General features: G+C 61.8%; 47 protein-coding genes, 3 tRNA genes and 1 pseudogene. 20 read left to right on the top strand and 31 right to left on the bottom strand.

Annotated features, from left to right (window positions below; translation table 11 throughout):
- Window positions 1–553: 553 nt before the first annotated feature.
- Window positions 554–940, top strand: a complete 387-nt coding sequence (locus tag IEG05_RS18740) for a diacylglycerol kinase (protein WP_046621743.1) — start codon at window positions 554–556, stop codon at window positions 938–940.
- Between the two features lie 95 nt (window positions 941–1035).
- Here IEG05_RS18740 and IEG05_RS18735 read toward each other — a convergent pair whose 3' ends face one another.
- The 3 genes from IEG05_RS18735 to IEG05_RS18725 form a co-directional block, all read right to left on the bottom strand.
- The gene (locus tag IEG05_RS18735) at window positions 1036–3072 is read right to left on the bottom strand and encodes an LTA synthase family protein (RefSeq protein ID WP_046621741.1); all 2037 of its coding nucleotides are present in this window, start codon (window positions 3070–3072) and stop codon (window positions 1036–1038) included.
- A gap of 74 nt (window positions 3073–3146) precedes the next feature.
- Window positions 3147–3734 (bottom strand): hypothetical protein, encoded by a 588-nt coding sequence (locus IEG05_RS18730; RefSeq protein WP_046621739.1) that lies wholly within the window; start codon window positions 3732–3734, stop codon window positions 3147–3149.
- Complete coding sequence (locus IEG05_RS18725; protein WP_191122512.1) at window positions 3734–5029, bottom strand: sialidase family protein; 1296 nt, start codon at window positions 5027–5029, stop codon at window positions 3734–3736. Before IEG05_RS18725 ends, IEG05_RS18730 begins: the two co-directional genes overlap by 1 nt.
- Window positions 5030–5478: 449 nt before the next feature.
- On the opposite strand from IEG05_RS18725, the gene IEG05_RS18720 reads away from it, so the two are divergent.
- Window positions 5479–5985, top strand: a complete 507-nt coding sequence (locus tag IEG05_RS18720; RefSeq protein ID WP_023445397.1) for a copper chaperone PCu(A)C — start codon at window positions 5479–5481, stop codon at window positions 5983–5985.
- A gap of 40 nt (window positions 5986–6025) precedes the next feature.
- On the opposite strand, the gene gorA is transcribed toward IEG05_RS18720, so the two are convergent.
- Window positions 6026–7384: a glutathione-disulfide reductase gene (gorA, locus tag IEG05_RS18715; RefSeq protein WP_046621737.1), complete on the bottom strand. Its 1359-nt coding sequence runs from the start codon at window positions 7382–7384 to the stop codon at window positions 6026–6028.
- Window positions 7385–7455: 71 nt separating this feature from the next.
- Between gorA and IEG05_RS18710 the strand changes: the two genes are divergently transcribed.
- Window positions 7456–7878 (top strand): VOC family protein, encoded by a 423-nt coding sequence (locus IEG05_RS18710; protein ID WP_046621736.1) that lies wholly within the window; start codon window positions 7456–7458, stop codon window positions 7876–7878.
- Window positions 7879–7924: 46 nt separating this feature from the next.
- On the opposite strand, the gene galU is transcribed toward IEG05_RS18710, so the two are convergent.
- Entirely contained in the window at window positions 7925–8764 is an 840-nt protein-coding gene (gene galU, locus IEG05_RS18705; protein WP_014820237.1) for a UTP--glucose-1-phosphate uridylyltransferase GalU, read from the bottom strand.
- Window positions 8765–9370: 606 nt separating this feature from the next.
- On the opposite strand from galU, the gene IEG05_RS18700 reads away from it, so the two are divergent.
- From IEG05_RS18700 to IEG05_RS18660, 9 genes are all read left to right on the top strand, one after another.
- A complete protein-coding gene (locus IEG05_RS18700; protein ID WP_046621734.1) occupies window positions 9371–10993 on the top strand; it encodes a methyl-accepting chemotaxis protein in 1623 nt (540 codons plus the stop codon).
- A 221-nt stretch (window positions 10994–11214) separates the two neighbouring features.
- On the top strand, window positions 11215–12603 hold the full coding sequence (hemN, locus tag IEG05_RS18695) for an oxygen-independent coproporphyrinogen III oxidase (RefSeq protein WP_014820239.1): 1389 nt from the start codon (window positions 11215–11217) through the stop codon (window positions 12601–12603).
- Window positions 12604–12758: 155 nt separating this feature from the next.
- The gene (locus IEG05_RS18690; RefSeq protein WP_046621733.1) at window positions 12759–14396 is read left to right on the top strand and encodes a VRR-NUC domain-containing protein; all 1638 of its coding nucleotides are present in this window, start codon (window positions 12759–12761) and stop codon (window positions 14394–14396) included.
- Complete coding sequence (locus tag IEG05_RS18685) at window positions 14393–16672, top strand: ATP-dependent DNA helicase (RefSeq protein WP_046621731.1); 2280 nt, start codon at window positions 14393–14395, stop codon at window positions 16670–16672. The genes IEG05_RS18690 and IEG05_RS18685 overlap by 4 nt, the downstream gene beginning before the upstream one ends.
- A 97-nt stretch (window positions 16673–16769) precedes the next feature.
- Window positions 16770–16856: transfer RNA gene (locus IEG05_RS18680), tRNA-Leu, on the top strand.
- A 282-nt stretch (window positions 16857–17138) separates the two neighbouring features.
- Window positions 17139–17543, top strand: a complete 405-nt coding sequence (locus IEG05_RS18675) for a hypothetical protein (RefSeq protein WP_046621729.1) — start codon at window positions 17139–17141, stop codon at window positions 17541–17543.
- Window positions 17543–18229 carry an RES family NAD+ phosphorylase gene (locus tag IEG05_RS18670; protein WP_046621727.1) on the top strand — a complete coding sequence of 229 codons (687 nt, stop codon included), beginning with the start codon at window positions 17543–17545 and terminating at the stop codon, window positions 18227–18229. The genes IEG05_RS18675 and IEG05_RS18670 overlap by 1 nt, the downstream gene beginning before the upstream one ends.
- Window positions 18230–18381: 152 nt before the next feature.
- Window positions 18382–18561: a hypothetical protein gene (locus IEG05_RS18665; protein ID WP_014820245.1), complete on the top strand. Its 180-nt coding sequence runs from the start codon at window positions 18382–18384 to the stop codon at window positions 18559–18561.
- A 133-nt stretch (window positions 18562–18694) separates the two neighbouring features.
- Window positions 18695–19948, top strand: coding sequence for an alginate export family protein (locus IEG05_RS18660; protein ID WP_046621724.1), 1254 nt, complete (start codon window positions 18695–18697; stop codon window positions 19946–19948).
- Window positions 19949–19990: 42 nt separating this feature from the next.
- Here IEG05_RS18660 and arsJ read toward each other — a convergent pair whose 3' ends face one another.
- From arsJ to IEG05_RS18620, 8 genes are all read right to left on the bottom strand, one after another.
- Window positions 19991–21205 carry an organoarsenical effux MFS transporter ArsJ gene (gene arsJ / locus IEG05_RS18655; protein ID WP_046621723.1) on the bottom strand — a complete coding sequence of 405 codons (1215 nt, stop codon included), beginning with the start codon at window positions 21203–21205 and terminating at the stop codon, window positions 19991–19993.
- 180 nt (window positions 21206–21385) lie between these two features.
- Window positions 21386–22390: an ArsJ-associated glyceraldehyde-3-phosphate dehydrogenase gene (locus IEG05_RS18650; protein WP_191122511.1), complete on the bottom strand. Its 1005-nt coding sequence runs from the start codon at window positions 22388–22390 to the stop codon at window positions 21386–21388.
- 25 nt (window positions 22391–22415) lie between these two features.
- Window positions 22416–22742 (bottom strand): YnfA family protein, encoded by a 327-nt coding sequence (locus tag IEG05_RS18645; protein WP_003284967.1) that lies wholly within the window; start codon window positions 22740–22742, stop codon window positions 22416–22418.
- Between the two features lie 10 nt (window positions 22743–22752).
- Window positions 22753–23247 carry a cyclin-dependent kinase inhibitor 3 family protein gene (locus IEG05_RS18640; RefSeq protein ID WP_046621720.1) on the bottom strand — a complete coding sequence of 165 codons (495 nt, stop codon included), beginning with the start codon at window positions 23245–23247 and terminating at the stop codon, window positions 22753–22755.
- Window positions 23248–23265: 18 nt separating this feature from the next.
- Window positions 23266–23979 (bottom strand): arsenical resistance protein ArsH, encoded by a 714-nt coding sequence (gene arsH / locus IEG05_RS18635; protein WP_046621717.1) that lies wholly within the window; start codon window positions 23977–23979, stop codon window positions 23266–23268.
- Between the two features lie 19 nt (window positions 23980–23998).
- On the bottom strand, window positions 23999–24469 hold the full coding sequence (locus tag IEG05_RS18630) for an arsenate reductase ArsC (protein WP_046621714.1): 471 nt from the start codon (window positions 24467–24469) through the stop codon (window positions 23999–24001).
- Window positions 24470–24482: 13 nt separating this feature from the next.
- Entirely contained in the window at window positions 24483–24839 is a 357-nt protein-coding gene (locus tag IEG05_RS18625; protein ID WP_014820252.1) for a metalloregulator ArsR/SmtB family transcription factor, read from the bottom strand.
- A gap of 10 nt (window positions 24840–24849) precedes the next feature.
- Window positions 24850–25263, bottom strand: a complete 414-nt coding sequence (locus tag IEG05_RS18620) for an arsenate reductase ArsC (protein ID WP_046621710.1) — start codon at window positions 25261–25263, stop codon at window positions 24850–24852.
- Between the two features lie 191 nt (window positions 25264–25454).
- On the opposite strand from IEG05_RS18620, the gene IEG05_RS18615 reads away from it, so the two are divergent.
- From IEG05_RS18615 to IEG05_RS18595, 5 genes are all read left to right on the top strand, one after another.
- Complete coding sequence (locus tag IEG05_RS18615; RefSeq protein WP_046621709.1) at window positions 25455–26537, top strand: ArsO family NAD(P)H-dependent flavin-containing monooxygenase; 1083 nt, start codon at window positions 25455–25457, stop codon at window positions 26535–26537.
- A 48-nt stretch (window positions 26538–26585) separates the two neighbouring features.
- Window positions 26586–27665, top strand: coding sequence for an ACR3 family arsenite efflux transporter (gene arsB, locus IEG05_RS18610; RefSeq protein WP_046621707.1), 1080 nt, complete (start codon window positions 26586–26588; stop codon window positions 27663–27665).
- A gap of 91 nt (window positions 27666–27756) precedes the next feature.
- The gene (locus IEG05_RS18605; protein WP_191122510.1) at window positions 27757–29133 is read left to right on the top strand and encodes a permease; all 1377 of its coding nucleotides are present in this window, start codon (window positions 27757–27759) and stop codon (window positions 29131–29133) included.
- An 8-nt stretch (window positions 29134–29141) separates the two neighbouring features.
- Complete coding sequence (locus tag IEG05_RS18600) at window positions 29142–29372, top strand: thioredoxin family protein (protein ID WP_041013925.1); 231 nt, start codon at window positions 29142–29144, stop codon at window positions 29370–29372.
- A gap of 110 nt (window positions 29373–29482) precedes the next feature.
- Entirely contained in the window at window positions 29483–29665 is a 183-nt protein-coding gene (locus tag IEG05_RS18595) for a PLDc N-terminal domain-containing protein (RefSeq protein WP_185743983.1), read from the top strand.
- Here IEG05_RS18595 and IEG05_RS18590 read toward each other — a convergent pair whose 3' ends face one another.
- The 6 genes from IEG05_RS18590 to gacA form a co-directional block, all read right to left on the bottom strand.
- Window positions 29666–29911 carry a hypothetical protein gene (locus tag IEG05_RS18590; protein ID WP_046621703.1) on the bottom strand — a complete coding sequence of 82 codons (246 nt, stop codon included), beginning with the start codon at window positions 29909–29911 and terminating at the stop codon, window positions 29666–29668.
- Between the two features lie 155 nt (window positions 29912–30066).
- Window positions 30067–30140: transfer RNA gene (locus IEG05_RS18585), tRNA-Cys, on the bottom strand.
- Between the two features lie 46 nt (window positions 30141–30186).
- Window positions 30187–30262 (bottom strand) — tRNA-Gly (locus tag IEG05_RS18580).
- Window positions 30263–30331: 69 nt separating this feature from the next.
- Entirely contained in the window at window positions 30332–30889 is a 558-nt protein-coding gene (gene pgsA / locus IEG05_RS18575) for a CDP-diacylglycerol--glycerol-3-phosphate 3-phosphatidyltransferase (RefSeq protein ID WP_014820260.1), read from the bottom strand.
- A 33-nt stretch (window positions 30890–30922) separates the two neighbouring features.
- Complete coding sequence (uvrC, locus tag IEG05_RS18570; protein ID WP_046621698.1) at window positions 30923–32746, bottom strand: excinuclease ABC subunit UvrC; 1824 nt, start codon at window positions 32744–32746, stop codon at window positions 30923–30925.
- Complete coding sequence (gene gacA, locus IEG05_RS18565; protein ID WP_191122509.1) at window positions 32746–33390, bottom strand: response regulator transcription factor GacA; 645 nt, start codon at window positions 33388–33390, stop codon at window positions 32746–32748. The genes uvrC and gacA overlap by 1 nt, the downstream gene beginning before the upstream one ends.
- Between gacA and IEG05_RS18560 the strand changes: the two genes are divergently transcribed.
- Together IEG05_RS18560 and IEG05_RS18555 are read left to right on the top strand one after the other, a co-directional pair.
- Window positions 33361–33498 carry a hypothetical protein gene (locus IEG05_RS18560; RefSeq protein ID WP_191122513.1) on the top strand — a complete coding sequence of 46 codons (138 nt, stop codon included), beginning with the start codon at window positions 33361–33363 and terminating at the stop codon, window positions 33496–33498. The genes gacA and IEG05_RS18560 overlap by 30 nt on opposite strands.
- Window positions 33499–33597: 99 nt before the next feature.
- Window positions 33598–34314: a membrane protein gene (locus IEG05_RS18555; RefSeq protein ID WP_046621695.1), complete on the top strand. Its 717-nt coding sequence runs from the start codon at window positions 33598–33600 to the stop codon at window positions 34312–34314.
- A gap of 6 nt (window positions 34315–34320) precedes the next feature.
- On the opposite strand, the gene IEG05_RS18550 is transcribed toward IEG05_RS18555, so the two are convergent.
- From IEG05_RS18550 to IEG05_RS18540, 3 genes and pseudogenes are all read right to left on the bottom strand, one after another.
- Window positions 34321–37458 (bottom strand): efflux RND transporter permease subunit, encoded by a 3138-nt coding sequence (locus IEG05_RS18550; protein WP_191122508.1) that lies wholly within the window; start codon window positions 37456–37458, stop codon window positions 34321–34323.
- Window positions 37455–38950 (bottom strand): annotated as a pseudogene (locus IEG05_RS18545) (efflux RND transporter periplasmic adaptor subunit). Before IEG05_RS18545 ends, IEG05_RS18550 begins: the two are co-directional and overlap by 4 nt.
- Entirely contained in the window at window positions 38947–40200 is a 1254-nt protein-coding gene (locus IEG05_RS18540) for a TolC family protein (RefSeq protein WP_191122507.1), read from the bottom strand. The pseudogene IEG05_RS18545 and the gene IEG05_RS18540 overlap by 4 nt, the downstream one beginning before the upstream one ends.
- 184 nt (window positions 40201–40384) lie before the next feature.
- Here IEG05_RS18540 and IEG05_RS18535 point away from each other — a divergent pair, with 184 nt between their 5' ends.
- The gene (locus tag IEG05_RS18535) at window positions 40385–40615 is read left to right on the top strand and encodes a hypothetical protein (protein WP_161796191.1); all 231 of its coding nucleotides are present in this window, start codon (window positions 40385–40387) and stop codon (window positions 40613–40615) included.
- 72 nt (window positions 40616–40687) lie between these two features.
- Here IEG05_RS18535 and IEG05_RS18530 read toward each other — a convergent pair whose 3' ends face one another.
- From IEG05_RS18530 to IEG05_RS18490, 9 genes are all read right to left on the bottom strand, one after another.
- Window positions 40688–42406 carry a hybrid sensor histidine kinase/response regulator gene (locus IEG05_RS18530; RefSeq protein ID WP_191122506.1) on the bottom strand — a complete coding sequence of 573 codons (1719 nt, stop codon included), beginning with the start codon at window positions 42404–42406 and terminating at the stop codon, window positions 40688–40690.
- Entirely contained in the window at window positions 42390–43553 is a 1164-nt protein-coding gene (gene ercA, locus IEG05_RS18525) for an alcohol dehydrogenase-like regulatory protein ErcA (RefSeq protein WP_023446617.1), read from the bottom strand. Before ercA ends, IEG05_RS18530 begins: the two co-directional genes overlap by 17 nt.
- Window positions 43554–43662: 109 nt before the next feature.
- The gene (locus IEG05_RS18520) at window positions 43663–45597 is read right to left on the bottom strand and encodes an alpha/beta hydrolase family protein (protein WP_191122505.1); all 1935 of its coding nucleotides are present in this window, start codon (window positions 45595–45597) and stop codon (window positions 43663–43665) included.
- Window positions 45594–46748, bottom strand: a complete 1155-nt coding sequence (gene pqqE / locus IEG05_RS18515) for a pyrroloquinoline quinone biosynthesis protein PqqE (RefSeq protein WP_014820270.1) — start codon at window positions 46746–46748, stop codon at window positions 45594–45596. The genes IEG05_RS18520 and pqqE overlap by 4 nt, the downstream gene beginning before the upstream one ends.
- Window positions 46720–46998, bottom strand: a complete 279-nt coding sequence (pqqD, locus tag IEG05_RS18510; RefSeq protein ID WP_031298274.1) for a pyrroloquinoline quinone biosynthesis peptide chaperone PqqD — start codon at window positions 46996–46998, stop codon at window positions 46720–46722. The genes pqqE and pqqD overlap by 29 nt, the downstream gene beginning before the upstream one ends.
- Before the next feature lie 121 nt (window positions 46999–47119).
- Window positions 47120–47872 (bottom strand): pyrroloquinoline-quinone synthase PqqC, encoded by a 753-nt coding sequence (gene pqqC, locus IEG05_RS18505; protein ID WP_014820272.1) that lies wholly within the window; start codon window positions 47870–47872, stop codon window positions 47120–47122.
- A gap of 76 nt (window positions 47873–47948) precedes the next feature.
- Window positions 47949–48860 (bottom strand): pyrroloquinoline quinone biosynthesis protein PqqB, encoded by a 912-nt coding sequence (gene pqqB, locus IEG05_RS18500; RefSeq protein ID WP_046621679.1) that lies wholly within the window; start codon window positions 48858–48860, stop codon window positions 47949–47951.
- Between the two features lie 47 nt (window positions 48861–48907).
- A complete protein-coding gene (gene pqqA / locus IEG05_RS18495) occupies window positions 48908–48979 on the bottom strand; it encodes a pyrroloquinoline quinone precursor peptide PqqA (RefSeq protein WP_003284930.1) in 72 nt (23 codons plus the stop codon).
- Between the two features lie 176 nt (window positions 48980–49155).
- Window positions 49156–50274 carry an oxidoreductase gene (locus tag IEG05_RS18490; RefSeq protein ID WP_046621676.1) on the bottom strand — a complete coding sequence of 373 codons (1119 nt, stop codon included), beginning with the start codon at window positions 50272–50274 and terminating at the stop codon, window positions 49156–49158.
- Window positions 50275–50492 lie beyond the last annotated feature (218 nt).

The raw sequence follows: 50492 nt of genomic DNA, 5'->3' as shown, positions 1-50492 counted from the left end.
CGAAGGAGTGGGGGCAACAGCAGCTGCGCTGGTAGACTTATCCACAGTTGCTGGTAACAAAATCAGCAATCCGCCCTGGGTCAAATTTCAATCGGCAGGGTGGGTCAATTTTCCATCAGCGCCAACACGCAGGACATCACTTCTGGCTCGACTGAGCCAATTCAACCCTTCTAGAGTCTCGTATCAGCAAGGCTAACGACCTCGATCCCTCATTTGGCCAGTATTGACAAGTTGTCAATGCGCGGCCACGCTTGCTCGGTAGAAATCCATCCGCTAGGCGCTGTGTGCTTGTCGCTAACACGGCTTTCAGGAAATTCTCCACTTAGATGATTTTCGCAATGAAAATCTCGCGATAGCTGACGTTTTCGGTCACAGAAAATCTCATGCTAGATGCGTAAACCATTGATTATCCAGTGACTTATATTCTCCAGTTAGCTGACGTACGACACACCTTCTGGGCCTTTCCCTCTCTGGTATTCGTTTAGCCACGATCAGCACGCGCTCTCTGCCGCGGGATGCTTATACTCGCCACAATTCTGCCAGGAAGTCGAACATGAGCAGCATCGAAGAACTCAACGCGCAATCGCTCAAGGGGCACTCAGGTCTCAGGCGAATCCTGAGAGCGCTGGGATACTCCATTGCAGGTATCCGTGCTGCGATTGCCGGCGAAGCTGCCTTCAGACAGCTGCTGCTGCTCAATGCTGTCCTGATACCACTGGCGTTCACGCTCGACGTCAGCCGAATCGAACGCTTGTTACTGGTGATCGTGCTGTTGTTGACACTGGTGGTCGAGCTCGTCAATTCGGCGATAGAGGCAGCAATCGACCGAATCTCGCTCGAACTGCACCCGCTTTCCAAGAACGCCAAGGACATGGGCAGCGCGGCGCAACTGCTGTCGCTGGTGATGGTAGCGGTCACCTGGCTGATGATTCTCTATTGAGCCTGGCGCTGTAACTTCATGCTCATGTTCGCCCGATCTGCCCAGCCGCGCGCTGTGTCAGACAGCTCGCGGATAGGCAGTCACCGCCCTGGAACTCAGTCCTTCCTGACGTTCTGATAGAGCATCAGGCGCGATGCCTCGTGCAGTCCCCGTGTCAGGGCGACAAGTCGCTGGAATTCCTCGGGATACCGGTCGGCTACGTCGACCAGAGGCTCCGGTGATGCAATTTCGTGCAGGGTCGGCTGGCTGCCGTCGTGCTGCATCTGCAGAAGAAAGTCCTTGGTCACGCCACCAATCAGCGGGAACGTGCCTTCGCGGAGCACGAGTGGAACCACGCGCTCTCCCTCAGGAGCCGGCTGCTGGATGTCGCGTCCCATTGCACCGTTGCGAAACTCCATGCCGGCCATGCCCAGTACGGTCGGTAGCAGATCGGCCAGACCCACGGCCTCCTCGATCACTCGTGGCTCCAGCAGCTTGGGCGCATGGATCAACAACGGAACATTATTGCTCTCGAGCCCCAGCTTTTCGTATGCCGGCAGCATGTGCGGAATCTGGGCGATGCGCGTGTTGTGGTCGCCAAACATGACGAAGATGGTGTTGTCGTACCAGCCGCCTTCCTTCGCAATCTCCATCAGGCGGCCGATGTTGAAATCCAGGAGGCGGACCGCGTTGTACTGCGCCACGCTGCGGGAACCGGCGCCCTGCACCTTTTCCAAAGGCAGATCGAGGGCTTCGAAGCCGTCGTTCTGCTTGGGTATGGTGAACGGACGATGGTTGCCCGCCGTCTGGATATAGGCAAAGAAGGGCTTGCCCTCCCCCTGCTCTCGCAGCAGCCGGTCACTTTCCTTGAACAGGTCCAGATCGGAGATTCCCCACACATCCACCATCGGAGAGTTCCAGTGGCGCTCTTCATATAGCTGGATGTCGTCGATGCTCTGGCGGATCAGGGCATTCATATTGGCCCAACCGGAATTGCCGCCAATCATGTAGTACTTGTCGTAGCCCTGCAGCGCGTTGACGAGGCTGTGTTGCCGAGTGATCAGCGGATTGCGCGTCGCGGTTTCCTGACGGGAAACGTCTGGTACGCCGGATATGCTCGCCCACACGGTCTTCGCGGTGCCGGTCACGGGAACGTAGAAGTTCTTGAAGAGCCAGCTCTGCTTGGCCAGCCGGTCGATATTGGGAGTTGGGTTGAGCGGGTTGCCGTAGGCGCCCACTGCGGTGGTGCCCAGGGATTCGAGCATGACGAAGACGACATTCGGCCGCTTTCCGTCAATCGCATAGGGTTGAACGCCCTGCTCCCGGCTGAAATTAAGCGTTTTCGCATCAGGCTGGTCGACGCCTAGGTAATGGCTGACGACATCGTAATGGGCCTCGACCTGTTCCCGGTCATACGGCTGATTGGGCACCTTCAGCGTGTCGTAGAGGAAGATCACCGGATTCAGGCCAAGGGCTGCGATCTGGTTGTCGCCCGAGAAAAAAGCATCACTCCAGCGCAGCGGCACGGGGTTTTCCAGGTTGATATTGTCGAAACGCCCGAGGATGGCGACGAAGACAGCCACCACCATCAGCGCACTACCCCAGATCAGTGAAAGCCGGCTGATTCGCTTTGCCGGGCGATCCAGTGTGACCCGCTCGAAGCGCAGCAGCAGCCACCAGACCAGAGCGGTTGCCGCCGCCCAGCCAAGGGTGATCCAGACCACTGGATAGGTTTGCCAGACCATATCGGTGGAGATCTGCGCGTCCTCCAGAAAGCGCAAGACGGTGGCATTGATGCGCACCCCGAGATAGGCGTAGTGGCCAAAATCGATTATGTAGACCAGCAGCACTGCACCAAGCGCCAGAGCCAGATAGAGCCGCGCCACCCAGCGAAGGACGCGGGAGCGGGTCAGGTTCCAGACCGGCAGCCACGCCAACAGCGCGATCGGCAACATCAACAGGATCGCCAGGCGAAGGTCGAAGCGCAGGCCGATCCCGAGCGTTTCGGGTACGGCATCGACCGTGCCGAGCGCGCTGGGCTCCAGCCCGGAGAAACCGACGAAGAAAATCCCGCGCAATGCTGCGAGCGCAATGAACAGAATCCCGACTGCACCGAACCAGTAATGCAGGCGCCGCGACTGAAGCCAACCCATTGTCCCAACCTCGAATCTATCGAATCGTCAAATAGCGCAGCCGAGCCATCACAGGTCGGCTGGAGTAATTTTCGTCACGCGGGCATTGGCTTGCGCACGAGTGCCTTGCAGGCATAGACGAGCAACGCCCCGCAGCTGAACAAGGCGATGAAGGGGTCTAGCAGATAGTCCCAGTAATTGGGCGACGGCTTGATCCCCAGGCTGAACGCCAAGGTGGCAAGGCCGAGCATGGAAGCGCCCAGCCAGTTCTTGAGCAGCAGCAATCCCAGGGCAAGCACGCCCACCACCGCGATCAGCGGGCGGGGGGCGTAACCGAGTTGATAGGGGTCCAGATAGGACAGGCCCATCGTTGCCGGGTAGAGAAAAAGCGCCAGCCCCGCCATCGCGATCAACAATTGCACGCGCGCGTTCTGCGGCGGCATCGCCATCAGTCCCAAGCGCACTGCCGCGAAAAATGCCAGCGCCACCAGCGTCGTGATGGCCACATCATCAGTGAAGCTGCGCATGTAGGCGGCCAATGACAGACCGTCCACGGGAATGAAGCTGATCCCTAGCAGGAGGAGAAGGCGAAGCCATTGAAACCCTCGGCCGAGGCCAAATCCAGGCGTGACGATGAAAGCGAGTAACCCGAAGGTCAGATGCGCTTGCCAGAGTTCAGGCATCAGAGCTGCTCCAGTAGCCAGGCATCATTGAAGCTGACGTGTTTGATGAAGGTATTGTTCCAGGAATAGACCAGGTGGTAGAGACCGTCGGCGCTCCTGATGAAGTAGGGATACTCGTACTCGAAATCGCAGCCATGGGTCTTGCAGACGCGCTTATCCAGGTTTGTCAGAAACTCGTCCACCAGCGATAGCCGCCGCGGCCCGCTGGAAAGGCGAAACTTGTCGCCGATGATTTCCCGATATACCTCCGGGGTGAACGGGTTGCCCTCCGGGTCAGGCGATTCGTCCAGGTCAATCACCGGCTTCCAGAGATCGAGGCTGGAGTCGGTTTCCATCAGGCGAAGCCGGAAACGCCCGTCCTCCAGATCATTCAGGGCAACCAGCAGGCCATGATTGGGCGTGGCCACCGCTGCGAGCGCCGAATTGGGGTTGGCCGGGTCGATCGGATAAGGCTTGCTCCAGGTTCTGCCGGCATCTGCGGTGCGGCTGGCAAGCACGCGATGATGGCTGGAGCCTGCATAGCGCAGCATGGCAACGGCGTGTTGCTCGTCCATCGGCACCACTGTTGGTTGCAGTGAATCGTTGCCTTTGCTGATTCGACTTTTACCAATCACCTCGCCGTTCGGGCTGATGTACAGATACTCGGCGAACTTGCCGAGGAACTCGTGGTAGACGGGCAGTCCTATGGTGCCGTCCTGATGGAATACCGGGGCATTACGCACCAGTGTGCTGATGTTCAAGAAGGGGGTGGTGATCAGCTGCCTGGGAGTCGACCAGGTTTTTCCCAGATCATCCGAATACATGGCGTTGATGGCGCTTCCAGCCCAGCCACCGATCGATACCGACACATAGAACAGCCACAGCCTGTTGTCGGGAGCCAGCGCAATGACCGGATTGCCGAGCTTGCGTATGTGCTTCTGGGTCGCCTTCTGGGTCGACTCGCGAGTTGCCAGGACCAGTTCCTCGCCCCACTCCGCCGCAATCGCGTCGAATCGCGCGCCGCGCACCTGAACATCCGCAGCCCCTTCGCGTGAACCGGCAAACCATACGGCCATCAGGCCACCATCCGGCAAGGAGGTCACCGAGGAGGCATGGACAAACTCGTCGAGATCGGAGGATGCGAAGCGGGTGCTGTAAAACGGCCCCTTGCTGGCGAGCGGCAGAGCATGAGAATCGGCTACAGCGAACCCGGAAACCGCTCGTTCAGGATGAAGCCACCAGGCGGTAGTGAAAATAGCTGCAAGGGCGATGACAGACAGGCAGGTGGGAAGAAATCCGAACTTTCCAGAACTCATATAAATCATGTCCGTATAAACACATGACGCGTCCTGCGCTTTGCAAGAAACGACAGGCTCGTATGCCCCAAAAACCGTCGGGGCGTGAAAAAGAAGTGTATTGATCGGTTTGCCCCGACTTCTGATGGCCGGGAGTACCGAGCTTGTTTGAGTGGCCGCCGATCATGACCGAGCACCAGGGGCGGAGCAATCACTTGGTGCAGGAAGCCGATCAGCCGCGCTTGATAAACGCTTCGCGCAGAAAAATCAGGTGCGACAGAAATCCTCGATGGCTGCAAGTGCAGGCGACGCAATATAGTGTCACAAACATACCTGTGGCAAATTGCTGCACCCTCCTCTCCATCGCGCGGCACGCAGGCCATGGCCGACCGATAAGTCGACTACCCAGACGTACCGCTGCAGGGCCAGCGGCGTAATATGGCGCATCTCAACAGAACGGGAGTTCTCTCATGCTGCTTCGCTTACTGGCCGCTGGTACTTTTGCGGCACTCTGCTTGCCTGCCCTTGCGCAGGAGCACCACCACGACCATCAGGCTTCGACACAAGCAGCCACCAGCGAGCTGGCTGTCAGCCAGGCGTGGTCGCGGGCGATGCCGCCCAGCGCTCCGACTGGCGCGGTGTACTTCATACTGGAAAATCGTGGTCAGCAGCCACAGCGCCTGATCGGGGCGCAGACCTCACGTGCCGAAAAGACCGAGCTGCACACCCATGTGCATCAGGGCGACATGATGAAGATGCAGCAGGTCGAGGCGGTCGACGTGCCAGCAGCTGGCAAGGTGGAGTTCAAGCCGGGTGGCAATCACGTGATGCTGTTCGGGCTCAAGCAGCCGCTGGTGGCTGGGGAGAGCTTCCCGGTGACGCTGCAATTCGAGGACGGCGGCGAGATCACCACCGAGGTGAGCATCGAGGTAGATGCCCCGGCTGCCGGCGGTGCTGCGCCAGGGCATCATCACTGAGTGATCTGGCGCGCCGCCGCAGGCGGCCGCCAGCATGCTTTCAGATCGCCGCCGGTGTGCGCATGGTGACGAACTCTTCGGCGGCCGTCGGGTGGATGCCCAGCGTGTCGTCGAACACCTGCTTGGTGGCCCCGGCCTTCAGCGCCACGCCCAGCCCCTGCATGATCTCGCCGGCATCCGGTCCCGCCATATGACAGCCGAGCACACGGTCGGTCTCAGCATCCACCACCAGCTTCATCAGGCTACGCTCGAGGCTATCGGTCATGGTCAGCTTCATCGGCCGAAAACGACTTTCGAAGATCGTTACGTTGTAGCCCTGCTCGCGCGCCTCCTCCTCGGTCAGCCCGACAGTTGCCATGTTCGGCAGACTGAACACCGCGGTCGGGATGGTCGTGTAATCGACCTTGCGATATTGCTCCGGCTTGAATAGCCGCCGCGCCACGGCCATGCCCTCAGCCAGTGCGACGGGTGTCAGCTGCACGCGACCGATCACGTCGCCAATCGCCAGAATCGAGGACACCGAGGTACGGTATTCATCGTCCACGGCAATGAAACCTCGGGCATCCAGCGCTACGCCGGCCTTTTCCAGCCCCAGGTTGTCCAGCATCGGACGGCGGCCTGTCGCGTAGAAGATGCAGTCCGCTTCCAGCGTGCGGCCGTCTTCCAGCGTCGCGAGCAGGCTGCCATCGGCCTGCTTGTCGATATGCACGATGTCGGCGTTGAACTGCAGATCCACGCCCTTCTTGATCATCTCGTCCTTCAGGTGATCGCGGAGCGAGCCATCGAAACCGCGCAGGAACAATTCACCGCGATAGAGCAGCTTGGTATCGGCACCGCAGCCATGGAAGATCGAGGCGAATTCGACGGCGATATAGCCACCACCGACCACCAGCACACGTCGCGGCAAGGATTCGAGGTAGAAAGCTTCATTGGACGTGATGGCGTGCTCACGCCCCGGAATCGCCGGCACGTGGGGCCAGCCGCCGGTAGCGATCAGGATGTGCTCGGCCGTGTACTGCTTACCCTCGACTTCGACGGTATGGGCATCGACCAGGCGCGCATGCGCTTGCAGCAGGGTCACGCCGCTATCCACCAGGATGCTGCGGTAGATGCCGTTCAGTCGCTGGATTTCCCGGTCCTTGTTGGCAATCAGGGTCTTCCAGTCGAAGGTCGCGCCGTCGATGGTCCAGCCGTAGCCCTGTGCCTGGCCAATGTCTTCGGCGTAATGCGCGCCGTAGACCAGTAGCTTCTTCGGCACACAACCGACGTTGACACAGGTACCGCCCAGGTAACGGCTTTCCGCAACCGCCACCTTCGCGCCGAAACCTGCAGCGAAGCGCGCCGCACGCACGCCACCGGAACCTGCACCGATGACGAATAGATCGAAGTCGTAAGCCATGTAATGTTGTCTCCTTCTGTAGCGAACAGCATAACCCAGGCTTTCGGCCTGAATCACCGAAGGAGTGCCGCATGCGCCCTACCCTCACCCACCTGGCTCTGCACGTGCCCAATCTGGACGCCTGTATCGCGTTCTATGAGCGCTTCTGCGGCATGCACGTGTTTCACGAGCGCCCCGGAAAGGGCTCACGCATCGTCTGGATGGCGGAGCCTGGAAAAGAGCGCGAGTTCATCTTCGTGATGATGCCGGACGGCAAGGATCGATCGCTGGCGATGGACGACTACAGCCATTTCGGCTTCGCGCTGGCCAGTCGAGAGGAAGTGGATGCGGTTGCCGACCTGGCGCGCAGGGAAGGCTGTCTGATATGGGAGCCGCGCGACGAACCCTATCCGGTGGGCTACTACTGCGGTTTGCGCGATCCTGCGGGCAACTATGTCGAATTCAGCTACGGGCAGCCGCTTGGACCGGGTGCCGAGGATATGCCGGAGCCTTGAAGCAGGCCCGGAAGTGACTGGGCCACCCTTAGGTGGCCCAATTGCTTCAGAACGCCTTGCCGGTCAGGTAGAAGTGTTCGTAGCAGAAGTTGGTCGCCGCGATGTAGCCCTCGGCGCTACCGCAGTCGAAGCGCTGGCCCTTGAACTTGTACGCCAGCACGCAACCATCCTGAGCCTGGCGCATCAGCGCGTCGGTGATCTGAATCTCACCGCCCTTGCCCGGCTCGGTCTGCTCGATCAGATCGAAGATGTCCGGAGTCAGGATGTAGCGACCGATGATCGCCATGTTGGACGGCGCATCTTCCGGCTTGGGCTTTTCGACCATGTGGCTGACGCGGTAGATGTCGTCGCGGATCATCTCGCCGGCGATCACACCGTACTTGCTGGTCTCTTCCGGCGGCACTTCCTGAATGGCAACGATCGAGCAGCGGAACTGGTTGTAGAGCTTGACCATCTGCGCCAGGACCGGATCGCCATTGAGGTTGATGCAAAGGTCGTCAGCCAGGACCACGGCGAACGGCTCATCGCCGATCAGCGGGCGGCCGCTGAGAATCGCATGCCCCAAGCCCTTCATCTCCACTTGGCGGGTGTAGGAGAAGCTGCATTCGTCGATCAGGCGGCGAATACCGACCAGGTACTTTTCCTTGTCGGTGTTGCGGATCTGGTGCTCCAGCTCGTAGCTGATGTCGAAATGGTCTTCCAGCGAGCGCTTGCCACGCCCGGTGACGATCGCGATCTGGTTCAGCCCCGCCGCCAGCGCCTCTTCAACCCCGTACTGAATCAGGGGCTTGTTCACCACCGGCAGCATTTCCTTGGGCATGGCTTTGGTTGCAGGAAGAAAACGGGTGCCATATCCGGCAGCGGGAAAAAGGCATTTCTTGATCATGTGAGTCCTTGAAATAAAGGTTCCAGTCGATGCACTGCCATCGAGAACAGCAGCTGCCTTGCGGTGTTGCCCGGCCATGCCGGCGTAGAGCCTACGACCATCGTTTTGCAGCGGGGTTCGCAGCGACATTCACGCTCGATGCAGATTATGTGCCTGCCGCTCGGGGGCGCTGGTTTCGCTGCTCCGGCGGGTCGCCACGCTAATGGCGGTCGGGGCGCTCTGTAAAGCCATCTGTCGGTGTTTTTTCACCGTGCCAGTGAGACCGAATAACCGGACGCGCAACCGCGAATACCCATAACCAATGATCATTACACCTTGGTCGCACCTTGCACCGAAAGAGAGCCGGTCGACCCATGACCTGAGTCAGGGAAATGTGCAATTGCACTGTTGTCGGTCGCCCGAAGCACTTCTCTCGAGTCGAAAAGCAATACCATAGCGCCGCCCAATAATGGCGCATGGCTATCACCTGCGGTTGATTTCAAGAATACGCACAGCACGCCGATATCAGCAGGTGACTGCCTGCTCAATGCTGCGCCGCAAGTATCGGCAGCGCAGCAGTGCTGCAATGGCAGCTGACCCCGCGTGGCACTAGTACTAAGGAAAACCATGAACAACAGCTCCGCCTCCCGACAAATGTCCGTGCAGACAAAGATCAACCTGGCCCTGGTGCTGGTCCTGGTGGCGATCATGTCTGCCTCGTTGTTCTTCTCTGCCAGTACGGAGAAGCGGCTCGTGCTCCAAGTTGTAGAGCAGCAGACCAAGGATGCCGCCGACTCCTATTTCGATAGCATCAACACCATGATGTTGACCGGCACCATGGCTCAGCGAGAGGTGCTGCGGAACAAGATTCTCGCGCGCCCAGGCGTTATCGATGCGCGCATCATCCGCGGGGAAGAAGTCACCAAGGTGTTCGGCCCTGGCTATGACCACCAGGCCCCGGCCGACGCGCTGGATCGCCGCGCGCTGAGCGGCGAGGCGATCATCGAGGTCAACAAGCAGAGCGGTGGCCGTGTGCTGACCGTCATCAATCCCATCCTGGCCCACGCGGACTACCGCGGTACCAACTGCCTGACCTGCCACCAGGTTGGCGAGAACACGGTCATGGGCGCTGTGCGCATCAGCTATGACCTCAAGGCGCTGGACCAGGAAGTCGACCGCAACATCATGATCAGTGGCGGGATTCAGTTGCTGCTGCTGTTCATCGGCGTGGTGGTCATGTGCCTGACCGTGCGCCACGTCATCATTCGCCGCATCACTGCCATGCGCCACACCATGAATACCATGGCCGAGGACGAAGACCTCAGCCTTAGCGTCGAGGTGGGTGCGAAGGACGAAATCGGTGCGATGGGCGATGCCTTCAACCGCATGATCGGCAAGTTCCGCCATAGCCTGGAGGCCGTCGCGGGCGTTACCCATCAGCTCAGTGATGTCTCCGAGCGGGTATCCCATGTTGCAGAGAAGACCCTGGCTGCCGTCAACGAGCAGCGCAGCGAGACCGACATGGTCGCCTCGGCGATGAACGAGATGAGCGCGACCGTGCAGGAAGTGGCACGCAATGCCAGCCAGACCGCCACGGCATCGACCGGCGCCGACAACGAATCAAAAGCCGGCGTGAAGGTCGCCACCGAGGCACTGGACGGCATCGAAGTGCTGATCGCCGAGATCGAGAAAGCCGCCCAGGTCATCCAGCGGGTCGAGAGCGACAGCGCCAGCATCGACATGGTGCTCGGCGTGATCAACGGCATCGCCGAGCAGACCAACCTGCTGGCGCTGAACGCAGCCATCGAAGCGGCACGCGCCGGCGAACAGGGCCGCGGCTTTGCGGTGGTGGCCGATGAGGTACGTACCCTAGCTTCGCGCACGCAGAAATCCACTGAAGAAATCCAGGCCATGATCGAACAGCTGCAAGGCGGCGTTCGCAATGCGGTGCAGGCCATGAGCGAAGCACAATTGCGTGCCCGGTCGGGTTCGCAATGCGTCGAGAAGGCTGCCCAGAGTCTCGCCGTGATCGCCGACGAAGTCGGCACCATCAACGAGATGAACACCCAGATCGCAACGGCTGCCGAACAGCAGAGTGCGGTTGCCGAAGAGATCAATCGCAACATCACTACCATCAGCCGTATTGCGGACACCACATCGGCTGACGCATCCCAGACCTCGCAGATCAGCGACGAGCTGGTGCGTCTGGCAACCGAGCTGAACCGTCTGGTCGGCCAGTTCAAACTCTGACCACTGCGGCGCGGCCTTCCCTGCCGCGCCCGGTATGCATTTCGAATCGCCCAACGGTGCGGTTCGGAGTGCCGCCGGGGCGCTATTCTTGATCTGAGACAGTCGGCGCGCCGGACCGAATCGTCCATAATCCGCGCCCATGACCTGCCTGAGCCGGACACACCCGAGGGTGACACCGCGTTCCGCGCCGGACTCCGAATTCAACCTTAGGTAAAACGAACATGGACCAACTGCCGAGCTTCGACCGCGCCCTGGTCGAGAAATACGACCGTCCAGGTCCGCGCTACACCTCCTACCCCACGGCCCCACAGTTTCACCAGGCCTTCGCCCAGGATGATTACCGTGCCGCCGCCGCACGCAGCAATCAGGCGCAAACGCCCAAGCCGCTGTCGGTGTACATCCACATTCCGTTCTGCAAGAGCCTTTGCTACTACTGCGCTTGCAACAAGATCATCACCCACAAGACCGAGCGCGCCGTCGAGTACCTCGAATACCTCAAGCGCGAGATCGCCATGCAGGGCGAACTGTTCGATCGTTCGCGCAAGCTCACTCAGCTGCACCTCGGCGGTGGCACACCCACCTACTTCACCAGCGAGCAGCTGGCCGACCTGATGGCGTGCCTGCATCAGGCGTTCAACATGGATGACAGCGACAACCACGAGTTCTCGCTGGAGGTGGACCCGCGCACCGTCACGCCCGAGCAGATCCACGGCCTGCGCAAGCTGGGCTTCAACCGCCTGAGCTTCGGCGTGCAGGATTTCGACGAGCAGGTGCAGATCGCCGTCAACCGCATCCAGACCGAGGAGCAGACTCGCGAGCTGGTCCAGGCCGCCCGCGACGCACAGTTCAAGTCCATCAGCGTCGACCTGATCTACGGCCTGCCGCTGCAGACGGTGGCCAGCTTCGACACCACGCTGGACAAGATCATCGACATTCGTCCGGACCGCATCGCCGCTTACAGCTATGCCCACCTGCCGGAGCTGGTACGCGCACAGAAGCTGATCCGCCCAGAGGACATGCCACCGCCGGAGCGCAAGCTCGAACTGCTGGAACTGACCATTCAGCGCCTTACCGCCGCCGGCTACATCTATATCGGCATGGATCACTTCTCCCTGCCGGAAGACGAACTGGCCCTTGCCCGCGCCAATGGCACGCTGCAACGCAACTTCCAGGGTTATTCGACCCACGCCGATTGCGACCTGATCGGGCTGGGCATTTCCTCCATAGGCAAGGTCGCCGACAGCTACAGCCAGAACGTCAAGGAGCTATCGCAGTATTACGCGCGCCTCAACGAGGGCATGCTGCCGGTGCAGCGCGGCTACAAGCTGAGCGACGATGACTGCCTGCGCCGTGACGTCATCGTGTCGCTGATGTGCCATAGCCGCGTCGACTACCGCCAGATCGAACAGAAGCACGGCATCGATTTTCGGGAATACTTCGCCGATTCGCTGGCAAAGCTCGCCGAACCGGTGGCCGATGGCCTGGTCGAGCTGCACGACGATGCGCTGGTCCTCTTGCCGCAAGGGCAGCTGATGATGCGCAACGTCGCCATGGCCTTCGACGCCTATCTCGGCGGCGAGCAGCGCGGTCGTTTTTCGCGCACGGTCTGATCTCGCCAACGACGTCACAGCAGGCGGCGCGTAGCCGCCTGCTGTAGCTGGTGAGACTTCCGCTGATCACCGGGCAATTGCCAAACGCCGCTCAAACTGTATAAATAGCCAGTCTTTGAGCGGGCCGCGCGCGCCCCAGCTGCAGCGGATGTGCAATGCGTCAGGCCCTGGAAAATCCCTTCTACTACCTCGAAAACTTCCGACAGGTTCTGGCCTGGGTGAGCCGTCACCACAGTGATCTGCTGGATGAAACCGAGCTGGCATTTATCGAGCGTTTCGCCCTGTTGCCGCAGCCTTCCCAGGCGCTGCTGGTGCGCATGGTGATGCGCAAGGGCATGCTGTTTCGAGCAAGCAAGCTGCGTTATCCGGAGATTGGCTGCTCGCGTCGCGCGCTAGAGCCATTGATCGATCAGGGATGGGTCGATGCGTCTTCGGCCCTGACGCTCGAGCAGCTGTTCGCTTTGCTGACCAAAGGCGAGCTGCTGCAGGTGTTCGGGTCGTCTGCATCAGCCAGCCTGCGCAAGGCCGAGCTGCTGGATAAGCTGCGCGTCGACCACCAGATGGCCAAGCCGTTTCAGGCGTGGTGCAGCCAGATCGAAGACGCGGTATTTGCGTTATGCATCGACGAGCTCTGTGAGCGCCTGCGTTTGCTGTTCTTCGGCAACATCCATCAGGACTGGTCCGAGTTCGTGCTGGCTGACCTCGGCATTTATCGTTACGAGCAGGTCGTCTTCTCGCCCAGCTCCCGCGCCTTCAACTGTCGCACCGAGCTGGATGCCTATCTGCATCTGCATCGTTGCCGCGAGCGTTTCAATACCGGTGAGTCATCGAGCGACGTGCTGGCCGACGTGCCCGATGTGCCCTATGCCAACGCCTGGCTGGAAAGCCGCCGCGGCAAGCTGCTGCTGCGTATCGGCCAGCGGTTCGAGCGCATCGGTGACCTGGCAGAAGCCCTGCGCCTGCATGCCTCCAATAGCTATCCCGGTGCTCGCGAGCGAGCGATTCGCGTGCTCGAACGCTGTGGCCAGCCTGCAGCAGCGCTGGAGCTGCTGGATCAGGCGCAGGCTGCGCCGCAGAGTGAGCACGAACTGCAGCAACTGCAGCGAATCAAGCCGCGCCTGCAGCGCAGCCTGGGTATTCCTACGCTGCGCTCACTCAACCGCAAGCCGGAGCAGCTCGACCTGATCCTGCCCCGAGCCGGCTGTAGCGTCGAGCATGCGGTGCGCGAGCACCTGTCGACACCAGACGCGCCGGTCTACTACGTCGAGAATGCCCTGGTCGGCTCGTTGTTCGGCTTGCTTTGCTGGGACGCGATCTTCGCACCGTTGCCCGGTGCGTTCTTCCACTCTTTCCACTGGGCGCCGGCCGATCTGAATCGTGCGGATTTTCATCAACGGCGCGCTGACCTGTTTGCCGCCTGCTTGGCCTGTCTCGACAGTGACGACTACCGCGACTGCATCTGGCGCACCTTCCAGGCAAAGCTCGGCATTCATAACGCGTTCGTTGCCTGGGGGCTGCTCGACGAGAAGCTGTTGACCCATGCCTTGGCGTGCATTCCCGCCGCGCATCTGAAGCTGATGTTTCAGCGCATCCTCGCCGATGTTTGCGGCAATCGTACTGGCCTGCCTGACCTCATCCAGCTGTGGCCCGAAGAACGCCGCTACCGGATGATCGAGGTGAAAGGCCCGGGCGACCGCCTGCAGGACAACCAGAAGCGCTGGATCGATTACGCCCATCAGCACGGTCTGCCGATTGCGGTCTGCCATGTGCAATGGGCTGAGGTCATGGCGTGAGCTATCGGGTCGCGGTGCGCGCGCTCTGCGAATTCACCGCCAAGGTCGGCGATCTGGACCTGCGCTTCACACCCTCGCCCACCGCGCTGGAAGGCATCGCCGGCCACGCCCAGGTCAGCGCCAGGCGCGGCGAGGGCTACGAACGTGAAGTGGCTCTGGAGGGCCAATACGGAAAACTCATGGTGCGCGGCCGCGCCGATGGCTACGACCCGGCGCGGAACCGCCTGGAAGAAATCAAAACCTTCCGCGGGGATCTGGAACGTCAGCCGGCCAACCATCGGCAATTGCACTGGGCGCAGGCGAAGATCTACGGCTGGCTGCTGTGTCAGACGCGCCAGCTCGACGAGGTCGAGCTGGCACTGGTCTATTTCGACGTCGCCAGCCACAAGGAAACCCTCTTCGTCGAACGCCACGGAGCACAGAGCCTGCGCCTTTTTTTCGAAACCCAGTGTCAGGCGTTTCTCGACTGGGCCGAACAGGAACTGGCCCATCGCGACGCGCGCAATCAGGCGCTCACCGCGCTGGGTTTTCCTCATGCCGATTTCCGCACCGGCCAGCGGCAACTCGCCGAGGCGGTGTACAAGGCAGCCTGTACTGGCACCACGCTCATGGCGCAAGCGCCGACCGGTATCGGCAAGACCCTGGGCACGCTGTTTCCGCAGCTCAAGGCGTTTCCCGGCCAGCAGCTCGACAAGCTGTTCTTTCTCGCTGCCAAGACCTCCGGCCGCCGCCTGGCGCTGGATGCACTGCAAACGCTACAGCGCAACGGCGCGGGTGAATTGCGTGTGCTCGAGTTGATCGCACGTGACAAGGCCTGCGAGCACCCGGACAAGGCCTGTCACGGCGAATCCTGCCCGTTGGCGAAGGGTTTCTATGATCGTTTGCCCGCGGCCCGAGCAGCGGCATTGCAGCACAGCATGCTCGACCAAGCGGCCCTGCGAGAGGTCGCCCTCGCCCATCAGGTCTGCCCCTATTACCTCAGCCAGGAGCTGGCGCGCTGGGCGGACGCCGTGGTCGGCGACTACAACTACTATTTCGACATCAGCGCCCTGCTCTACGGCCTGACGCTCAACAATGACTGGCGTATCAGCGTGCTGGTGGACGAAGCGCACAACCTGCTCGAACGCGCGCGCGGCATGTACAGCGCCGAGCTCGATCAGCGGGTCTTTGCCGGTCTCGGCGGCAAGGCGCCGGCGCCCTTGAAACGCCCGCTGGGTCGGGTACAGCGCTGCTGGAACGACCTGCATCGCGAGCAGCTGGCGAATTATCAGGTGCAGCCCGAGCTGCCGCTCAAGCTGCTCGGCGCGCTGCAACAGGCCGTCAGCGCGGTCACCGATTACCTTGGCGAACAGCCCGGTGGGCTGGATGCAGAGCTGCAACGGGCCTATTTCGATGCCATGCATTTCTGCCGGATCGCCGAACAGTTCGGCGAGCATTCGTTGTTCGATATCAGCCTGTTACCCGCAACTGGCCGCGGCAAGAACAAGCGTTCGATGCTGTGCCTGCGCAATGTGGTTCCAGCGCCCTTCCTCGCGCCACGGTTAGAACAGGCTCGTTCGACGGTGCTGTTCTCGGCCACGCTGAACCCGCGCCGGTTCCATGCCGATATGTTGGGCCTGCCCACGGGTAGCGCCTGGATCGAGGTCGAATCGCCATTCCAGGCCGATCAGCTGCGGGTATGCCTGGCCGAGCATGTCTCGACCCGCTATCAGCACCGCCAGGCCTCGCTGGGTGCCGTGGTCGAGCTCATCGCCCAGCAATATCGCGAGCGCGCCGGCAACTACCTGGCGTTCTTCAGCAGCTTTGATTACCTGCAACAGGTGACTGCCCTGCTGCGCGAGCAGTATCCGGACGTGCCCTTCTGGGAGCAGACTCGTGGCATGCAGGAAGCGGCCCGCAGTGCATTTCTCGACCGATTCACCGAGCACAGCAAGGGCGTCGGTTTTGCGGTGCTCGGCGGCGCATTCGCCGAAGGCATCGACTTGCCAGGCAACCGCTTGATTGGCGCCTTTATCGCCACCCTCGGCCTGCCGCAGGTCAATCAGGTCAACGAGCAGTTCAAGACACGCCTGGAGCAGTTGTTCGGCCGCGGCCTGGGTTACGACTACACCTACCTCTACCCCGGGCTGCAGAAAGTCGTGCAGGCTGCGGGACGGGTTATCCGCACACAGAGCGATGAAGGCGTCGTGCACCTGATCGACGACCGTTTCGGCCGGTCGCAGATACGCCTCCTGCTGCCGAGCTGGTGGCAGCTTTCGCCAGTTTCCAGCGACTGAGGCCACGCAACGGCGCCGTTCGGGTTGCGTGGTGTCCGGAGGCTCGCTATAGTCCTGCGCCGCCGATTCCCCATCGGCGAACTGCTACGCAGCCTCCGCCCGGATGGCGAAATTGGTATACGCAAGGGACTTAAAATCCCTCATCCGAAAGGGTATGCGGGTTCGACCCCCGCTCCGGGCACCAGTCTTTACGCGGCTTTCAGCCTTCCAGCGTCCGTCTTGTCATTTGCGCTTTACTGACTTTCCGCAATTAGCGCTAGCGCTGCCATCGTCAGCGCACTATCTGATCAACCTTTGTATCCATCGAACGCAGTTACCAGCCTGAGGGTTGGCTGAAGTTCATATCGAACTTGCCGACATCGCGCTGCCGCTCTTTTCAATGTCCAGAAAGATAGTACGCGCGCAATTGTGTCTGCAGATACATACAGTGCTATGCTGTGTCCATGGGATTAATCGAGCAATTGCCATGACTGCGACTCTTCAGGCACCCGCGTTTACCAAAGATCAGTGCGCCGCCGGCCTTCGTACTGCGGTGAACATTCTCGAAAAATGGCAGGCGTCTACCGAACAGGCCTGTCGGATACTGCGTATCTCCCGCAGTACTCACGCGCGGGCCAAACTCCGCAATGCAGATTGGTCGGTCAGTCTGGACCCAGACCAGATGCAGCGCGTCAGTTTCATTCTCAACATCCACGCAGCACTGCGGCTGATCTTCGATAACCCGGAAAACACTTACGGCTTTCCGGCAATGCCCAATCACAACGAATTCTTCAACGGGCGATCGCCGCTGGAGGTAATGGCTCAGGGGGACATGATTTCCCTGTACGAGTCGTTCCGCCGTATCGACAGCCTGCGAGGCGCGCAGTGGTAGTGCCGCAGCGACTGCCGATACGGGCCGATGCCCGGTGCCAGTCGTACCGGCTGGTGAACTCCAAGTATCCTCCCATCGATCTGTTCGATGACGTAGCCGACGCCGAGGAATTTGAAATCCTCTATCAGTTGCAGGCGCTGACAAACCCGAGATTGCACAACGAAACTGGCCGCCTCGAGCTGATTCCTCGGTCAGAAATACCGTTCGGCATTCCGGGCTGCTCCTACGCTACGGCGCCGTTCACCCACGTGAATCCAGCCGGCTCTCGTTTCAGCGATGGCAGCTACGGCGTGTTGTATCTGGCCGACAGCATGGAAACGGCACTGGTCGAGGTGCGGTATCACCAGGAGCACTACTGGTCGAATGTCGTAGGCTTGAACTTCGAGCGGTTCGTTTTCCGCGGGTTGTCATGTCAATTCAACGAGGCCGGGCTGCTGGATGCCACGGGCGTGTCGATGTCGGATCCGATCTACGACGCGGATGATTACTTCCACTCCCGCCAGTTCGGTCGCCTCGCCAGGCAAGAGGGATTCCCCGGGTTGCGGTATCACTCGGTACGTAGCCCAGGCCGGCACTGCTGGGCACTCATGACGCCGCGGCGCGTACTGTCCATCGTTCAGACCGCACACTACGAGATGATCTGGAACGCTGGCATCACCAGCGTCAGCGCGATCACCGAAGTCTGATGCTGGCGCGTTAGCCGTCTTCTCCTCCCTGCACCGGCCATCCGATTGCGCCGTGCTGCCAAACCGCTGTAACAATCATCGCGCATCGTCTGCTCATGGACTCCCCATGGCGCAAGGACGCTCCACCGAACTCACGACGTGAGGACGCGAACATGAGCAAGCGATCACTCGAAGAACTGGTTACCCGATCGGATATCAGTGCACTCCAGCCCATGGTGCATTGGCGCCGCGGGCGTCGTAACGGTCATGACAAGGCCGGGCCGAACGCTGCCGCACTGATTCAGCGCGCCGCACATGATATCGGCATGCTGAGAACCGCTGTACACAGCTGAGCTCGACTCCTGTCAGGCCTCGCGAACGGGTCGCAAGGCCTGTTCCAGAGCTTTTCTATGGTCTTGACGGCTGTCAATGGCAAAAATAGTAAGCAGCCTATCTTTCGCTCCGATGTCAACCAAGGAGCGGCACATGAAGAACCTGCATCCCCATCATCTGACCCCCTACCTGCTGAGCGCTGGCCTGTTATGCAGTCCGGCGGTTTTCGCTCAGGAAACCTTCAGCAGCTTGTTCACCGACGCGAAACCGATTCTGGATGTGCGCTATCGCTACGAGCACGTCGATCAGGACAACGCACTTGAGCACGCCAACGCCCAGACGCTGCGCACCCGCGTCGGCTTTCAGACCGGCAAGTGGTACGGCCTGTCGGCTCTGGTCGAGGCAGACAACGTAAGCCGCCTGGGTGATGCCGCCTACAACAGCACACGCAACGGCCAGACCGATTACTCCGTGGTAGCCGACCCCGACGGCAGCGAGATCAACCAGGCGCTGTTGCGCTACGACCACGCGTTCGGCAACGCCATTGCCGGCCGTCAGCGCATCAATCTGGACAACCAGCGCTTCGTCGGTGGCGTCGATTGGCGGCAGAGCGAACAAACCTACGACGGTGTGCTGGGCCAGCTGCAACCGCTCGACAAGCTGACCCTGACTTACGCCTACATCAACAACATCAACACGACCTTCGGCCCGGGCGACAACCGTTTCGACAATCGCGCCAACCCGGCCAATATCGAAGGCCACAGCCATCTGTTCAACGCCCGCTACGCTCACTCACCGGCGCTGACGGCCACCGCCTACAGCTATCTGCTGGGACTGGACAACATCGCCACTGCACCCGCCGCTGCGCTCGGCACCCTGTCCAGCAAGACCACAGGTCTGCGTCTGAACGGTGCCCTCCACGGCATCAGCTATGCGCTTGAATATGCACGCCAGCAGGACTACGCCGACAATCCACAGGAGCTGAGCAGCGAGTACTACCTGGCCGAACTTGGCTACGCCCTCAAGGGTGCGACTCTTAAAGCGGGCGTGGAAGTACTGGGCGGCGACTCGGGGCCGGGCAATCGCGCCTTCCAGACGCCGTTGGCCACCAAGCACGCCTTTCAGGGCTGGGCCGACACCTTCCTGCTGACGCCCGCGGACGGTGTGCAGGACGTTTACCTGGGGGGCACACTACCGCTCTTGGGCGGCACGCTGCAGGCCTGGTACCACGACTTCCGCGCCGAGCGTGGTAGCGAGCAGTACGGGGAAGAGATCAACATCGCTTACAGCCGCGCCATCCCGCTGGTCAAAGGGCTGGTCGCAACGGTCAAGTACGCCGGCTACGACGCGGACGACTATTCGGTGGATACCGAGAAGCTTTGGGCACAGCTGCAGTACAGCTACTAAGCGATACGGGTCGGGCGTTCGCGCCCGACCTTCCCTACTCAGCTATCGCGTGTGACGAGGCAGGCGCAGGGAGATAATCGCGGCGAGCAGCACGAAAAGTGACGATACCCACAGGCAAGCCTGCAACCCATAGGCCTGGAACACCCAACCGGAGAGCAGGGTACCGATCAACCGACCCATGGCGTTGGACATGTAATAGAAGCCCACGTCCAGCGAAACGCCGTCTTCCTTGGCGTAGCTGACGATCAGATAGCTGTGCAGCGAGGAGTTCACCGCGAACAGCGCACCGAATAGCAGCAGCCCACCGATCAGCACCCATTGCGGCGATGCATCAGTTGTCAGGCCCACAGCGATTGCCGCGGGTAGCGCCGCCAGCAGCGCGGCCCAGATGAAGGCCGCACGCCCATCCGGTACCTTGCCGCTGCGCTTGCCGGTAATGGCCGGCGCCATCGACTGGACGATGCCGTAGCCGATGATCCAGCAGGCCAGAAAGCCGCCGACCATCCAGAAATTCCAGCCGAAGACGGTGCTCAGGTACACCGGTAGCGCGATGACGAACCAGACATCGCGAGCCCCGAAGAGAAACAGCCGCGCGGCCGACAGTACGTTGATTGCCTGGCTTTTGGAGAGGATGTCCTTGAACTTCGGTTTGGCCTTCGCCTTGCCAAGATCCTTTTTCAACAGCACCAGGCTGCTGATCCAGATCACGGCTAGCACCGCTGCCATCGCCAGGACCGCGCCGGCGAATCCCAGCAGCGTCAGCAGTGCACCACCGAGGAAAAATCCCACGCCCTTGAGGGCATTCTTCGAGCCGGTGAGGATGGCCACCCACTTGTACAGCGTGCCCTGCTGGCTGTCGGGTACCAGGAGCTTGATCGAGCTCTTGGCCGACATCTTGTTCAGATCCTTGGCGATACCGGACAACGCCTGCGCACCCATCACCCAAGGCACCGTCAGCCACGCCGCTGGCACAGTGAGCATCAGCAGCGCCACCACCTGCATCGCCAGGCCAAGGTTCATCGTCCGGTTCAGGCCGAGTCGAGCGCCGAGATAGCCGCCAACCAGATTGGTGACGACACCGAACACTTCGTAGAACAGGAACAGCGCCGCGATCTGCAGTGGCGTGTAGCCCAACGAATGGAAATGCAGCACCACCAGCATGCGCAGCGCGCCGTCGGTGAGCGTGAACGCCCAGTAGTTACCGGTGACGATCAGGTACTGGCGCACCGCGGGGGGCAGTCGGGCAAGGGCTTGCATGGTCGGTTCCGGATTGATTGAGCAGGTGCATTGCGCAACTAGATTGGCGAGCAGCGATGGCGTGGCATGCCGAGAGTCGGGGGCGTCGCGTCACGGATTTGCCGTAGGGTGGGCTTCAGCCCCCACCCTGCCGTTTCCATAACCCGCACCGCTCTCGGCAACACGCCACTCAGCGGCATCTCACCCTACCAGCCCCACCATGCGCGCCAGTTCCACGGTGCGGTTGGCATAGCCCCATTCGTTGTCGTACCAGGCGTAGATCTTCACCTGAGTGCCGTTGACGACCATGGTCGACAGCGCATCGATGATCGACGAGCGCGGGTCGGTGCGGTAGTCGATGGAAACCAGCGGCCGCTCCTCATACCCGAGGATGCCCTTCAGCTCGCCCTCTGCCGCGGCCTTGAGCAGCTGGTTCACCTCAGCGGCATCGGTAGCGCGCTCCACTTCGAACACGCAATCGGTCAGCGAGGCATTGGCCAGCGGCACGCGCACGGCATGGCCGTTCAGCTTGCCGCGCAGCTCCGGGAAGATTTCAGCGATCGCCGTGGCCGAGCCGGTAGTCGTGGGAATCAGGCTCATGCCCGAGGCCCGAGCGCGGCGCAGGTCCTTGTGCGGCTGATCGAGAATGCTCTGGGTATTGGTCAGGTCATGGATGGTGGTGATCGAACCGTGGCGGATGCCGAGCTGCTCATGGATCACCTTGACCACCGGCGCCAGGCAGTTGGTGGTGCAGGATGCCGCGGTGACGATGCGATGCTGCGCCGGATCGAACAGACTATCGTTGACGCCCATGACGATGTTCAGTGCACCCGGCTCCTTCACCGGCGCGCTGACCACCACGCGTTTGACGCCCTGCTCCAGATATTGCTGCAGCACGGCAACGGTCTTCATCTTGCCGCTGGCCTCGATGACCAGATCGCAGCCCGACCAGTCGGTTTCGCTGATCGCCTTGTTGGCGCTGACCTTTACCCGCTGACCGTCGATCACCAGACCGTCGCCATCGGATCCCGCTTCGTGTTGCCAGCGACCGTGAATGGAGTCGAAGTTCAGCAGGTGCGCATGGGTGGCCGCGTCCCCTGCCGGATCGTTGATCTGCACGAAGTCCAGCTCCGGCCAATCCCATGCCGCGCGCAGTGCCAGACGTCCGATGCGGCCGAAGCCATTGATGCCAACTTTGATGCTCATGGATGCCTCGCTTTTGAAAGGTGAATCAGGAAGTTCGTGGCGCAAACATGATGATCGCCATGCCCAGCATCGCAACGGCGCAGCCAAGCAGGTCCCACCAGGTCGGGCGAACACCATCGACCAGCCACAGCCAGACCAGCGCCACGCCGACATACACGCCGCCGTACGCCGCATACACGCGCCCGGCGGCGGTGGGATGCAGCGACAGCAGCCAGGCGAACAGCGCGAGGGAAAGCGCAGCTGGCAGCAGCAACCAGATACTCTTGCCCTGTTTCAGCCAGAGGTATGGCAGATAGCAGCCGACGATCTCCGCTATCGCGGTAATGACGAACAGGCCAAGCGTATTCAGCATGCGAAGCCCGTCATGCGCCGAAGCGTTCGATCCAGCCGACATGGGCCGGATGCTGGATAGCCTTGGGGCGCAGCGCCTGGACGCTGGCGATGGCGGTTGCGCGCGGCACGTCGCGGTCCATCAGGATGCGCGCTGCGATCAGGCCCGTACGACCGGAGCCGCCCTTGCAGTGAATAGCGATGCGCTTGCCGGCATCCAGCAGCTCATTGATCCGATCCGCCGACTGTTCCCAGGCCTGGTCTAAGTCCGCCAGCGGCATCTGTTCGTCAGCCACCGGCAGGTGAAACCACTCGAGGCCGCGCTCGGCGCAGAGCTGCGCCAGCTGCGTCGCTTCGTTGCGCGCCAGCTCTTCAGCAGGCATCAGGGTGATCAGCGCGTCAGCGCCGGCTGCTTGCAGGGTAGCCAGCGCCTCATCGACGCTGGTGCCCTTGCTGCCGGGGCACGGTGTGAAGATCAGCTGACCGGCGCTGCCGGGTACATCGAGGATGTCGTAGGGATGGGACACGCGGGCGATTCCTGAAAGTCAGATGGAGCGTTGATTGACGCGACGGGACAGCGCTTCGGCTGACTCCTTGCGTTCCGAATAGCGATCGACCAGGTAGTCGGCCCGACCGCGTACCAGCAGGGTGAGCTTGATCAGCTCCTCCATCACATCCACCACGCGGTCGTAGTAGGCCGAGGGCTTCATCCGGCCGGCGTCGTCGAATTCGAGAAAGGCCTTGGCCACGGAGGACTGGTTGGGGATAGTGAGCATACGCATCCAGCGGCCCAGCACCCGCATCTGGTTCAGGGCGTTGAACGACTGCGAACCGCCGCTGACCTGCATGATCGCCAGCGTCTTGCCCTGGGTAGGCCGCACCGCGCCCATGGCCAGCGGCACCCAGTCGATCTGGGCCTTGAATACCGCGCTCATCGAGCCGTGACGCTCGGGCGAACACCACACCTGACCTTCCGACCACTGCATCAGCTCGCGCAGCTCCTGCACCTTCGGATGGCTGTCCGGTGCATCGTCCGGCAGCGGCAATCCGGACGGATTGAAGATGCGCGTCTCGGCACCGAAACGTTCGAGCAGGCGCGCAGCTTCCTGTACCAGCAGACGACTGTAGGAGCGCTCCCGGTTAGAGCCATAGAGCAGCAGGATGCGTGGCCTGTGTTCTGGACCTGCCGGCAGAGCAAGCTTGTCCAGGTCAGGCATATCCAGCAGATCTGGGTCGATATTGGGCAGATCGTTGTTCATTAGGCATGTCCTGCTAGGTTCAAAGTGTGCCGATGCGTGCCAGCTCGGTTCTCAGCGTAGCGGCATCCAGTTGAGCGAGCGGTAGCGCGAGAAACGCGGTGAAACGTAGCTTGAGCCTGACGAGCGTGGCATCGAACGCCGCTTTTATTTCCTCGGGGCTACCGACGCTCTCGGAAGGATCGACAAGCCCCCAGTGCGCTTTGGTGGCCGGCCCGAAATACACCGGACACGCTTCGCCAGCGGCCTTGTCGCAGACGGTAATGACGGAGTCGGGATTCAGCGCCTGATGCGCGTCGCTGCTCTTGCTATACAAGCCATCAGCCGCAATGCCGGCCCGCGCCAGCGCCTCAAGCGTCAGTGGATTGATCTCGCCTCTTGGCTCGCTGCCGGCGCTGAACGCGCGCATGCCGGCCGGCGCGAGATGGTTAAACAGCGCCTCGGCCAGAATGCTGCGGCAGCTGTTGGCGGTGCAGAGAAAGAGAATCTTCATGGTCGTTCTTGATTCAGGCGCATGAGCTGGCGCGCTCTGGGCGGTTGCGCATACTTTCGAGGCGCTGCACGTTATCGCCCAGCCAATTCTTGTTAGCGGCCAGGATCGGCTGCAGCATGTCGGTCACCCAGTCAGGCAGGTGCGGGTGGAGTCGGTAGTAGACCCATTGGCCCTGACGGCGGTCTTCCAGAATTCCGCATCCGCGCAGCAGCGCCAGATGCCGCGAGATCTTTGGCTGGCTCTCATCCAGCGCACAGGTCAGCTCGCAGACACACAATTCGCCTTCACGGGCGACGAGCAACGCGATCCGCACGCGAGTCTCGTCTGCCAGGCATTTGAATACAGTGGTAGGTGTCAGGTGCTCGACCATTGATATCTTCTCAGCGCTTGTTCTTGACCAACACGAACATCTTGATCCGCTCATGTATCTCGTGAAGCGTGTGCCGGTAAGCATCCGGCTGGTCGCTGGTGGCAGGGTCTTCGAAGTTCCAGGCGATGTACTCGCCCGCACCAGGCAGTGCAAGGCATTCCAGCGATGACTTATCACACAGCGTGATCACGAAATCGAACGGTTGCCCTTCCACTTCCTCCAGCGATTTGCTGTGCAATCCCACTGTCGCAACACCAAGCTGCTCAAGCGCTGCCAGCGCTCGTAGATCGACCTGGGTGGGAGCGGTGCCTGCGCTGAACGCCTCGAAGTGCTCCGAATCGGCATGCCGCAGCAACGCCTCGGCGAGCTGGGAGCGTGCCGAGTTGGCGACGCAGACGAACAGGACACGCGATTTGTAGGCCATAAAGCCGTTCCCCATAAGATATGCCTAGCCGAATATATTGCTTAGCGCATAAGCAAGTAAAGCTCTCTCGAGCTAGGTCAGCTATTTACTGCGGGTGTCAAAGGCAAGTTTGTTGCGCCGGAACAAGAGGCGTATATTCCGCATCGCATATATTTATTCGAACGAATATCCGCCTTTACGGGAGCCGCTTGATGACAGCACCCAATGTTCTCGATGTCATCATCATTGGCGCAGGACAGTCCGCCCTGACGACTGCGTACTTTCTGCGTCGCACGTCGCTGTCCTATCTGCTGTTGGATGAACAGCCCAGTCCCGGCGGCGCATGGCTGCACGCCTGGGAGTCGCTGAGACTGTTCTCACCCGCCGCCTGGAGCTCGATTGCCGGCTGGCCGATGCCTGCTCCAGCCGAGCCGGGCAATCCCACGCGCAGCGATGTTATCGATTATTTGCGACGTTACGAAGATCGCTACCGGTTTCCCATTCAGCGATCGGTTCGAGTCGATACGATCAGCCGCCTCGACGATCTCTGGCGTGTGCAAGCAGGCGATCAGCATTGGCTGGCTCGCGCAGTCATCAGTGCGACGGGCACCTGGAGCAAGCGTTTCATTCCGCCTTATGAAGGGCGCGAGCTTTTTCAGGGTGCGCAGATTCACTCAGCTCACTACCGTGACCCTGGTCCCTTCACAGGTAAACGGGTGATGGTGGTAGGCGGTGGAAACTCCGGCGCGCAGGTACTCGCCGAGCTATCCAGAGTCAGCGAGACACGCTGGGTCACTCAGGAGCCACCTGCGTTTCTGCCCGACGATGTCGACGGCCGCGTGCTGTTCGAGCGCGCTACCGCACGCTGGAAGGCGCAGCAGGAGGGACGCAGCATCGACGAGCCGGCCGGCGGCTTCGGTGACATCGTCATGGTGCCGCCGGTGCGCGAAGCCCGCGAGCGTGGCGTTCTGGTGGCCGAGCGCCCCTTCGCGCACTTCACCGAAACGGGAGTCGAGTGGGCGGATGGGCGTCGTGAGGACCTGGACGCGGTGATCTGGTGCACAGGTTTCCGCCCGGCACTGGATCATCTTCGTGAACTCGGCATCATCGAGGCCGATGGCAAAGTACAGGTAGAAGGAACCCGCGTCGTGAAGCAACCCAATCTCTGGCTGGTGGGCTACGGCGACTGGACCGGCATGGCATCTGCCACGCTGATCGGCGTCACTCGCACGGCGCGGAGTACCGTCGATGAGGTCGTTCAGGCACTTGCCGCAAAGCCCCTGCAGCGCCCCTAGCAACCACTGATGCAATCCCGATCATCATACGAAAAGGTGTAATTAGCGATGTCCAGTCAATGTGAAGTGGCCGGGAAGAAAGCGGCCGGCGTCCCGCTCGGATTCTTCGAGCGTTATCTGACGCTCTGGGTCTTTCTCTGCATCGTTGCCGGCACCCTCCTCGGCCTGGGACTGCCCGCTGCCGCACAAGCGGTCGGCGCGCTGGAAATCGCCCATGTGAACATTCCGGTCGGCCTGCTGATCTGGGTGATGATCATCCCGATGCTGATGAAGATCGATTTCTCGGCGCTGCGGGAGGTTTATGCACAACGGGCGAGCATGGGCATCACGCTGTTCGTCAACTGGGCGGTCAAGCCATTCACCATGGCCCTGCTCGGCTGGGTATTCATAAAGCATGTCTTCGCGCCGTGGCTCCCGGCTTCCGAGCTCGATAGCTACATGGCTGGCCTGATACTCCTAGGCGCCGCACCCTGCACGGCGATGGTTTTCGTCTGGAGCAATCTCTGCAACGGCAACGCCAATTTCACCCTGACCCAGGTGGCGCTGAACGACGTGGTAATGGTGTTTGCCTTTGCGCCAATCGTCGCCCTGCTGCTCGGCGTGTCGTCGATTCCAGTGCCCTGGGATACCCTGTTGCTCTCGGTAGTGATGTACATCGTCATTCCGCTGGCCATCGCCCAGTTCATTCGCGGCCGGCTGATGAAGCGCGGTGAGCCGGCCTTTCAGGCGGCACTGGCGAAGGTGCAGCCATTTTCCATCGTGGCGTTGCTGGCGACCCTCGTCCTGCTGTTCTCCTTCCAGGGCGAAGCGATCGTGGCCCAGCCGTTGATCATCGCCATGCTCGCGGTACCGATCCTGCTGCAAACACTATTCATCGCCGGACTGGGCTACTGGCTCAACCGTCGCTTCCTGGTTCGCCATGATGTTGCCGGCCCTTCAGCGATGATCGGTGCTTCGAACTTCTTCGAACTGGCGGTTGCCGTTGCAATCGTGCTCTATGGTTTCAATTCAGGCGCGGCCCTTGCGACCGTAGTTGGCGTATTGATCGAGGTGCCGGTCATGCTCTGGCTGGTGCGCAACATCAACCGCAGCCGTGACTGGTACAACCGGGCGTTACCGGCTGATTGAGCTGGAACCACTCACCTTCGCTTGACCCTGATCAGCAGGGCGGCGCGCAGGCTGACTACCATCGATGCAGACGCCTGAGAGGACCACAGACATGGACAGCCCCGCACAAGAGCAGCCTGCCTCGACCAGTGACACACCACTTTCGCTGAGAGCGCACTTGGCTAACTTCTGGCGGGGCCATCCCACCGAAGCCAAAGTGCTGCTCGGAATGTGCGCGGCGTTCCTGCTGATCTTCTTCCTGCCGATGGGCCAGCCCCGTTTCGAAAACGCCGTACTGGAAGGCCTGCGCCTGACGCAGTGGTACGCCCGTGAACATGTGATCCTCTGCCTGCTGCCAGCCTTCGTCATCGCGGGCGCAATGGCCGTCTACATCAGCCAGGGCGCCGTGATGAAGCACCTTGGTCCGGCTTCGCCGAAGCCCGTGGCGTTCGGTGTGGCATCCATCGCCGGCACGCTGCTGGCGGTGTGCTCCTGCACCGTATTGCCGCTGTTTGGCGGCATCTACAGGCGCGGTGCCGGCCTGGGTGCAGCAATCGCCTTTCTCTATTCGGGGCCGACGATCAACGTCATGGCCATCGTAGTCACCGCCAAGGTGCTTGGCGCCGAGCTCGGGATCGCTCGAGCCGTTGGCGCCATCGTGTTTGCCTTGGTAATCGGCGCCATCATGCACCTGCTCTACCGCCGCGAGGAGGCTGCACGTGCGGCCACAAGTGCCCGCGGTTTCGCCGGTGACGACGACGGGCACCCGCTCGGCGACATCGTCGCCTTGTTCAGCTTGATGATCGGCATTCTGGTATTCGCCAACTGGGCCAGCGCGGAGAACTCGGCCTGGATGGCCGTGCACGCCTGGAAGTGGCCAATCACCGCAACCCTCGCCATCTTGCTGGCGTCATTGCTGGTGCGTCGCTGGAACTGGTCGGTACGACCGTTGCTCATGATTGGCGCGCTGGTCGCTGCGAGCGCTCTGCTTGCGCCTCAGTGGCCGGAGCTTGCCATGGTCATAGGTATCGCGGGGTTGATGCTACAGGCCAGTCGCCAGAACGCAGCAAGCCAGGAATGGGTCGCTCAGAGCTGGGACTTCACCAAACAGATCATGCCGTTACTGCTTGGCGGGGTGCTAATCGCCGGCATGCTGCTCGGCCGCCCCGGCCACGAAGGGCTGATTCCCAGCGAGTGGATAGTCTGGGCTGTGGGCGACAACAGCTTCACCTCGACCCTCCTCGCCTCGGTCCTCGGCGCCTTCATGTATTTTTCTACTCTGACCGAAGTACCCATCGTGGAAGGTCTGTTGGGCGCAGGAATGGGCAAGGGCCCGGCACTGGCAATCCTTCTGGCGGGGCCTGCGTTGTCGCTACCGAACATGCTGGTGATTCGTACCGTGCTCGGCACGCAGAAAACGATCGTGTACTGCTCGCTGGTAGTGGTCATGGCCACGCTCAGCGGCTATCTCTATGGCCAACTGATGTGAGGACGACAATGAAACTGACTGTTTATGGGTCTGGCTGCGCCAAGTGCCAACAGCTTTCCGCCAACGCCGAAGCTGCCGCGCGGCGACTCGGCCTGGAGTTCGAGGTCGAGAAAGTCACCGACGTAAACGCCATCATCGACGCGGGAGTCATGCGCACCCCTGCGCTCGCAGTTGATGAGGAGATCGTCGTGGAGGGCAAGGTGCCAAGCAGCGATGAGCTTGAGCAGCTGCTGGGCTGAGTGATCTCGTCGCAATGCTGCAATGCGGCACGACTGTCGAACGGAACCGTCCTGTGCAGTTCACGGCCTCATAGTTGAACTGTCAGGAGGAGCGAGAAGTGTCTGATTCGATGACGTACCTGGCCATAGCGGCCGCGGTAGCGCTGATAGCCGCGAATCTGCTTGCGATCATCAGCGTCTTCAAAAGTGAGCGAACCGTAGGCGCAAAGGCGCTTTGGGCAATCGGTATTGCTGTCTTCCCGATACTGGGACTGCTGTTCTGGCTGCTGGTCGGCTTCCGCCGGGCGCGCTGATCAGGGCTTCAGCCCCAACAGATACAGCGCTTTGCCCAGCACCCTTACCGAATCGGCATGTTGGCCAGCCTGATGCAGCTGCTCGCCCTCAGCACGCAACTCACGAACTTGCTGCAGCGTAGCGGCATCCTTGGGCGGATTGGTTTCGAGCTGCTCATCAATCTTGGCCATGTCCATGGGACAGTGCATCGCCAGCAGCGGCGTGCTGAACAGGACGGCAAGGGTAAAAGCTGTGAGGCGTCGCATGGCTGTTCTCCTCGCGCGAAAGGCGCTCTCGAAGTATAGATAGCCTTTACGGAGTCGCTCGTTGCCAAACTAATTGGCGTATCAAGATGCTTGGCTTTTTTTAGCCGCGCAAAAGAAAAAGCCCCAAGCAACTAGTTGCTTGGGGCTTTTCAATATGGAGGCCGATGTCGGAATCGAACCGGCGTACACGGATTTGCAATCCGCTGCATAACCACTCTGCCAACCGGCCTCAAAACGAAGGCGCCGCATTATTACTGCGGCGCGATCTTACAAACTGGAGCGGGAAACGAGACTCGAACTCGCGACCCCGACCTTGGCAAGGTCGTGCTCTACCAACTGAGCTATTCCCGCGTTGTCTTGGTGACGGGCGCCATTCTATACGATCGAATGCTGCCGTCAACCCCTTGATTAAAAAAGTTTTTATTTCTTTTCTGAGGTGCTCAGGTGCGGCCAGGCAGCCATCAGGTAATTGATCATCGACCAAAGCGTCAGCCCCGCCGCCACGATCAACAGCGCATAACCCAACCCGACCCAGATTGTTGGCTGCGGCGGATTGGCCAGCAGGATCACCAGCGCGACCATCTGCGCAGCGGTCTTCCACTTGCCCAGGTTCGACACCGCCACCTGCGCGCGAGCGCCCAGCTCGGCCATCCATTCGCGCAAGGCCGAGACGACGATCTCCCGACCGATGATGATCGCTGCCGGCAACGTCAGCCAGAGATTGGAGTGCTCTTCGACCAGCAGCACCAGTGCTACCGCGACCATCAGCTTGTCGGCTACCGGGTCGAGAAAGGCACCGAACGGCGTACTTTGTTCCAGGCGGCGGGCCAGGTAGCCATCGAGCCAGTCGGTCAGCGCGGCCACGGTGAATACTGCACTCGCGGCCATATAGCTCCAGTAGAACGGGAGGTAGAACAGCAGAATGAAGATGGGTATCAGCAGCACGCGTAGAACGGTGAGCAGGTTCGGGATATTCATCGGTACCACTGATCGGCGGAATTCGGGGACAGTTTACTCACTGTGCAGGGCGGCATAAATCGACTCGGCAAGCTTTTTACTAATGCCGGGAGCCTTGGCGATCTCGTCGAGGCTGGCTCTGCACAGTTCCTGAAGACCGCCGAAATGCGTAAGCAGTTCGCGACGGCGCTTCGGGCCGATGCCCGGAACCTCCTCAAGCGTCGAGGTTCGACGCGCTTTTCCTCGTCTGGCACGGTGGCCGGTAATGGCGAAACGGTGCGCCTCATCGCGCACCTGCTGGATCAAGTGCAGCGCCGGCGAGTCTGCGGGAAGCGTGAACTCGTGAGCCGCATCGTTGAGGTAAAGGGTTTCCAGCCCCGGCTTGCGCGTCACACCCTTGGCCACGCCGAGCAGGATCAGATCCGGCACGGCCAGTTCTTCGAGCACTTCACGCGCCATGTTCAGCTGGCCCTTGCCGCCATCGACCAGCAGGATGTCCGGTAGCTTGCCCTCGCCCTCCGCTGCCTTGCGGAAACGCCGGGACAGCGCCTGGTGCATCGCCGCATAGTCATCGCCCGCGGTAACACCCTCGATGTTGTAGCGTCGATAGTCCGACTTCAGCGGCCCCTCCGGCCCGAAGACCACGCAGGACGCCACCGTCGCCTCGCCGCTGGAGTGGCTGATGTCGAAGCATTCCAGGCGCATCGGCGGCTCGTTGAGTTCCAGCGCTTCGGCCAGCGCGTCGAACCGAGCGGACAGATGCTGACGATTGGCCAGGCGTGCAGCCATCGCCTGTTCCGCGTTGGTCAGCGCCAGCTGCTGCCAGCGCGCACGCGTGCCACGTACGCGATGGGTAATGGTCAGATCGAAGCTGCGCAGCTCGGCGATGGCACTGATCAGCGTCGGAAAGTCCTCGTGCACGGCGTTGACGATCAGCTCTCCCGGCAGATCGCGTTCGGCGGCGCCCAGGTAGTACTGCTCGAGAAACGCCTGCAGCACTTCGCTGACACTTTCCTCGATAGCCACCTGCGGAAAGAAATTCTTGCTCCCCAGCACCCGGCCGCCACGCACGGTGATCAGGTGAACGCAGGCGCCGCCCGGGCTGACCACCGCGGCGACGATATCCACGTCGCCAGTGCCGCCCTCCATGCTCTGTTGATCCTGCACGCGACGCAGGATGCCGATCTGATCGCGAATCTCGGCGGCACGCTCGAAATCGAGGTTCATCGCCGCCTTTTCCATATTGCGTGACAGCTCTTCGGCCAGCGCATTGCTACGGCCTTCGAGGAACATGACCGAATGTCGTACGTCCTCGGCGTATTCCTCCGGCTCGACCAGATTCACGCAAGGCGCCTTGCAGCGCTTGATCTGGTACTGCAGGCAGGGACGTGTGCGGTTGCGGTAGTAGCTGTCTTCGCATTGGCGCACGAAGAATGCCTTCTGCAGCAGGCTCAGGCTTTCGCGGATAGCGCCGGCGCTCGGATAGGGGCCGAAGTAGCGTCCGGGCTCCTTCTTCGCGCCACGATGAATACTCAATCGTGGAAATTCACCGGCTGACAGGAATACATAGGGGTAGGACTTATCGTCTCGCAGCAGAATGTTGTAAGGCGGCCGCCATTGCTTGATCAGGGTCTGCTCTAGCAGCAGCGCTTCGGTCTCGTTCGCAGTGATCGTGGTTTCGACCTGGGCGATCTTGGCCACCAGGGCGGCGGTCTTCGGTGCCTGCCCCGTCTTGCGGAAATAGCTGGCCAGACGCTTCTTGAGATTCTTGGCCTTGCCGACGTAAAGCAGCTTGGCTTGTGCATCGAACATGCGATACACGCCTGGACGGCCGCTGCAGGCCGCCAGGAACGCAGATGAGTCGAAGGTTTCTGTCATTAGTTGACGGTGTCGAGCATCCCGTGGCGAACCGCCAGCAGGGCAAGCTCGACATCACTGGTAATCGACAGCTTTTCAAAGATGCGGTAACGGTAGGTGTTGACCGTTTTCGGTGACAGACAGAGCTTGTCGGAGATGCTTTGTACTTTTTGGCAGTTGGCAATCATCAGCGCGATTTGGATTTCCCGCTCGGAGAGCAAGTCGAACGGTGATTCGCTGAGCTGCGGCTGGAAAGATTTAAGCGCCAGCTGCTGGGCGATCTGCGGGCTGATGTAACGCTGGCCGCCAAACACCATGCGAATGGCCTGAACCATTTCTTCCAGCGCAGCACCTTTGGTCAGGTAGCCGGCTGCACCGGCTTGCAGAAGACGAGTCGGGAAAGGGTCTTCTTCACAGATGGTCACGGCAATGACCTTCAGGTCGGGATAGCTGCGCAGCAGTTTTCGGGTCGCCTCGAGGCCACCGATGCCGGGCATCTTCACGTCCATCAGGACTACGTCGGGCTTGAGCTCCCGAGCCTTGCGAATGGCGTCTTCGCCGGAGTCCGCCTGGCCTATCACCTGCAGTCCGGAGATATCCGCCAACATGCGGCTGATGCCTGTGCGAACCAGATCGTGGTCATCGACCACCAGCACCCTAATCAAGCAGACACCTCATTGACCGTACTAAAAGCTGGCTGGCTGCTCGCTTTTTCAGGAGCGAACTCTATCAAAAAAATCATCGACCTGGCCGATCAAGACGCGGCTAACTGATCGAGATCATGACTCCGACCCGCCAACCGACGAACTGCATGCTGAACGCCGACGGATGGCCAAAGTCACAGATTTGATGGCTATTCCCTCAGGTATCCCATGCTCACATTCATCGCCGCACTGCTGCTGACGGTCACGCACGTGCTGGCTGGAAGGCTGAGCGAGCTGCACCAGTTGCCGCGCAGCCGCTGGTTATCCGCGGCCGGTGGCGTTGCCGTCGCCTACGTATTCGTTCATCTGCTCCCTGAGCTGGCTCACGGGCAGAAGGTGATGGAGGATAGCGGGTTCCACCCGTTGCGCTACCTGGAACACCACGCTTATCTGCTGGCGTTGATCGGGCTGGCCTCCTTCTATGGGTTGGAGCGGCTGATCAAGCAGCACCGCAGTGAGCGGTCTGACGGTGAACCCTCCCACGCCAGCGTGTTCTGGCTGCACATTGGTGCATTCGCGGGCTACAACGCGCTGATTGGCTATATCCTCGCCAACCGCGACCCAGGCCAGGAGCTGGAATTGATCTGGTACACCGTGGCCATGTCGCTGCACTTCATGGTCAACGATGTGGCCCTTCAGCATGATCACCAAGACCTGTTTGCCCGACGCGGCCGCTGGATCCTGGCGGGGTCAACCCTGATCGGCTGGGCGTTCGGCTCGGTCATCGAGCTCTCGGAGCTGGGTGTGTCGGCCGTAACCGCCTTCATTGCCGGCGCGATCATCCTCAACGTCCTGAAGGAGGAGCTGCCGACGGAAAGGAACAGCCGATTCGGTGCATTCCTGCTCGGGTCGCTCGGCTACTCCTTCCTCCTATTGTTGATGTAGCCGAGCCTACCGCGCCTGTGTTCCTCTCCTGGGCCTGCGTATCAAACGATAGGCGGCCGGGATGACGAACAGCGACAGCAGCGGCGCACTCAGCATGCCGCCGACCATCGGCGCCGCAATGCGGCTCATCACTTCGCTGCCGGTGCCCGCCCCCAGCAGGATCGGCAAAAGACCGGCGACAATCACTGCAACGGTCATCGCCTTCGGGCGTACCCGCTGCACCGCACCTTCGCGGATTGCTTCGCACAGCGCGGCCTCGCCGTTCAGCCCGTCGCGCTGCTGGTCTGCCCAGGCGTTCTTCAGATATAGCAGCATGATCACGCCGAACTCCGCAGCGACTCCCGCCAGTGCGATGAAGCCGACGCCGGTGGCCACCGACAGGTTGTAATCCATCAGGTAGAGAAACCAGACGCCGCCGGTCAGCGCGAACGGCAGGGTCAGCATGATCAGCACCGCCTCATCCAGCCGGCCGAAGGTCAGGTAGAGGAGGAAGAAGATGATCAGCAATGTCGCGGGCACGACCAGCTTGAGGCGCTCGTTGGCGCGCTCGAGAAACTCGAACTGGCCCGAGTAAGCCAGGCTCATGCCGGGCAGCAGGCTGACTTCGCTGCTCACCGCATCACGCAGATCGGAGACGACCGACGCGATATCCCGGCCGCGCACGTCGACGTAAACCCAACCCGCCAGCCGCGCATTCTCGCTGCGCAGCATCGGCGGACCGTCGCTGATGCGCACTCGCGCCAAACTGCCCAGGGTGATCTGGCTACCCTGCGGCGTGAGGATCGGTAGCTGCTCCAGCCGCTGGGGGGTATCGCGCCATTCACGAGGATAGCGAACGCTGATCGGATATCGCGCAAGGCCCTCAATGGTCTCACCTACGGTTTCGCCGCCGATGGCGCTGGAGACGATCGACTGGACATCGGCAATGTTCAGCCCATAGCGTGCGGCATCCTGACGATTGATATCGATATCGATATAGCGTCCGCCGACGAGGCGCTCGGCCAGCGCCGAGCTAACGCCGGGAACCTTTTTCGCGACGGCCTCGACCTGCTGGCTGATGCGGTCGATCTCCTCCAGATTGGCGCCGGCTATTTTCACTCCGATCGGGCTCTTGATGCCCGTGGCCAGCATGTCGATGCGATTGCGGATCGGCGGAATCCAGATATTGGTCAGCCCCGGGACCTGCACAGCCCGGTCCAGCTCGTCGACCAGTTTTTCCGGCGTCATGCCGGCGCGCCATTGCTCACGCGGCTTGAAGCGAATAGTGGTTTCGAACATCTCCAGCGGCGCTGGATCGGTAGCCGACTCGGCACGCCCGGCTTTGCCGAATACTGTTTCGACTTCTGGAGCCGTGCGGATCATGCGATCGGTTTGCTGCAATAGCTGAGCCGCTTTCTGCGCAGACAGCCCCGGCAGTGCCGATGGCATATAGAGCAGATCGCCCTCATCCATCGGCGGCAGGAACTCGCCGCCCAGACGCGACATCGGCCACAGCGTGGTAGCCAGGATCAAAACGGCTACGGCAATGGTTGATTTCGGGTGATCCAGCACTGCATTAAGCGCAGGGCGATAGACCCGTATCAACCCGCGGTTGAGCGGATTGCGTGCCTCGTCCGGCAGCTTGCCCCGAATCCAGTAGCCCATCAGCACCGGTACCAGGGTCACTGAAAGCCCGGCAGCGGCGGCCATGGCATAGGTCTTGGTAAAGGCCAGCGGGCCGAACAGGCGACCTTCCTGCGCTTCGAGGGTGAACACCGGAATGAACGACAGCGTGATGATCAGCAGGCAGAAGAACAGGGCTGGTCCCACCTCCTCCGCCGCGCTGGTCATGACTCGCCAGTGCTCTTCACCCTCCAGTGCCTTGCCGGGGTTGGCGTGGCGCCAGGCCTCGGCCTTCTTGTGCGCGTTCTCGATCATCACCACCGCCGCGTCAACCATCGCACCGATGGCGATGGCAATACCGCCCAGCGACATGATGTTGGCGTTGATGCCCTGGTAACGCATCACGGCGAAGGCGATCAATATGCCGATGGGCAGCGAGACGATCGCCACCAGCGAAGAGCGCAGGTGCCAGAGGAAGATGCCGCACACCAGTGCGACGACGACGAATTCCTCCAGCAGCTTGAAGCTGAGGTTCTCCACCGCGCGGTCGATCAGCTCGCTGCGGTCGTAGGTGGTGACGATTTCGACACCCTCGGGCAGGCTGCTTTTCAGCTCTTCGAGCTTGGCGTGTACGGCGGCCAGGGTTTCCCGCGCGTTCTTGCCGCTGCGCAGGATCACCACCCCGCCGACCGTTTCCCCTTCCCCGTCGAGCTCTGCGATGCCCCGACGCATTTCCGGGCCGAGCTGGATATGCGCCACATCGCCCAGCGTGACCGGCACGCCCCTGGCGCTCAGCTGCAGTGGAATCTGGCGAAAATCCTCGAGCGTCTGCAGGTAGCCGGAGGCGCGGACCATGTATTCGGTTTCGGCCAATTCGAGTACCGCGCCGCCAGTTTCCTGGTTGGCCATGCCGATGGCCTCGATGACCTGTGCCTGGGTGACGGCAAGGCTGGCCATCTTCAGTGGGTCGAGCACGACCTGATACTGCTTGACCATGCCACCGATGATCGCCACCTCGGCCACGTTGGGCAGCGTGATGAGTTCGTACTTGAGGAACCAGTCCTGCAGACTGCGTAGTTGCGCGAGATCGTGCGTGCCGCTGCGGTCGACCAACGCGTACTGGTAGATCCAGCCGACCCCGGTAGCGTCCGGCCCGAGAGATGGCTTGGCGCTGGCGGGCAGCCGGCTCTGCACCTGACTCAGGTACTCCAGCAACCGCGAACGCGCCCAGTAGAGATCAGTACCGTCCTCGAACAGCACATAGACGAAGCTGTCGCCGAAGAACGAATAGCCGCGCACTGTCTTTGCCCCAGGCACCGAAAGCATGGTGGTGGTCAGTGGATAGGTCACCTGGTTCTCGACGATCTGCGGCGCCTGCCCCGGATAGGGCGTGCGGATGATCACCTGCACGTCCGACAGATCAGGCAGCGCGTCGATCGGCGTGGTACGCACTGCCCAGATGCCCACGGCAGTCATCAGCAATGTCGCCATCAGCACCAGGAACCGATTGAGGACGGACCAGCGAATCAGCGCGGCGATCATGGCTGCTTCTCCAGCGGCTGAATTCGCTCGACCAGCAGGCCTGCATCGGTTTCCCGAACGGCGAAACGGACCCGGTCTTCGACCTCGATGTCCTGCAGCAATGCCGCATCGGCCACCGCGAACGCCATGGTCATGCCGGGCATGCCAAGCGTGTGGAACGGGCCGTGTGCGATCTTCACGCGGGCATCGGCGAGTGCCATGACGCGGCCTTCGGATTCATGCAGCGTCGGTGCCGGCTGACCATGGCCATGGTCGTGCTGCACATCCCTGGCCGCGGGCGGCGCGACGATGCCGCGCAAGCTGGCTTCGGAGTCCAGCAGGAACTGGCCGGATGCGACCACCTGCTGACCCTCCTCCAGGCCGCGGAGGACGACGGTCTGGCTGCCGTTCTCCCGCCCGGTCTCGACTTCCACCGGGCGATAGCGGCCGCCGGCCTCGGCCAGCATCACCAGGCTGCGGCGCCCGGTGCGAATGACAGCCTCGCCCGGAATCAGCAGAACCGACGCATCGTCGCCACTGGCCAGGCTGGCCTGAGCCGTCAGCCCGGGCCGCAGCAGTCCGTCTGGATTGGGCAGCTGTATCCGCACACGCAGGGTGCGGCTTGCAGCACTGGCTTCCGGCAGCACCGCGGTGATCTCACCCTCGATGAGCTGGCCCGGCAGCGCCGGCAGCCGCGCAGTGGCGCGCTGGCCGACGCGGATACCCTGGCTCTGCGCCTCTGGCACCGCCACTTCCAGCCAGACGCTGTCCAGCCCATTGATCCGCGCGAGCGGCGCACCAGCCGCAAGCGTCATCCCTTCGCGAACATCCAGCTCCTGCAGTACGCCGCCGATCGGGGTGGAAATGGTAACGGACGCGTTGACCTTGCCACTGCGTTCGAGCTGGCTGATGGTCGATGCCGGCATGCCGGCATGCCGGCCAGACGCAGGCGCTGCCGTGCGGCCGCCAGCAGCGCTGGTTCTCCGATTCGCCGCAGGGCCAGGTATTCCTCCTGAGCGGCCGACCACTCGGGAATCAGCAGGTCGGCCAGCGCTGCGCCCTTGTCCAGCACATCGCCTGGCGCATGCCGATAGACGCGCTCGACGAACCCGCCGGCTCGAGCCTGAACCAGCGCGACATCACGCGCGTTGTATTCGAGCACGCCGACCGCTTCGATCACATTCACCAGCTGTCCGCGGCTGACGGTTGTCAGGCGAATACCAAGGTTCTGCGTGATGCCGGCATCGATACTGATAGTGGCGACATCGCCGTCCTCATTGGCGTAGCGCGGCACCAGGTCCATATCCATGAACGGTGACTTGCCGGGCTTTTCGAAACGGTGCTGCGGCACCATCGGGTCGTACCAGTACAGCACCTGGGCGTCACTCTCGACCGCGGATGCGACTGGTTCGGAAACCTGGTCATCAGAGCTGGCCAGCCAGTAGCCGGCACCCGCGCCGATCAGCGCCGTCACCCCGGCCAGGGTGACGCTTGCGAGAACATTCCGGCTCATTTGGCTTCTCCGTAGGCGAGGTGCAAGCGCACAGCCGCGATGGCTACCAGCCCCTGCAGGTCGATGTGTTCAAGGCGCGTCTCGATCAGTTCGTTGCGCGCTGTCAGCACCGCTTCCAGTTCGCTGGTCCCGGCGCGATAGCCGGCCATCGCGAGCTCCACCTTTTCCTCTCCCAGCGGCAGCAGCACCTCTGCGTTGCGTTCGAGTGCGCGCTGCAAACGGTCCAGCTCGGCCAGCTCGACATCCAGCCGCTCCACGAATTCGCGCGTCATGGCTTCGCGTTCGGCTTCCAGTTGTTCAAGCTCGGCGTAGCGGGCGGCGATCCGCGGGTTCTGCCGCGAGCGCTGGAACACCGGCAGGTCGAAACTGAACTGCAGGTTGACCATGTCGCCGTACTCTCGACCGCGCTTGAGGTAGCTGACCTCCCAGCTCCAGTCGACCTGTTTCTCGGCGGTCGCCTCACGGATGCGTGCCTGCGCCACCTGGGTCATCGGCGCATAGGCGGTCAGTTGCGGGTGCTGGCCGATCCGCTGCGCCAGTTGTTCAGGGGCAATCGCCCAGCGTGGCGGTTCGCCAAACAGCGGTCGATTGCCATCGCTGCCAACCCAGCGCACCAGCGCCGCGCGTGCCTGGCGGCGCTGCTGCTCCAGTTCGTCCTGGCGATCAGCCAATAACGCCGCCTGTTGCTTCGCCGCGACGCTGTCGGTCAGCCGCCCTCGCCCGCCGGCGATACGCGCTCGAATTGCTTCGGCGAGCAGGCGGTTCTCCTCGAACAACTGGTTGAACAGCTGGATCTTGCGTTCCACCGCGTGGGTGGCGATCCACGCCTGGGCAGTCGCCAGACGCACCCTGAGGGTTTCCACCTCGCGCGAGGCACCTGCGCGCTGGACAGACGCCTGTGCCGCATCGCGGCGTGCCTTGCGCTTGTCGCGGTTCGGAACTTCCTGCATCAGGCCGACCATGCGCATGGTCATGCCGTCTTCATCGAGGCTCCAGCGCTCGGCACCCTCAATCGGCACGTTCTGCAGGCCCAGCAGCAGTTTCGGGTCGGGCAGCTCGCCCGCAGCGACGGCTTCGCTACGCGCGGCTTGCAGCCTAGATGCCTCGGCACGTAGCGACGGCGCCTGCTGTTGCGCGAGGCTCACGGCATCGTCGAATGTCAGCCCGGTGGCTGCGCCGGGCAGGCCGAACGCGGCGACAAAAACCACGCCCGCGAACGGCCGGTATTTCCCTATCAATCGGGAGATCATGGATTGGATTCCTCGGTTTCCTGCATACCGCAACGGCATGCCTACAGCGCCTCAACGCATGAGCGTGGGGCGAGTCAGGTCAGCGATGGAATCAGTAACGCGGAGGGCGCCAGACGTCGGCGTTGGAGCGGGCGGGAAAGAACTCGGGGTAATGAACTGCGAGTTGCGGCAGCGAGGCGGTCAGATGCGGCTGCGCTATGCCCGCCTGCAACATGCTGCCGGTCTTGCACTGGTGGCCGCTTTCACACAGTGGATTGCCATCGTGCGAATGCGCGTCCTCGTGCTGAGCTTCAGCCTGGTGTGCGAGATGCCCGGAGCTCTCCATGTCGCTTTGCATCTGGCACGGTTCTGCGCTCTGTTCGAGCGCAGCCATGCTGCTCACGGGGAGCGCGAGGCTGATCAACAGGACGAGTAGCAGACGCAGATGGGCTTTCAGGGCGAGGAGTCTAGCCGAGCCGGCGCCCGCTAAAACTTGATCCAGATCGTGTCAGCCCGAATCCTGTCCGCCGCCATTGCCATTGCCATTGCCATTGCCATTGCCGGCGAGCAGATGGCTGAGCACCGAACGCATCTTGCCGGGCTTGACTGGCTTGTTCAGCACAGGCACGCCGCAGCCCTGCAGTTGCTGGCGGCATTGGTCACTGCGATCGGCGGTGATCATCACCGCCGGCAGCGCCTGTGCGAAGCGTCCTCGCACCGCGAGCACGACGTCCCAGCCGGTCAGACCGCGATCCAGATGGTAATCGGCGAGGATCGCGTCCGGCGCGACTCCATCCAGCGCCGTCATTGCGCTTTGCTCGTCGGTGGCAGTCACCACCGTGCAGCCCCACTGTTCGAGCAAGGCAGCCATGCTCAGCAGGATGCTCTCCTCGTTGTCGATCACCAGCAGGCGCCGCCCGGGCAGTGGATCGCCCAGCTGCGGCACGACCGTCGGAGCCGCAACCCGCTCGCGGGGCATCGCTTCGGCCAGCGGTACGTCGATACTGAACACCGAACCACGTCCCGGTTTCGAGCGCACCAGCACCTGGTAGCCGAGCATGCTGGCGATACGGTCGACGATGGCCAGCCCCAGCCCTACCCCACTGCGTTTCGCGGATCGGCCGATCCCGAGCTGATTGAATTCGAGAAAGATCGAACCCAGCTCCTCCTCAGGAATGCCCCGACCGGTGTCCCAGACCTCAATACGCAGCGCCCCGGCGCGCATGCGCGCACCCACCAGTACAGAGCCCTGATCGGTATAACGGCAGGCATTGCTGAGGAAATTTCGCAGGATTCGCGTCAACAGGCGGAAATCGGTCTTGATGGCGACTCGCGGAATGTAGTGTTTCAACTGCAACCCCGCGGCGGCAGCGACCGACTGAAACTCCGACACCAGCGGCAGCAGGACATCGTCCAGCGAGTAGATATCGATGTCCGGTTTGATCGCGGCCTGATCGAGCTTGGAGATATCGAGCAGATCGGTCAGCAGGTCTTCGGCGCCTTCCAGGGCCTGGTGGGCCCGCTCGACCAGATGCAGCTCGTTCTGCGGCAATTGGCGTTCGCGCAAGGTCGAGATCAGCAGGCGCGCGGCGTTGAGCGGCTGCAGCAGGTCGTGGCTGGCTGCGGCGAGGTACTTGTCCTTGCTCAGGTTGGCGGCTTCCGCCGCATCGCGGGCTTCACGCAGTTCACAGGTGCGCTCGGCGACGCGCTGCTCGAGCTCTTCGTTGAGCTGCAACAGGCGCAACTGCGCCAGTTTGCGCTCGGTCACGTCGGCGACGAAGCCTTCCACCAGGCCATCTTCGTCCGGCTTGAGCAGCAGGTTCATGATCACGTAGATGGCGCTGCCGTCCTTGCGGCGCAGGCGCGTCTCGTAGCCGAACAAGCCATGCTGCTGGCTCAGGATATGGCGGATCTGCCGAAGCTCCTCCTCACCGCCGATGAATAGATGATGGGACAGATCGGTCAGCGCCCACAGCGCCTCTTCCGGGGTGTCGTAATTGAGCATGCGTGCCAAGGCGGGGTTGGCGGCACGAATACCTTCGTGGATGCTGGCCTGGAAGATGCCGTGCACGGCGTGCTCGAACAGCCATTTGTAGCGATTGCGCTCCCCTTCCAGCTCTTCCAGGCGCGCCACCAGTTCAGGGTAGTGACTCTTGCGTGCGGAATGGCTCCCGAAGCCGAGCAGTTGTGCCAGGGCCTGATGCTGGTCATCAGAGGGCTTCGGCATAGACGACCTCGACGTCCCGCTGCGTCGACGAGCGTGGATTGGTCAGGATGCAGGGGTCCTGCATCGCATGTTGCGACAGGAACGGAATATCGGAAAGGTTCACACCGTGCAGACTGAGCGTTTCGCGGAAGCCGATCTGCTGCTTGAGATCAATCAGGTGCTGCACCAAGCGCTCGCGAACCTGGCGGTGATTCAGCCCGCGCGAATCGATGCCCAACGTTTCAGCGACCTTGCGGTAGCGGTCCGGCGAGGCGTCGTAATTGAATGCGACGACATGTTCGACCAGCACGGCGTTGCAAACGCCATGGGGCAGATCGAGATAGCCGCCGAGGCTGTGGGACATGGCATGCACCGCACCGAGGATCGCGTTGGAAAACGCCAGCCCGGCCTGCATGCTGCCGAGCATGATCTGCTCGCGCAGCGCGATATCCGCCGGATTGGCGATCATCTGCGCAAGATTGCCGTTGATCAGTCGCATGGCTTCCAGCGCGTGCGGGTCGGTCAGCGGCCCATGACCGGTCGACACGAATGCCTCGATGGCATGCACCAGCGCGTCAATGCCGGTACAGGCGGAAAGGAACGGGTCCATGCTCAGCGTGGTTTCCGGGTCGATCAGCGAGACATCCGGCACGGCTGCCTTGCTGACGATGGAGAACTTCATCCGCTCTTCCTGGTTGGAAATGATCACGAACTGCGAGACATCCGCTGAGGTACCGGCAGTCGTTGGAATCAGGATCAGCGGTGGGCTGGGCACGCGCAGCGTATCCACCCCTTCGAATTCATAGATATGGCGCCCATGCGCCGCGACGATGCCGATACCCTTCGCGCAGTCCATTGGGCTGCCACCGCCTACCGCGACGATCACGTTGCAGCCTTCGCTGCGATACAGCTCGGCGCCGAGCATCACCTCTTCGCAACGGGGATTGGGCGAAACGCCGGTGAACAAGCAATGTTCGATGTTCTGCCGGTCGAGACTGGCCTGCACGTCAGCCACCCAGCCTGCCTTCACGACGCCGGGGTCGGATACCACCAGCACCTTTCGCGCGCCGAAGTTGGCCGCACAGGTGCCGACACTGTGGCGACAGCCGGCACCGAAGATGATTTCTGGAGAGACGAACTTGCGCTGGAGGCTGATATTCGGGCTCATGACTACGGCCTTTTTTATTTTTTGTAACTAACGGGCGCAAGCCTACTGCATTGATCAGGTAAAGCAATGCGTCAAATGGCTGGCCGCGCCACCCGTCCGGCGAAACGCGTCAGAGCAGCTGTTGGTAGAAGCGCAATTCCCCTTGCAGCGCATCCGCAAGGTTGGCTGCCTGTCGAAACCCGTGGCGCTCATCGGGGTACAGGCGGTACTCCACCTCGATGCCACGATCACGCAAGGCCACGACCATCGATTCGGTCTGCTCAGGTAGCACCACCGCATCCTGCCCGCCCTGCAGGAAGATGACCGGCGCACCGATTCGGTCGGCATTGTGCAGAGGGGCGCGCTCCCGAAAGCGCTCCGGCACCTGCTGCGGATCGCCGATCAGCCAGTCGAGGTAATCGCCTTCGAACTTGTGCGTTACCCGCCGCAGCGCCAGCGGATCGCTAACGCCGTACAGACTGGCACCGCCGCGAAACAGTGCTGTCGCAGCCAGCGCACTCAAGGCCGTGAAGCCACCGGCACTGGAGCCACGGATGAACAAGCGCTGCGGATCGACCGCGCCCTGTTTCACCAGTGCTAGTGCGGCCTGGCAGGCGTCCTCCACATCGACAATGCCCCACTGCTCGCGCAATCGCTGTCGATAGAGCCGCCCGAAGCCGCTGCTGCCGCGATAGTTCACGTCGACCACGGCGAAGCCGCGCTGGGTCCAGTACTGAATGCGCGGATCGAATACCGGATAGCTCGCCGAGGTCGGCCCGCCATGTGTGAATACCACCAGCGGTGGCAAGGCCCCCGGCTCGCCGCGGTAGTTCGCATTGGCGGGAGGGTAAAAGAAAGCATGTGCGACCTCGTCATCACCGGTCGGAAAGCACATGGACTGCGGGCGCGACAATTGACTGGCCGACAGCGGCTGCGCTCCGCCGGCGAGAATCTGCACCGCTCCACTGGCCCTTTCGATGGCAAGTACCGCTGGCGCTCGTTCCGGAGCGCCAGCGATACAGAATACGTGGGTCTGGCTGGCGGCCAGTTGGCGGCAACGGGTGAAATCCGCTGCCAGTTGGCGCCGGCTGCCATCGGCAGCGTGCTCGAACAGCCAGCCATAACCATCGGCCATAAGCGTCAACAACAGGCCGCCATCAGCCAGTGGCAGGTAGCTGGTGGTGCCCAGCTGCCAGGGCGCCGGTGCGCAGTCGAAGTCCTGCACGTCCGCCTCTCCGGATGCCGTCAGCGAATACCGATGCAGCTGGCCGTCTGCCTCATAGAAAGGCTGCCAGAAACCCAGACGGTCGCTGAGGCAGAACAGCCGGCCGTTGGAGGCGAAGCGTGGCTGTTGCAAGGACTCGCCTCCATCCGTGCCTGCCAGGCATTGCCCGTTGCCCCAACGCTCGTTAGGCAGGCGTTCAGCTGCGCACAGGCGCGACGAGGTCCAGGGCTGCTCGGGACGATCCCATTCGATCCAAGCCAGCCGTGCACCGTCCGGACTGAGCACCGCAGCGGCATAGAAGTCGGCGCCCTCCACAACAACCCGGCGCGCGCCATCGACCATGGAGATACTCACCAGACGATGCACGACGCCAACGGCCTCATGGGATTCCTCCAGCGCCAGAATCGCATCACTGACGGGATCATGTTGCAGATCGCCATACCGGCGCTCAGGCGCCGCGGTCAGCGCGATTGGCGGCGCGGTCTCGGCGTCATCGGTCAGCTGCAAGTAGATCTGCTGATCTGCCTCGTTGACGAAGGCGATGCCCTGACCGGTCAGACAGAACGCGCCGCCGCCGTATTCATAGACGCGACTGCGTACCGAGAAGCCGTCCGGGGTCAGGCAGCGTGCGCTGCCGGCCTGCCAGAACCACAGCGTGCAGCGCCCTTGAACGGGGTCGTACTCGACCCAGAACAGCCCCCCGTGACCGGCCCGCAGCTCGGCATAGTCCTGGCTGGCGGCCGCGGCGGCCTCGGCGCTCCAGGTGCTGGGCCAGAAACCGTAGGGCAGCACCTCGGCGGATGGGTGAAGCATGGACGAATCGTTGCGGGGCGATTTCATACCTTGAGGATGAGCTTGGAAGCCTTCTCGTTACGATGCTGCAGCTGATCGAGCCCCAGCGCGCCGTGGTCTGCCTGCTCGCGAGCCGCAAGTATCTTGCCGTGGTGCGCCGATTTGCTGCACACGGGATCGGCATTGGCGGCATCGCCGGTGAGCATGAAGGCCTGGCAACGGCAGCCTCCGAAGTCGCGCTCCTTCTCGTCGCAACTGCGACAGGGTTCGGGCATCCAGTCGTAGCCGCGGAACTTGTTGAAGCCGAAGGAGTGTCGCCAGATGTGCTCGATGCTGTGCTCGCGTACGTTGGGGAATTCAACAGGCAGTTGGCGCGCACTGTGACAAGGCAACGCCGTACCGTCCGGCGTGATATCGAGAAACAGGTTGCCCCAGCCGTTCATGCAGGCCTTCGGGCGTTCTTCGTAGTAATCGGGCGTCACGAAGATCAGCTTGCACGGATGGTTTTCGGCGGCGAGCTTGTCGCGCCACTCGTTGGTGATGCGCTCGGCACGTACCAACTGTTCCTTGCTCGGCAGCAACCCTGCACGGTTCAGCTCCGCCCAGCCGTAGAACTGGCAGGTGGCAAGTTCGACGAAATCGGCTTCGAGCTCGATGCACAGCCGAATGATCTGGTCGATGTTGTCGATGTTGTGCCGGTGGGTGACGAAGTTGAGCACCATTGGGTAGCCGTGCTTCTTCACCGCTCTGGCCATTTCCAGTTTGTGAGCAAAGGCCTTCTTCGAGCCGGCGAGCAGGTTGTTCACTTCCTCGTCGGCAGCCTGGAAACTGATCTGGATATGGTCCAGGCCGGCCTCGGCGAAGCTGGCGATCTTCTCTTCGGTGAGGCCGATGCCAGAGGTGATCAGGTTCGTGTAGTAGCCGAGTCCCCGTGCCGCCTCGATCAGCTCGGCCAGGTCCTGGCGCACCAATGGTTCGCCGCCGGAAAAACCCAGCTGGGCCGCGCCCATCTCGCGTGCCTGGCGGAACACCTCGATCCACTCGGCGGTGCTCAGTTCTTCATGACTACGGGCGAAGTCCAGCGGATTGGAGCAGTACGGGCACTGCAACGGGCAACGATAGGTCAGCTCCGCCAGCAGCCAGAGCGGCGGGCCGGGCTCGTAGCCGGGTTTAGCGAAGCTCGATCCAGAACCGTTCAACGGCAACCTCCAGGAACGCAACGATATCTTCTTGAATCCCTTCCGCCTCGGGATAGCGAGCCTGCAGATCGGCAACGATCGCACCGACGCTACGCGTCCCGTCCACTTCGGTCAGTACCGCCGCAGCGCTCTCGTTGAGCTTGATCATGCCTTCCGGGTAGAGCAGCACATGGCAGTTCTGCGCGGGCTCCCACTGGAAGCGGAAACCACGGCGCAACGCTGGAATCTGGGTCAGTTGAATATCGCTCATCATCATTGTCTCGCCAGTGGGCAGGTTGCTGCCTGGCCACGTGGTCATGGTCGTCAGGCGGTCCACTCTACAGGGGCCGAATGCCTCATGGGTGGGCAGGATCTGCCCACGGAACGCGTGCCTACAGGCTGATGCCCTTGTGCCAGATACGCTCGCGGGTCACGGTGTGGTACGGCGGGCGATCCAGTTCGTAGGCCATGCTCATGGCGTCGAGCATGCTCCAGAGCACGTCGAGTTTGAACTGCAGGATCTCCAGCATACGCTCCTGCGCCTCGCGGGTGCGGTAGTGCTCCAGGGTGATCCGCAGACCGTGCTCGACATCGCGGCGGGCTTCCTTCAGGCGCTTGCGGAAGTAGTCGTAGCCGGAGGCATCGATCCAAGGATAGTGCTGCGGCCAGCTATCGAGGCGCGACTGGTGGATCGTCGGGGCGAAGAGCTCGGTCAGCGAGCTGCTGGCGGCCTCCTGCCAGCTGGCGCGACGGGCGAAGTTGACGTAGGCATCCACGGCGAACCTCACACCGGGCAGCACCAGTTCCTGCGACAGCACCTGCTCGCGATCCAGACCGACGGATTCGGCGAGTCGCAACCAGGCTTCGATACCTCCCTCTTCCCCCGGCGCGCCGTCGTGATCGATGATGCGCTGGATCCACTCCCGACGGGTATCACGGTCCGGGCAGTTGGCCATGATTGCCGCATCCTTCACCGGAATGCAGACCTGATAGTAGAAACGGTTGGCGACCCAGCCCTGAATCTGCTCGCGTGTCGCCTGCCCGGCGTACATGGCCCGGTGGAACGGGTGATGGATATGGTAGTACTCGCCCTTGGCGCGCAGCGCCTGTTCGAATTCCGCGGGGCTCATGGCTGGCAGGATCATGGCAGTGTCTTTCCTTTTCTTATCGTTCCGATGTTCGTATCGCAGCACCAGGCGGCTGAAGGCCGCGATTCGGGTGCTATAGCTCGATGTTCATGCCATCGAAGGACACTTCGATTCCATGCTCGCCGAGGATTTCGCGTTCGACGGAATCTTCATCGAGGATCGGATTGGTGTTGTTGATGTGGATGAGGATCTTGCGAACCGCGGGCATGCCGTCGAGCACCTCGATCATGCCCCCCGGGCCGCTCTGCTGCAGGTGTCCCATCTCGCTGCCGAGCTTGGTGCCGACCTCGCGCACGAGCATTTCGTCATCACGCCACAGAGTGCCGTCGACCAGCAGGCAATCCGCCTGGCGCATGGTTTCCAGCAGTTCGTCGCTGACCTTGCCCAACCCCGGCGCATAGAACAGCGTGCCACCGGTTTTGCGGTCCTCGATCAGCAGGCCGATGTTGTCACCGGGATGCGGGTCATTGCGGTGCGGCGAATATGGCGGCGCGGAGCTGCGCAACGGAATCGGCGTGATGTGCAGGTTCGGGCAACAGGGAATGGTGAAGCTGCCGGTCAGGGCGATGGGGTTCCATTTCAAGCCGCCGTTCCAGTGTTCGAGCATGTTGAACAGCGGGAACCCGGTGGTCAGATCCTGATGGACCATCTCGGTGCACCAGACCTCATGCGGGCAACCTTCACGCAGGGTCAGCAGGCCGGTGGTGTGATCGATCTGGCTGTCCAGCAGAACGATGGCACCGATGGCGGTATCGCGTGGCGCACGGGCCGGCTGCAGCGTCGGGAAGGACTCCAGCTGGGCGCGGATGTCCGGTGAGGCATTACACAGAATCCAGTCGACACCGTTATCACTGATGGCGATCGACGACTGGGTACGCGCCTTCGCATTGAGCGTGCTGGCGCGCAGGCCGGCGCAGTTGGCGCAGTTGCAGTTCCACTGCGGAAAACCGCCGCCCGCAGCGGAACCAAGAATACGGATGAACATGGACAGCCCCCAAAAGCGAAGCCCCGGCCGGAGCCGGGGCTGATCGATCAACGATTTGCGAAGTACATGGTGACTTCGAAACCAATACGCATGTCGGTGAAGGCGGGTTTAGTCCACATAGGTCGGTCCTCTTTTTATGGTGCCGGAAGATTCCGACAGCCCAATTAAGCCCCCTGTTCTGCCTCGAGCAGAATGGTACTTTGGAAGGAGACAGCGCCGTGCCTTGGTAGTGCCCGACAGACGGCTGTCATTGCTGCGTTTCGTCTACCAGCTAACGCCCGGCCCTGGTGCGCTGTCAACTTGAACCCAGCGCCGACCGACCACTGGCATTACGCCAGGCCAGTTCGTTGGTGATGGTCGCCATGGGTACGAACATCGTGCCGTCGAACGCGTTGAGCGGCAGTCCCTGCGCGATTCGCTGCGGCCAGTCGTTGTTCGCCAGCGCGGCCTTGCCGACCGCGACCAGGTCCATGTCTCCCTGAGTCAACAACTTTTCGGCTTGCTCGCCCGTGACGATGCCGCCGTTGCCGATAACCGGGATCGACACGCTGCCCTTTGCGATCGCAGCGAAGCTCGGCCCGTCGCCAAACGCCGGCGCAGCGGCGTCCGGCTCGGTAACGTGCAGATAATCAAGGCCAGCATCAGCCAGTGCGCGGAAACGCTGTCGGGCTTCGTCCACCCCACCCTCCCATTTCAGCTGGCTGTCGCTCACCATGCTCTGCGACAGGCGCATGCCAACCACGAAGTCATTGCCAACCGCTGCCCGCACCACCGCGATGACGGCCAGCGGCAAGCGCAGTCGACCGAGGTAATCGCCTCCCCAGTGATCATCGCGCCGGTTGAACTCGGCACTGATGAACTCGTGCAGCAGGTAGCCGTTCGCGCCGTGCAGTTCGACACCGTCGAAGCCGGCCTCACGGGCATGGCGCGCGGCCTGGGCAAACCCGGCGATGGCTTCCTGAATCTCGTCTTCGTTGATCTGCGCGGGCGTCGCATAGGGTCCTTCGCCACCGTAGAAGGTCAGCTGCGACCCGCCGGGCTGCACCACCGATGGCGCAACGTGCCGGGCATGATGGATGTTGCCTTGGGTCTGCGCGCCGCCATGCATGAGCTGGGCAACGAAAGCGGCGCCAGCGTCGTGCACGGCGTCGACTATCAGCCGCCAGCTGTCCCGGTGTGCTTCCGTAGCAAGCCCCGGCTGGTTGAAGTAACCCTGGCTGTAGGCCGTATCGGTATAGATGCCTTCGCTGATGACCATGCCGAAGCCACCCTTGGCGAACGAGGCGTAGTAGTCGCGCATCAATTCATTGGCAGCACCCTCGGCTTCGGCGCTGACGCGGGTCATCGGCGCAACGGCCGCGCGATTGCGCAGCTTCAGGTGTTTTAGCGAACAGGGTTCGAGCAGTTGCGACATGGGGTTCTCCTCATCTTCGGCACAGGGCATGTTGATGGGAGGCGTATCGGCGGCGGGGAGTTCGATGCACGCGATGGCTGGTTCGCCACCGGGATCGGGTAGGAGGCGGCCTCACGGCCGCCGTCCTCCCACACCACCGTGCGTACGGTTCCGTACACGGCGGTTCAGGCCATGCGGTTAAGCCGATTGATCGTATCCAGTATCGAGACCAGTCCAAG

Origin of the sequence: Stutzerimonas kunmingensis (assembly GCF_014764705.1) — a bacterium.
Taxonomy (GTDB): Bacteria; Pseudomonadota; Gammaproteobacteria; order Pseudomonadales; family Pseudomonadaceae; genus Stutzerimonas.
This window is presented reverse-complemented; position numbering and strand designations above follow the sequence as displayed.

Coding starts and splice junctions, on each gene's coding strand:
- IEG05_RS18740 (WP_046621743.1), top strand. CDS start 554: ATGAGCAGCATCGAAGAACTCAACGCGCAATCGCTCAAGGGGCACTCA.
- IEG05_RS18735 (WP_046621741.1), bottom strand. CDS start 3,072: ATGGGTTGGCTTCAGTCGCGGCGCCTGCATTACTGGTTCGGTGCAGTC.
- IEG05_RS18730 (WP_046621739.1), bottom strand. CDS start 3,734: ATGCCTGAACTCTGGCAAGCGCATCTGACCTTCGGGTTACTCGCTTTC.
- IEG05_RS18725 (WP_191122512.1), bottom strand. CDS start 5,029: ATGAGTTCTGGAAAGTTCGGATTTCTTCCCACCTGCCTGTCTGTCATC.
- IEG05_RS18720 (WP_023445397.1), top strand. CDS start 5,479: ATGCTGCTTCGCTTACTGGCCGCTGGTACTTTTGCGGCACTCTGCTTG.
- gorA (WP_046621737.1), bottom strand. CDS start 7,384: ATGGCTTACGACTTCGATCTATTCGTCATCGGTGCAGGTTCCGGTGGC.
- IEG05_RS18710 (WP_046621736.1), top strand. CDS start 7,456: ATGCGCCCTACCCTCACCCACCTGGCTCTGCACGTGCCCAATCTGGAC.
- galU (WP_014820237.1), bottom strand. CDS start 8,764: ATGATCAAGAAATGCCTTTTTCCCGCTGCCGGATATGGCACCCGTTTT.
- IEG05_RS18700 (WP_046621734.1), top strand. CDS start 9,371: ATGAACAACAGCTCCGCCTCCCGACAAATGTCCGTGCAGACAAAGATC.
- hemN (WP_014820239.1), top strand. CDS start 11,215: ATGGACCAACTGCCGAGCTTCGACCGCGCCCTGGTCGAGAAATACGAC.
- IEG05_RS18690 (WP_046621733.1), top strand. CDS start 12,759: ATGCGTCAGGCCCTGGAAAATCCCTTCTACTACCTCGAAAACTTCCGA.
- IEG05_RS18675 (WP_046621729.1), top strand. CDS start 17,139: ATGACTGCGACTCTTCAGGCACCCGCGTTTACCAAAGATCAGTGCGCC.
- IEG05_RS18665 (WP_014820245.1), top strand. CDS start 18,382: ATGAGCAAGCGATCACTCGAAGAACTGGTTACCCGATCGGATATCAGT.
- IEG05_RS18660 (WP_046621724.1), top strand. CDS start 18,695: ATGAAGAACCTGCATCCCCATCATCTGACCCCCTACCTGCTGAGCGCT.
- arsJ (WP_046621723.1), bottom strand. CDS start 21,205: ATGCAAGCCCTTGCCCGACTGCCCCCCGCGGTGCGCCAGTACCTGATC.
- IEG05_RS18650 (WP_191122511.1), bottom strand. CDS start 22,390: ATGAGCATCAAAGTTGGCATCAATGGCTTCGGCCGCATCGGACGTCTG.
- IEG05_RS18645 (WP_003284967.1), bottom strand. CDS start 22,742: ATGCTGAATACGCTTGGCCTGTTCGTCATTACCGCGATAGCGGAGATC.
- arsH (WP_046621717.1), bottom strand. CDS start 23,979: ATGAACAACGATCTGCCCAATATCGACCCAGATCTGCTGGATATGCCT.
- IEG05_RS18630 (WP_046621714.1), bottom strand. CDS start 24,469: ATGAAGATTCTCTTTCTCTGCACCGCCAACAGCTGCCGCAGCATTCTG.
- IEG05_RS18625 (WP_014820252.1), bottom strand. CDS start 24,839: ATGGTCGAGCACCTGACACCTACCACTGTATTCAAATGCCTGGCAGAC.
- IEG05_RS18620 (WP_046621710.1), bottom strand. CDS start 25,263: ATGGCCTACAAATCGCGTGTCCTGTTCGTCTGCGTCGCCAACTCGGCA.
- IEG05_RS18615 (WP_046621709.1), top strand. CDS start 25,455: ATGACAGCACCCAATGTTCTCGATGTCATCATCATTGGCGCAGGACAG.
- arsB (WP_046621707.1), top strand. CDS start 26,586: ATGTCCAGTCAATGTGAAGTGGCCGGGAAGAAAGCGGCCGGCGTCCCG.
- IEG05_RS18605 (WP_191122510.1), top strand. CDS start 27,757: ATGGACAGCCCCGCACAAGAGCAGCCTGCCTCGACCAGTGACACACCA.
- IEG05_RS18600 (WP_041013925.1), top strand. CDS start 29,142: ATGAAACTGACTGTTTATGGGTCTGGCTGCGCCAAGTGCCAACAGCTT.
- IEG05_RS18595 (WP_185743983.1), top strand. CDS start 29,483: ATGACGTACCTGGCCATAGCGGCCGCGGTAGCGCTGATAGCCGCGAAT.
- IEG05_RS18590 (WP_046621703.1), bottom strand. CDS start 29,911: ATGCGACGCCTCACAGCTTTTACCCTTGCCGTCCTGTTCAGCACGCCG.
- pgsA (WP_014820260.1), bottom strand. CDS start 30,889: ATGAATATCCCGAACCTGCTCACCGTTCTACGCGTGCTGCTGATACCC.
- uvrC (WP_046621698.1), bottom strand. CDS start 32,746: ATGACAGAAACCTTCGACTCATCTGCGTTCCTGGCGGCCTGCAGCGGC.
- IEG05_RS18555 (WP_046621695.1), top strand. CDS start 33,598: ATGCTCACATTCATCGCCGCACTGCTGCTGACGGTCACGCACGTGCTG.
- IEG05_RS18550 (WP_191122508.1), bottom strand. CDS start 37,458: ATGATCGCCGCGCTGATTCGCTGGTCCGTCCTCAATCGGTTCCTGGTG.
- IEG05_RS18540 (WP_191122507.1), bottom strand. CDS start 40,200: ATGATCTCCCGATTGATAGGGAAATACCGGCCGTTCGCGGGCGTGGTT.
- IEG05_RS18535 (WP_161796191.1), top strand. CDS start 40,385: ATGCGGCTGCGCTATGCCCGCCTGCAACATGCTGCCGGTCTTGCACTG.
- IEG05_RS18530 (WP_191122506.1), bottom strand. CDS start 42,406: ATGCCGAAGCCCTCTGATGACCAGCATCAGGCCCTGGCACAACTGCTC.
- ercA (WP_023446617.1), bottom strand. CDS start 43,553: ATGAGCCCGAATATCAGCCTCCAGCGCAAGTTCGTCTCTCCAGAAATC.
- IEG05_RS18520 (WP_191122505.1), bottom strand. CDS start 45,597: ATGAAATCGCCCCGCAACGATTCGTCCATGCTTCACCCATCCGCCGAG.
- pqqD (WP_031298274.1), bottom strand. CDS start 46,998: ATGAGCGATATTCAACTGACCCAGATTCCAGCGTTGCGCCGTGGTTTC.
- pqqC (WP_014820272.1), bottom strand. CDS start 47,872: ATGATCCTGCCAGCCATGAGCCCCGCGGAATTCGAACAGGCGCTGCGC.
- pqqB (WP_046621679.1), bottom strand. CDS start 48,860: ATGTTCATCCGTATTCTTGGTTCCGCTGCGGGCGGCGGTTTTCCGCAG.
- IEG05_RS18490 (WP_046621676.1), bottom strand. CDS start 50,274: ATGTCGCAACTGCTCGAACCCTGTTCGCTAAAACACCTGAAGCTGCGC.